The organism is Rhizobium sp. BK312, assembly GCF_014193605.1.
Taxonomy (GTDB): domain Bacteria; phylum Pseudomonadota; class Alphaproteobacteria; order Rhizobiales; family Rhizobiaceae; genus Rhizobium.
In genome coordinates this window covers 56,806-99,986 of record NZ_JACHZP010000014.1, presented here as the reverse complement: position 1 = coordinate 99,986, position 43,181 = coordinate 56,806, and the positions used below count along the sequence as shown (strand labels likewise).

At 60.7% G+C, this 43,181-nt stretch carries 45 protein-coding genes and 1 other RNA gene (1 of these 46 running past the window's edge); 28 read left to right on the top strand and 18 right to left on the bottom strand.

Annotated features, from left to right (window positions below; all coding sequences use genetic code 11):
• The first annotated feature begins 359 nt into the window (after positions 1-359).
• Positions 360-566, top strand: a complete 207-nt coding sequence (locus tag FHT85_RS28635; protein WP_112338926.1) for a hypothetical protein — start codon at positions 360-362, stop codon at positions 564-566.
• A gap of 64 nt (positions 567-630) precedes the next feature.
• On the opposite strand, the gene FHT85_RS28630 is transcribed toward FHT85_RS28635, so the two are convergent.
• Complete coding sequence (locus FHT85_RS28630; protein WP_112338925.1) at positions 631-1,980, bottom strand: ATP-binding protein; 1,350 nt, start codon at positions 1,978-1,980, stop codon at positions 631-633.
• Positions 1,981-1,983: 3 nt separating this feature from the next.
• The gene (locus tag FHT85_RS28625) at positions 1,984-2,703 is read right to left on the bottom strand and encodes a response regulator (RefSeq protein WP_015338318.1); all 720 of its coding nucleotides are present in this window, start codon (positions 2,701-2,703) and stop codon (positions 1,984-1,986) included.
• 356 nt (positions 2,704-3,059) lie between these two features.
• Here FHT85_RS28625 and FHT85_RS28620 point away from each other — a divergent pair, with 356 nt between their 5' ends.
• The 5 genes from FHT85_RS28620 to FHT85_RS28600 all read left to right on the top strand — a co-directional run bounded on the left by FHT85_RS28620 (position 3,060) and on the right by FHT85_RS28600 (position 9,006).
• On the top strand, positions 3,060-3,860 hold the full coding sequence (locus tag FHT85_RS28620) for a pseudouridine synthase (RefSeq protein ID WP_112400346.1): 801 nt from the start codon (positions 3,060-3,062) through the stop codon (positions 3,858-3,860).
• Positions 3,861-3,871: 11 nt separating this feature from the next.
• Positions 3,872-4,552: a phosphoribosyltransferase gene (locus FHT85_RS28615; protein ID WP_112412282.1), complete on the top strand. Its 681-nt coding sequence runs from the start codon at positions 3,872-3,874 to the stop codon at positions 4,550-4,552.
• Between the two features lie 144 nt (positions 4,553-4,696).
• A complete protein-coding gene (locus FHT85_RS28610) occupies positions 4,697-5,641 on the top strand; it encodes a phosphoribosylaminoimidazolesuccinocarboxamide synthase (protein WP_112412286.1) in 945 nt (314 codons plus the stop codon).
• Positions 5,642-5,989: 348 nt separating this feature from the next.
• Positions 5,990-7,459, top strand: coding sequence for an efflux transporter outer membrane subunit (locus FHT85_RS28605; RefSeq protein WP_112412281.1), 1,470 nt, complete (start codon positions 5,990-5,992; stop codon positions 7,457-7,459).
• Positions 7,460-8,121: 662 nt separating this feature from the next.
• Complete coding sequence (locus tag FHT85_RS28600; RefSeq protein ID WP_112412280.1) at positions 8,122-9,006, top strand: SH3 domain-containing protein; 885 nt, start codon at positions 8,122-8,124, stop codon at positions 9,004-9,006.
• A gap of 223 nt (positions 9,007-9,229) precedes the next feature.
• Here the strand turns inward: FHT85_RS28600 and FHT85_RS28595 are convergent, their stop codons facing one another.
• The 3 genes from FHT85_RS28595 to FHT85_RS28590 form a co-directional block, all read right to left on the bottom strand.
• Positions 9,230-9,472: a DUF982 domain-containing protein gene (locus tag FHT85_RS28595; RefSeq protein ID WP_112338919.1), complete on the bottom strand. Its 243-nt coding sequence runs from the start codon at positions 9,470-9,472 to the stop codon at positions 9,230-9,232.
• 207 nt (positions 9,473-9,679) lie between these two features.
• Complete coding sequence (locus tag FHT85_RS30895) at positions 9,680-9,802, bottom strand: hypothetical protein (protein ID WP_257714005.1); 123 nt, start codon at positions 9,800-9,802, stop codon at positions 9,680-9,682.
• A gap of 76 nt (positions 9,803-9,878) precedes the next feature.
• Positions 9,879-10,067 carry a hypothetical protein gene (locus tag FHT85_RS28590; protein WP_112338918.1) on the bottom strand — a complete coding sequence of 63 codons (189 nt, stop codon included), beginning with the start codon at positions 10,065-10,067 and terminating at the stop codon, positions 9,879-9,881.
• A 293-nt stretch (positions 10,068-10,360) separates the two neighbouring features.
• Here FHT85_RS28590 and FHT85_RS28585 point away from each other — a divergent pair, with 293 nt between their 5' ends.
• From FHT85_RS28585 to dnaJ, 3 genes are all read left to right on the top strand, one after another.
• Complete coding sequence (locus FHT85_RS28585) at positions 10,361-12,772, top strand: transglycosylase domain-containing protein (protein WP_112412279.1); 2,412 nt, start codon at positions 10,361-10,363, stop codon at positions 12,770-12,772.
• Between the two features lie 395 nt (positions 12,773-13,167).
• Positions 13,168-15,087: a molecular chaperone DnaK gene (dnaK, locus tag FHT85_RS28580; RefSeq protein ID WP_112338916.1), complete on the top strand. Its 1,920-nt coding sequence runs from the start codon at positions 13,168-13,170 to the stop codon at positions 15,085-15,087.
• Between the two features lie 82 nt (positions 15,088-15,169).
• The gene (gene dnaJ, locus FHT85_RS28575) at positions 15,170-16,315 is read left to right on the top strand and encodes a molecular chaperone DnaJ (RefSeq protein WP_112338915.1); all 1,146 of its coding nucleotides are present in this window, start codon (positions 15,170-15,172) and stop codon (positions 16,313-16,315) included.
• Between the two features lie 89 nt (positions 16,316-16,404).
• Here the strand turns inward: dnaJ and FHT85_RS28570 are convergent, their stop codons facing one another.
• On the bottom strand, positions 16,405-17,208 hold the full coding sequence (locus FHT85_RS28570; protein ID WP_112412278.1) for an APH(3'') family aminoglycoside O-phosphotransferase: 804 nt from the start codon (positions 17,206-17,208) through the stop codon (positions 16,405-16,407).
• A 183-nt stretch (positions 17,209-17,391) separates the two neighbouring features.
• Here FHT85_RS28570 and recF point away from each other — a divergent pair, with 183 nt between their 5' ends.
• Genes recF through FHT85_RS28555 form a run of 3 tightly spaced genes read left to right on the top strand, consistent with a single transcriptional unit; the run spans position 17,392 to position 19,802 of the window.
• On the top strand, positions 17,392-18,519 hold the full coding sequence (recF, locus tag FHT85_RS28565) for a DNA replication/repair protein RecF (protein ID WP_112412277.1): 1,128 nt from the start codon (positions 17,392-17,394) through the stop codon (positions 18,517-18,519).
• Positions 18,520-18,555: 36 nt separating this feature from the next.
• Entirely contained in the window at positions 18,556-19,326 is a 771-nt protein-coding gene (locus tag FHT85_RS28560) for a molybdopterin-synthase adenylyltransferase MoeB (protein WP_112412276.1), read from the top strand.
• Positions 19,327-19,331: 5 nt separating this feature from the next.
• The gene (locus FHT85_RS28555; RefSeq protein ID WP_409527359.1) at positions 19,332-19,802 is read left to right on the top strand and encodes a GNAT family N-acetyltransferase; all 471 of its coding nucleotides are present in this window, start codon (positions 19,332-19,334) and stop codon (positions 19,800-19,802) included.
• A gap of 27 nt (positions 19,803-19,829) precedes the next feature.
• Here the strand turns inward: FHT85_RS28555 and murA are convergent, their stop codons facing one another.
• The gene (murA, locus tag FHT85_RS28550; RefSeq protein ID WP_112412274.1) at positions 19,830-21,143 is read right to left on the bottom strand and encodes a UDP-N-acetylglucosamine 1-carboxyvinyltransferase; all 1,314 of its coding nucleotides are present in this window, start codon (positions 21,141-21,143) and stop codon (positions 19,830-19,832) included.
• A gap of 142 nt (positions 21,144-21,285) precedes the next feature.
• Positions 21,286-22,287, bottom strand: a complete 1,002-nt coding sequence (locus FHT85_RS28545; protein WP_112412273.1) for a 2-hydroxyacid dehydrogenase — start codon at positions 22,285-22,287, stop codon at positions 21,286-21,288.
• Positions 22,288-22,477: 190 nt separating this feature from the next.
• Here FHT85_RS28545 and FHT85_RS28540 point away from each other — a divergent pair, with 190 nt between their 5' ends.
• Positions 22,478-23,017 (top strand): SH3 domain-containing protein, encoded by a 540-nt coding sequence (locus tag FHT85_RS28540; protein ID WP_112400335.1) that lies wholly within the window; start codon positions 22,478-22,480, stop codon positions 23,015-23,017.
• A gap of 96 nt (positions 23,018-23,113) precedes the next feature.
• A complete protein-coding gene (locus tag FHT85_RS28535; protein ID WP_312861372.1) occupies positions 23,114-23,713 on the top strand; it encodes a cadmium resistance transporter in 600 nt (199 codons plus the stop codon).
• A gap of 87 nt (positions 23,714-23,800) precedes the next feature.
• On the opposite strand, the gene FHT85_RS28530 is transcribed toward FHT85_RS28535, so the two are convergent.
• Positions 23,801-24,793, bottom strand: a complete 993-nt coding sequence (locus tag FHT85_RS28530) for an adenosine kinase (protein ID WP_112412271.1) — start codon at positions 24,791-24,793, stop codon at positions 23,801-23,803.
• 394 nt (positions 24,794-25,187) lie between these two features.
• Here FHT85_RS28530 and FHT85_RS28525 point away from each other — a divergent pair, with 394 nt between their 5' ends.
• Positions 25,188-26,132, top strand: coding sequence for an AEC family transporter (locus tag FHT85_RS28525; RefSeq protein WP_112412270.1), 945 nt, complete (start codon positions 25,188-25,190; stop codon positions 26,130-26,132).
• A 121-nt stretch (positions 26,133-26,253) separates the two neighbouring features.
• Positions 26,254-27,411: a patatin-like phospholipase family protein gene (locus FHT85_RS28520; protein WP_112338904.1), complete on the top strand. Its 1,158-nt coding sequence runs from the start codon at positions 26,254-26,256 to the stop codon at positions 27,409-27,411.
• 59 nt (positions 27,412-27,470) lie between these two features.
• Here the strand turns inward: FHT85_RS28520 and FHT85_RS28515 are convergent, their stop codons facing one another.
• Positions 27,471-28,049: a c-type cytochrome gene (locus FHT85_RS28515; RefSeq protein WP_112400332.1), complete on the bottom strand. Its 579-nt coding sequence runs from the start codon at positions 28,047-28,049 to the stop codon at positions 27,471-27,473.
• Between the two features lie 151 nt (positions 28,050-28,200).
• Here FHT85_RS28515 and FHT85_RS28510 point away from each other — a divergent pair, with 151 nt between their 5' ends.
• Entirely contained in the window at positions 28,201-28,956 is a 756-nt protein-coding gene (locus FHT85_RS28510; protein WP_112400331.1) for a 3-deoxy-manno-octulosonate cytidylyltransferase, read from the top strand.
• A 24-nt stretch (positions 28,957-28,980) separates the two neighbouring features.
• On the top strand, positions 28,981-29,835 hold the full coding sequence (locus FHT85_RS28505) for a prephenate dehydratase (RefSeq protein WP_112412269.1): 855 nt from the start codon (positions 28,981-28,983) through the stop codon (positions 29,833-29,835).
• Between the two features lie 7 nt (positions 29,836-29,842).
• On the opposite strand, the gene FHT85_RS28500 is transcribed toward FHT85_RS28505, so the two are convergent.
• The 6 genes from FHT85_RS28500 to FHT85_RS28475 form a co-directional block, all read right to left on the bottom strand.
• A complete protein-coding gene (locus tag FHT85_RS28500) occupies positions 29,843-30,241 on the bottom strand; it encodes a VOC family protein (RefSeq protein WP_112412268.1) in 399 nt (132 codons plus the stop codon).
• Positions 30,242-30,448: 207 nt separating this feature from the next.
• Entirely contained in the window at positions 30,449-30,817 is a 369-nt protein-coding gene (locus FHT85_RS28495) for a VOC family protein (RefSeq protein WP_112338900.1), read from the bottom strand.
• A 221-nt stretch (positions 30,818-31,038) separates the two neighbouring features.
• The gene (locus tag FHT85_RS28490) at positions 31,039-31,266 is read right to left on the bottom strand and encodes a hypothetical protein (protein WP_210293927.1); all 228 of its coding nucleotides are present in this window, start codon (positions 31,264-31,266) and stop codon (positions 31,039-31,041) included.
• 83 nt (positions 31,267-31,349) lie between these two features.
• Positions 31,350-32,036, bottom strand: coding sequence for a helix-turn-helix transcriptional regulator (locus FHT85_RS28485; protein WP_112338899.1), 687 nt, complete (start codon positions 32,034-32,036; stop codon positions 31,350-31,352).
• A 12-nt stretch (positions 32,037-32,048) separates the two neighbouring features.
• A complete protein-coding gene (gene nudC / locus FHT85_RS28480; RefSeq protein ID WP_112338898.1) occupies positions 32,049-33,008 on the bottom strand; it encodes an NAD(+) diphosphatase in 960 nt (319 codons plus the stop codon).
• Positions 33,005-33,415 carry an HIT family protein gene (locus tag FHT85_RS28475; protein WP_081598397.1) on the bottom strand — a complete coding sequence of 137 codons (411 nt, stop codon included), beginning with the start codon at positions 33,413-33,415 and terminating at the stop codon, positions 33,005-33,007. The genes nudC and FHT85_RS28475 overlap by 4 nt, the downstream gene beginning before the upstream one ends.
• 91 nt (positions 33,416-33,506) lie before the next feature.
• Here FHT85_RS28475 and ffs point away from each other — a divergent pair.
• The 3 genes from ffs to FHT85_RS28460 all read left to right on the top strand — a co-directional run bounded on the left by ffs (position 33,507) and on the right by FHT85_RS28460 (position 35,954).
• Positions 33,507-33,604: signal recognition particle sRNA small type (ffs, locus tag FHT85_RS28470), an RNA gene on the top strand.
• A gap of 45 nt (positions 33,605-33,649) precedes the next feature.
• Positions 33,650-35,524, top strand: coding sequence for a DNA polymerase III subunit gamma/tau (locus FHT85_RS28465; RefSeq protein ID WP_112412267.1), 1,875 nt, complete (start codon positions 33,650-33,652; stop codon positions 35,522-35,524).
• Between the two features lie 106 nt (positions 35,525-35,630).
• Positions 35,631-35,954, top strand: coding sequence for a YbaB/EbfC family nucleoid-associated protein (locus tag FHT85_RS28460; protein ID WP_037155519.1), 324 nt, complete (start codon positions 35,631-35,633; stop codon positions 35,952-35,954).
• 16 nt (positions 35,955-35,970) lie between these two features.
• On the opposite strand, the gene FHT85_RS28455 is transcribed toward FHT85_RS28460, so the two are convergent.
• The gene (locus FHT85_RS28455; RefSeq protein ID WP_112338896.1) at positions 35,971-36,447 is read right to left on the bottom strand and encodes an Lrp/AsnC family transcriptional regulator; all 477 of its coding nucleotides are present in this window, start codon (positions 36,445-36,447) and stop codon (positions 35,971-35,973) included.
• A gap of 113 nt (positions 36,448-36,560) precedes the next feature.
• Between FHT85_RS28455 and FHT85_RS28450 the strand changes: the two genes are divergently transcribed.
• Together FHT85_RS28450 and FHT85_RS28445 are read left to right on the top strand one after the other, a co-directional pair.
• Positions 36,561-37,097 carry an RBBP9/YdeN family alpha/beta hydrolase gene (locus FHT85_RS28450; RefSeq protein WP_112400328.1) on the top strand — a complete coding sequence of 179 codons (537 nt, stop codon included), beginning with the start codon at positions 36,561-36,563 and terminating at the stop codon, positions 37,095-37,097.
• A 95-nt stretch (positions 37,098-37,192) separates the two neighbouring features.
• Positions 37,193-37,804: a LysE family translocator gene (locus FHT85_RS28445; RefSeq protein ID WP_112412266.1), complete on the top strand. Its 612-nt coding sequence runs from the start codon at positions 37,193-37,195 to the stop codon at positions 37,802-37,804.
• 2 nt (positions 37,805-37,806) lie between these two features.
• On the opposite strand, the gene FHT85_RS28440 is transcribed toward FHT85_RS28445, so the two are convergent.
• The gene (locus FHT85_RS28440) at positions 37,807-38,430 is read right to left on the bottom strand and encodes an MOSC domain-containing protein (protein WP_112412265.1); all 624 of its coding nucleotides are present in this window, start codon (positions 38,428-38,430) and stop codon (positions 37,807-37,809) included.
• 57 nt (positions 38,431-38,487) lie between these two features.
• On the opposite strand from FHT85_RS28440, the gene recR reads away from it, so the two are divergent.
• The 5 genes from recR to FHT85_RS28415 all read left to right on the top strand — a co-directional run.
• Positions 38,488-39,093: a recombination mediator RecR gene (recR, locus tag FHT85_RS28435; RefSeq protein ID WP_112412264.1), complete on the top strand. Its 606-nt coding sequence runs from the start codon at positions 38,488-38,490 to the stop codon at positions 39,091-39,093.
• A 235-nt stretch (positions 39,094-39,328) separates the two neighbouring features.
• On the top strand, positions 39,329-40,570 hold the full coding sequence (locus FHT85_RS28430) for a lytic murein transglycosylase (protein WP_112412285.1): 1,242 nt from the start codon (positions 39,329-39,331) through the stop codon (positions 40,568-40,570).
• Positions 40,571-40,728: 158 nt separating this feature from the next.
• Positions 40,729-41,337 carry a ribosome maturation factor RimP gene (gene rimP / locus FHT85_RS28425; RefSeq protein WP_112400325.1) on the top strand — a complete coding sequence of 203 codons (609 nt, stop codon included), beginning with the start codon at positions 40,729-40,731 and terminating at the stop codon, positions 41,335-41,337.
• Positions 41,338-41,400: 63 nt separating this feature from the next.
• The gene (nusA, locus tag FHT85_RS28420; RefSeq protein ID WP_015338278.1) at positions 41,401-43,005 is read left to right on the top strand and encodes a transcription termination factor NusA; all 1,605 of its coding nucleotides are present in this window, start codon (positions 41,401-41,403) and stop codon (positions 43,003-43,005) included.
• Positions 43,002-43,181, top strand: the 5' portion of a protein-coding gene (locus FHT85_RS28415) for an RNA-binding protein (RefSeq protein ID WP_112338889.1). It continues 513 nt past the right edge of the window; 180 of the gene's 693 nt are visible here — the first part of the coding sequence; the start codon lies at positions 43,002-43,004; the stop codon falls past the right edge of the window. Before nusA ends, FHT85_RS28415 begins: the two co-directional genes overlap by 4 nt.

Sequence of the window (43,181 nt, the reverse complement as noted above, 5' to 3'; positions counted from 1 at the left end):
TCGGGCTTATAGACCCTACCTCCGAACCAAGTCAACACTCATACTGTAAAAATTCTGACATTTTTGTAAGGGATTGATTTTAAACGGGGTTTTGTCTTAGTGGACGGAAGGGAGGGGAAAGTTTTCCTCAGCAGCCTTAAAAATCTTGTCCAGATGGTCAAATTTTGCTCGGAGCAGCTAAATACGAGCGCCTTCCCTCTATATGCATCCTCCCGTCCAGCAAAACCCGTCTCGTCGAGCAACCGGACGGTGCCTCGGGCTTCCGTGTAACCTATTGGCCCCAAGCCTTAGAAAGGCCGAGATTTTCCATGAGGTTTCTGCTATGGTTTGAGGCAGATAAAAAGGGAAGGGAGGAAACAATGCATACAACAAGACCGGAAAGCATCATCGAAGTCAGCTTCGACAGCGCCAGTGGCCGCCGCGCGCTCGGTATTATGAGCATGCGCCAGGCATTGGATCTGCCCGACCTGCCGAGCTTTACCTATACGCATCCCGATCCGCAGAAAGCAGCCGCCGGCATCGTCTTAAACCGGCAAGAGCTGCAGAGATTCCTGACCTGTCATTGAGCAGGCCGCTCCGCGCAAGGAGACGATCGCGTACCAGTGCGATCGGCTGACAGGCGTGCCTATTTCACGCTGCCTTTCTTTCCATCATCATCGGCGGCAACAGGACGACGGCATTCAATCCGCCTCCTTCGCGATCTTCCAGACAGAGCGTGCCGCCATGCGCATCGAGGATCTGGCGGACGATCGCCAAACCAAGCCCGCTGCCTCCGAGATCACGGTTGCGCGATTCCTCCAGCCGCACGAAGGGTTCGAGAACCTCCTTGCGCCGCTCTGCGGGAATACCCGGTCCGCGATCGCCAACGATGATGGCATCCTGATCACCGCGGCGCCCGACGACAATATCGGCCCGGCCGCCATAGCGCAGCGCATTGTCCATGAGATTATCAAGCACTCGAACGAGAGCAGTCTCCGTCATCGCGACGGCAATCGGCTGCCCGATCGGCATGAAACCCACCAGGCCCTGGCCGTCCTGCCGCTCGGCGAGGTGACCCTGGATGGCAGCGTCGAGATCGACAATGGTCTTGCCGTCCGAGATGACGGTGCTGCGGGCAAAGCCGAGCGCATCCTCCACCAGCCGCTGCATGGCCTCGACATCGGCGATCGCCCGCTCGCGATGCGGCGTTTCCGGCATCATCTCCATGCGCAGACGGAAGCGAGTGAGGTAGGTCCTCAGATCGTGCGAGATCGCTCCGAGAATAAGGGTGCGGTTGCTGACGAGCGCGGCGATGCGCAACTGCATGGCGTTGATCGCCTTGATCAGCAGGCGCAGCTCGCAGGCGCCTCTTTCGGGAATATGAACCGGCTGCAGACCATTGCCGATCGAGTTGACGGTTCGCGACAGGCGCGTCAGGGGCCGGGTTTCCCGCGCTACGGCGGCAATGGCGATGACGGCGACCAGCATGCCGAGGATGCCGGCGATGAGGCCGATGGGAATGCCGTTCAATCGCACCGTCGGCGTTTCGGGCAGGTTGAAGACTGCGATCTTGCCGCCGGCAACGCCGATCGACACCTCAACGATCCTGTCCGGCGCACCGACGGAGAACCAGCCCTGCGGCTTTTCCGAAAGCGAGCGCATGTTGAAATAGCGATTGCCGAGCGCGATCGCGGCAAATTCGCGGGCGAGCTTGTCGGTAAGCGTCAGATTGGAGGCCTCCTCCCGACCCGGAGCCGGCGGATCGGCCAGGTGGATCGCCAGGCCATTGGCATTCAGTGCCCGCACGGCTGCCTGTTGCGCCTCCGGCGGAATGGCATCTAGAAGACGGATCGCGGTCTTCACTTGCTTGGCGGGCGACCGCTCCGGATTGAACGGCGTATCCGGCTTCAGCTGTGCGGCCGCGAAGGCCGCAAGCTGAATGATGAACAGCGCCACGGCCACAATCATGATGATGCGGGCGACCAGACCGAGTTTCAGCATGGTTCAGACATCCTTCACGTCCCTTGTAAGGAGATAGCCGGCATTGCGCACCGTGGTGATGATCTGAGCGCCATCAGGCAGGCAATGGCCGAGCTTGGTGCGCAGGCGGGAGACCGTAACATCGATCGTCCGGTCGAAAGGATCGGCGCCACGGCCGCGCGTCCAGTCGAGCAATTGCTCGCGCGACAGCACGCGGCGCGGTCTTTCGAGGAAGCAGACGAGCAGATCGAACTCGGCGGTCGTCAGATGAACGACGCGCTCGCCATCCATCTCGATCACCCGGCCGTCGAGATCGACGATCAATCCGGCGAAGCTTTTGCGCCGTGATGGAATGCCGGCATCTTCCGGCCGCTCCGGGCCGGAGCGGCGGAGAATGGCGCGGATGCGTGCCAGGAGCTCGCGCGGGTTGAAAGGCTTGCCGAGATAGTCATCGGCGCCCATTTCGAGGCCGAGAATGCGATCGATATCTTCAGTCTTCGCCGTCAGCATCAGGATAGGCACCTTGCTGCGGGTGCGGATGCGCCGGCATGCGGAGAGACCATCTTCACCCGGCAGCATCAGATCGAGGATGATCAGATCGGGGAACCCCTTGGATAGAATGCGATCCATAGCTGCGGCGCTGTCGGCGGCCTGCACGGCAAAACCTTCACGGCTCAGGAACTCCTCCAGGAGCGCCCTAATCTCGCGGTCGTCTTCGACCAGAAGCAGCGATGCGGAAACCATGGCTCTTCCATGCGGGGCGAGAGGCGGTTTTGGCAACAGGGAAACGACCGACGTTACAAACTGTAACAAATTTCCCTTCTTTTGAAAAATCCCAGCAAAAGAAGCGATGCAGTTTCTCCGCAGCCGGATCCCTCCGGAGCGAATGTCGGCAGCTTCGTTGCCGCCTACCCGACCCCATCGCCCGCTCCGGCCCGCGACAGGGCTCGCATCCACGAAATGCGAGCCCTGTCTGCTTTTCCAAACCGCCGATCCTTTTCGACAATGCGGGTTTGCGTCCTGCTCGCCGCCGTGCGAAAGGATTGACCTTCACCGACGGCAATGTCGGGCCAGGGAAACATGCTCATGAGGCAGGACGGTTGAGCCAAAGGCAATCACCGCAGAGATCCGGCAAAGCGACAAGGCGCACCCCAGAGCCGGAGGGCAAGCGCGTGACCTTGCCGCGGGCGCTTTCGAAGCTTGGCTATTGCTCGCGCACGCAGGCGGAAGCGTTGATCGTGGCCGGCCGCGTGACCGTGGACGGCCGCCTGATCTCCGATCCTGCCATCTGGGTCGATCTGGAGCATTCGAAGTTCGCGGTCGACGGCATGGAGATATCAGCCGAAAAGAAGCTCTATTTCATGCTGAACAAGCCGCGAGGGCTGGTGACGACGCGCGACGATCCCGAAGGACGGCCGACCGTTTATGATTGCCTGAGGGAGATCGATGCCCGCCATCTCGCACCCGTCGGCCGCCTTGACAAGGCGAGCGAGGGATTGCTGCTCTTCACCAACGACACGGTATTGGCGCAGGCGCTGCTCGACCCCGTCAGCCATGTTGGCAAGGCCTATCATGTGCAGGTCGACCGCATCATGGACCTGGAACAGCTGGCACGCATGGAGCGTGGCATCGTCGACGATGGTGAACTCCTGACCGCGAGCTCGGCCCGGCTGCTGCGCAGCGGCGACCGCAACAGCTGGATCGAGGTGGAGCTGAAGGAAGGGCGTAATCGCCAGATCCGTCGCATGCTGGAAGCGCTTGGCATCGAATGCCTGCGGCTGGTGCGCGTTGCCTTTGGCGATATCGCGCTTGGCGATCTGCCGAAGGGCGGCGTGCGCGCCTTGACCGAGGCCGAAATCCTGAGCTTGCACCGGCGCGCCGGAATGAAAGTCAATCGGTAAGGCTGAGCGCGATGCAACCTCATGACTTCTGGCAGGAGCTGGATGCGCCGGGCACCTTCGATCCAATGGCGAAGCGTGCGGATTTCTACGTAGCCGAGCTGCCGGATGGGCGGCAATTGCGGCTGCCGATCCGCGTGCTCGCCGACGGCGAACATGCGCTGGCGTCGCTGATCGTCAATCAGGCAAGCTTCACCGTGTTGGACGCTCTTGCGGAGACGCTTGCGAAGCGAATGGCAGCATATGATATCGATGTCGTCGCCGGATTGCCGACGCTCGGACTGACGCTGGCGGCGGCAGTGGCCCGCGCACTCGGCCATACGCGCTACGTGCCGCTCGGAACATCGCGTAAATTCTGGTACCGCGAGGAGCTTTCGGTCCCGCTCTCCTCCATCACCACGCCAAACCAGGAGAAGCGCCTCTATATAGACCCGCGCATGCTACCACTGCTGGAAGGCAAGCGCGTCGCGTTGATCGACGATGTGATCTCCAGCGGCGCCTCGATCGTTGCAGGTCTTTCTCTTTTGACGTCTTGCGGTATCGAGCCCGTGGTGATCGGCGCGGCGATGCTGCAATCCGAACGCTGGCGGGATCGTGTCGATCCAGGCGGCAAGCGTTGGAGCGAGAAAATCATCGGCGTGTTTTCGACGCCTATCCTCGAGTGGAGTGGAAGCGGCTGGCGTCGGCCGAGCTGACCGCATCTTGCTGTTGCGGCCATGCGATGGAAGGCAAATTGCATATTATATATGTGAAAACCGTTCCGCTTCCGGCCGCAATACGCTAAGGGTCCGCTCAAGAAGCATCCGTCGGGCGGATGCACGAGCCTGTTGGTGGACGCGTTGCGAACTCTCTCCGAAGCCTATTTTCCGGAATTGCCCAACTACTATCGCGGCAAGGTGCGCGAAAATTACGATCTGCCCGACGGCAGCCGCATCATCATCAGCACCGACCGATTGAGCGCGTTCGACCGCATCCTCACCTGCATTCCCTATAAGGGCCAGGTGCTGACGCAGACCGCCCGCTACTGGTTCGAGCAAACACGCGACATCTGCCCCAACCACGTGATCGACTATCCCGACCCGAACGTGGTGGTCGGCAAGCGGCTGAATATCCTGCCTGTCGAGGTCGTCGTTCGCGGCTATCTCGCCGGCACCACCGGGACCTCGATCCTGACGCTCTACAAGAAGGGTCAGCGCGAGATGTACGGCATCACCCTGCCGGATGGCATGCGCGACAACCAGATCCTGCCGCAGCCGATCATTACCCCGACCAGCAAGGAATTCGACGGCGGTCATGACGAGCCTCTGACGCCGAAGCAGATCGTCGAGGGCGGGCTTCTGACACAGCAGCAGTGGCAGACGCTGACGAATTATGCTTTTGCCCTGTTCGCGCGCGGACAGGAAATCGCCCGCAAGCGGGGGCTGATCCTCGTCGATACCAAATATGAGTTCGGGACCGATGAAAACGGCACCATCATCCTTGCCGACGAAATCCACACCCCCGACAGCAGCCGCTATTGGCTCGCCGACAGTTACGAGGACCGCTTCAAAAACGGTGTGCGCCCCGAAAGCTTCGACAAGGATTTCGTGCGGGCCTGGGTCACGGAGCGCTGCGATCCCTATAAGGACGAGATCCCGGAAATTCCACGGGAGTTGGTCGAGGAGACGTCCAAGGTCTATATACGCGCCTATGAAGCGATCACAGGCATGACTTTCGTGCCCGATGATCGCGGCGCGACGCCGCTTGACCGGGTTCGCGCAAGCCTCGTCCGCTATTTCCCTTAGGAGACCGTTTGAACGGTCGTTTCGCTGAATGGGTATGCCGAAGCTTCCCGGAAGTTGCGGCAGCGGCGAAGTTTTGCGCCATTCGCACCCCTTGATTGTGGATGCGAGGGTATGTTTTTTGCAACACTTTAGATTTTTTTTACCGACAAGCTGATATTTCGCCCGATCCCACATATGTTCGCTGCCGAGAATTCGTAAAAGCCACTGTGCTATTGCAAAACTCGTTGCTAGATTGACGCCGACCGCTTCGGGTCGTTGTTTGTGTTGCGTAAGACTGGAGCGCCGGCATATGGGGTCAAGCCGATCCCGAAAAACACTGATCAGTAAATTGAATTGTGGGACAAAGTGATGGTTTCCATTCGTACTGCCGCCCCCGCCCTGCTGCTTGTTTTGGCAGGTTGCGTCAGCGGCCCAGACCATAAGCCACCGGAAATGCCTCTCCCGGCCAAATTCTCGGAGGGCGGTACGAAGGCGAACGGCGATATCGCCGGCTCGCAATGGTGGACCGCTTTCGGCGACGCCAAGCTGAATGCCTTCGCCACACAGGGACTTGCCCAGAACTTAACCATCCAGCAGTCGCTGGAACGCATCAACCAGGCGGAAGCTGCCGTCGTCACAGCAGGTGCAGGCGGTCTCCCAAGCCTCACCGTGTTAGGTGACAATACGACAAGCGGCCAGAAGGGTGGCTCGAGGGTATCCAGTTCCGGTGGCCGACGGAATACGACGACGGGAACCGCTTCGGCTTCCTGGCTGCTCGACCTCTGGGGTCAGTATCGCCGCGCTACGGAAAGCGCCAATGCTTCGGTCGACGCCGCCTATTCCAGCGTCGACGTTGCACGCCTGACATATCTGCAGGATCTCGCCAACAGCTATGTCAATGCCCGCTATTACCAGAGGCTCATCTCGATCGCGCAGGAAAACCTGAAGTCGCGGCGCGATACGCTTTCGCTGACCAAGTTCCAGCTCGAAGCCGGTGCAGCTTCCCGCCTCGACGTGGTTCAGGCGGAAGGCCTTGTCAACCAGACGCTGGCGCTGGTACCCGGTTATGAAATCAGCTATCGCCAGCAGGTGCACCACATCGCGACGCTGCTGAACGTTCCTTCGTCGACCATCATCGCGCAGATGCAGGGCGGCGGCAGGCAGCCGGTGTTCCGCGGCAGCGTCCGCACCGGTGTTCCGGCCGACCTCATCCGCAACCGTCCTGATATTCGCGTTGCAGAGCGTCAGCTTGCTGCCTCGACGGCCCAGATCGGTGTGGCGGAAGCCAAGCTCTTCCCGTCGATCACCCTCAGCGGTTCGATTTCGCCGACCTATATCCATACATCGGCAGCGAGCGGCGGCCTGACCACCTGGTCCTTCGGCCCATCGCTGAATCTGCCGATCTTCGACGGCGGCGCCCTGCGCGCCGGCGTCAAGAGCGCCGAATCGACAAGCCGCGAGAACTATCTCGCCTGGCAGCAGACGGTTCGCTCCGCGATCGAAGACGTGGAAAACGCTCTGTCGGCAGTTGCCCGTGATGCTCAGACGGTCGCGGCGTTGCAGGCTCAGGTCAAGTCCTATCAGGAAGCCCTGCAGCTCTCGACAGCAAGCTACAAGGACGGTGCATCCTCTCTGCTCGACGTTCTCGACGCACAGCGCAACGTGACCGCTGCCCAGCAAAGCCTGGCACAGGCCATTCAAGCGAGCGCTCTCGACTACATCTCGCTGAACGTCAACATCGGCGCAGGCTATGTGCCCGCCGATAGGGCGATCGCGGCCGCAGGACCGACCAGAGCCAAGGCCGAGGCCATCAAGGTCGCGGCCAAGAAGGCGATGTAAGCCTATAGCCTGGGCTGTAGCACGGCCTTACCGCTTGAACTCGAAAACCGCCGCAGGGATCTGTGGCGGTTTTTCTTTTGGGCGCACGGAGATGGCTAAAATGAAAATGGCGCGCTCCGCTTCCGCAAGAACACGCCATCGCCAAAAACAAAAAGGCCGGAATGACCCGGCCTTTCGCCATCCGCCTTCACATCAGTGCCAGTACATCCGTGGTCAAAGGTAAGGGCGGAACTGCAGCCAGATTGATCATGAAAGGTCAACGAAGAGTTAACGCCACTTTCATGATAACGGACGAAACGGCTCGCTTTCCAGCGCGCCAGCGCCCATCGGCTGCATGACTGAAGCGTATATGAGAGGGCAAGGTGGCAATTTCAAGGCCGCATTGTTGTTTCTGCCAGAAACCTTCTAAAGCAGCCCGGCAGCCTTTATCGAAAACCTTAACGCCTTTTCGGTTCGAACTGGCGCGTTCAAGCTGTATTCATGCAAATGCTTCTACAATACATGCACAGATTGAGGAGGCACTTAGGATTCCTATCAGATCCCGTGCATGGAGAAGCCTTTATCTTGTCGAAGTTGGCTAGTGTTACCAAAGAGCGCCGGGGTAGGCGCATGATTGTGAACAAGCGCCGGGGCGGCGAAGTGCGCGAAAGGGAGAGTGATTTATGAAATTCAAGGTTCTCGCGGCGAGTCTACTGACAGCGCTCATGGCGCTGCCAGCCATTGCGGAAGCGGCGGAAGGCTTTGCCACGGCAAACGTCAACATGCGGTCAGGCCCAAGCACTGCCTATCCGGCTGTCACGATGATTCCGGTCGGTGTGCCCCTTCAGATCAATGGCTGCCTCAATGATACGCCGTGGTGCGATGTCTCCTTCTACGGTGGCCGCGGCTGGGTTGCAGGCCGCTATATCCAGGCGACCTATCAGTCGCGCCGCATCTATGTCGACCGGCAATATTACCGGCCGCTCGGTATTCCGACAGTGGTGTTCAATTTCGACGACTATTGGGGTCGCTATTACCGCGGCCGCGACTTCTACCGCGATCGCGATCGCTGGCGCCGCGGCCCTGGCTGGGGCGATCGGCGGCCCGACAGCGGCTGGGACCGCCGCAATTCTCCGGGCTGGGACCGCGGCTCCGGCTGGAATGATGATCAGGATGGCAACTGGGACCGCCGTCCTGATCGCAATCGCGACTGGAATGACGGACAGGATCGCAACTGGGATCGCCGGCCCGATCGTGATCGTAACCGCGATTGGGACAGACAACGCGACGGCAATCGCGACTGGGGCGGACAGCGCCCGGACGACAACCGGGACTGGAGTAACCGGCCAGACCGCCAGCGCGACAACAACCGTCCGGACAATAATCGCCCGGACAACCGCCCGCGCCCGGAACCGCAGCAGGCTCAACCGCAACCACAGCCGCAGCAGCCACAGAACAATCCGCGGCCGAATGCAAGCGACCCGGGACCTTATAGCCCTAACCACAGAGATCCATGCCCCGCGTCGGAGCCCAATTGCCGGATGTCGGTTAGAGGCTCGAACCGCTGACGGCGGGCCCTGCGACCACCTGAAAAGCTAAAAGGCCGGCGACTTTGAAAGTCGCCGGCCTTTTTGGTGAAGTGCATTGCCTCCCAGAAGAATGCGCTCCCATGCGGGAGCTTCACTCAGAAGATGATTTCACGGAAGAGCACGCGCCCAAAACTCTCGACTTCTGCCGTGCTTTCGCCGGTTCGCAAGGTTCGGACAGTTAATCCGATGGTAGCGGTATGCTTCAATGCATCTTTAGACGCGCTTCCCGAGTCGCCGAAATGAACATCTCGCGCGCTTCTTCGGCAGACTTGCGGCCGTCAATGGCAGCCCGGCAAAGGCTTCGAGCCGCCACATAGAGGGGACCGCGGCGGTCGGGCCATAGATTGGCCATGCAATTAAGGGCCTCGGAAGGGCCTGTCACGACCTGGAACCTATCCTGAGCAAAACCGATCTCGATCGGATTGCTCCATTTGATGTGTCGCATGAACACTCCTCCTCACGCGCTACCAATTGCTTGGAACCGTCGATCAAGACGGCCACATGACAATACTATAACCTTGTTCAAAGCATTCGAAAATATGGAAGATTGCTTGTTGTGCGCGAAGTATCGACGCAGCCTCATCCGATACGAGTGCGACTCATCCGATACGAGTGCGATAGTATCCCCAAATTGCAGGGGAACACCGGCGGCCTACTTTTCACGCGCGATCCGCCTCGCCTCATCCGGAGAGAAGCCGGCACGGCGCGCAAGCCGCTCGAGGCCGAATATCCGGTCGATCTGGTCCACCAGCCACAGTTCGAAACGTTTCCACATTGGCTCAGCCTCCTCCGCTGCGATCCGTCGATCGCAGCGGCTCACGATGAACATCGCACTGGCCAACCACTTTATTTCAACGGAATTGGGGCGGCCGCTGCGCGTTGGAGAGCAATTCCTGCTTCGTTGCGAAGTCGCCGAACAGCTTTTTCAGCCGGGCTTCCTCCTCCTTGCAAATCCGGTGGCGTCGGACGAAATCCTCGACGCTCCAGACCTCGCGCAGCTTGCTCTCTTCGATTTGCTCTATCTTCAGTAATGAAGTCATGGGCTCGCCCTCTTTGTTTTTATGACACGATAATGCTCAGAGTGGCGAAAAGTTCCTTGCGCCCCCGCGGTTGCAGGGCGAGATCGCCGCCATTGCGGGGCGGAATGTTCTTAATCCCTCCTTAAATCGCCGCATTTACAATTCAGGCGGGATTTGATGTCTTCAGAAGAGGCGCGAACCAAGGCGGGTTGCTTTACCTCGATCGTCCATTGGCTGAAAGATCGCTACCGCCAATGCGATCAGCCTGATAGAAGGCATGGAATACAAGGGCACCGAGGTACGACCGGCCGGCAATGGCAGATAAGAAAAAATCACGCCAGAGGATAGAACCATCCTTTTCCAGCGGCCGGGAACGCATCGAGGACGGATTCAATGCCGGCGAGCGCATCATCGGCAACAGGCGCTCGGCCAAGAAATATTCATCTTCTTCCAAAACATACTACGAAGAGCCGGAACCCGACGACGATGACGACGAGGATGAGCCCGTGGTCGAAAAGCCTCGCCGCACTCGTGCCCGTAGCCGCCGCAAACCGGCACGCCGTGCGCGGCCGCGGCGCGGCTTTTTCGGCTTTATCCGTTCGACGATCTACTGGGGTCTCGTACTCTGCCTCTGGGCCGGTATCGGCCTCGCCGGGCTCGTCGCCTACTATGGCTCGCGCATGCCGAGCGCCAGCACCTGGTCGATCCCGGAGCGGCCGCCGAACGTCAAGATCAACGGTCTCGACGGAACCCTGATCGCCAATCGCGGCACCACGGGCGGCGAGGCCGTATCGCTGAGCGAGATGTCGCCCTATATTCCCGAGGCTATCGTCGCGATCGAGGATCGGCGCTTCTACTCGCATTTTGGCTTCGATCCGATCGGCCTTGGCCGCGCGGTAGTGACGAATATCGTGACGGGACATGCCGTTCAGGGCGGCTCGACGCTGACGCAGCAGCTTGCCAAGAACCTCTTCCTGTCGCCGGACCGCACGCTGGAACGCAAAGTGCAGGAAGTACTGCTGGCGCTGTGGCTGGAGCACAAGTACACAAAGGATCAGATCCTGACGATGTACCTGAACCGCGTCTATTTCGGCTCCAACGCCTATGGCGTCGAGGCCGCCTCGCGGCGCTACTTCAACAAATCGGCCAAGGACGTCAATCTCGGCGAGGCCGCCATGCTCGCCGGCCTGGTCAAGGCGCCCTCGCGGCTGTCGCCCGCCCGCGATCCTGCCGCCGCCGAGGCGCGCGCGCAACTCGTGCTGCAGGCGATGCAGGATCAAGGCTTCATCACCGAAGCCGATACCAAGACGGCGATGTCCCAGCCGCCGACACGATCGAAGAGCTACTGGAGCGGCGCCGAGAATTACGTCGCCGACATGGTCATGGACCAGCTACCGAAGCTGATCGGCGGCGATGTCAAGGAAGACCTGATCGTGGACACCACGCTCGACATGTCGCTGGAGGAGAAGGCAGAGAAGGCACTCAGCGATATGCTCGAAAAGGAAAGCAAGAAGCTGAACGCATCGCAGGCCTCACTGGTTTCCGTCGACGCGACAGGCGCCATCCGTGCTCTCGTCGGCGGCCGCGACTATGCACAGAGCCAGTTCAATCGCGCGGTCACCGCCAAGCGCCAGCCGGGCTCCGCTTTCAAGCCGTTCGTCTATACCGCAGCGCTTGAGATGGGCCTGACACCCAATTCCATCCGCAACGACATGCCGGTCAAGATCGGCAACTGGGCGCCTGAAAATTATGAACAGCGCTATAGCGGCCCCGTCACGCTTGCCACCGCGATCGCGCATTCGCTGAACACCGTTGCCGCGCAGCTCGTCGCCGAAGTCGGGCCGGATCAGGTCATCAAGGTCGCCCGCAGGCTCGGCATCGAATCGGATTTGCAGGCCAATGCCTCGATCGCGCTTGGCACGTCCGAAGTGTCGCTGCTGGAGCTGACCTCCGCCTATGCCACCTTCATGAACGGCGGTTTCAAAGTAGCCCCGCATGTCGTCACCAAGGTAACGACCGCCTCCGGCAAGGTGCTATACCAGGCCAATACAGACAATCCGGAGCGCGTACTCAACCCGGATATCGTTACGAACATGAACGCCATGATGGCCGGTGTCATCACTAACGGCACCGGCAAGACAGCACGCATTCCAGGCTGGCAAGCGGCCGGCAAGTCGGGCACGACGCAATCCTTCCGCGACGCGCTGTTCGTCGGCTTCACCAGCCACCTGACCACAGGCGTCTGGTTCGGCAATGACGACGGCAAGTCGATGCGCAAGGTGACGGGCGGCGGTCTGCCGGCAAAGGCGTGGAAGGAATTCATGGTCGCCGCCCACAAGGGCATTGCGCCGACGCCGATCTTCGGCGGCGGCCAGATCATCGACAACGGCCTGCCGATGGCGCAGGCAGGACCGAACGGCGACCAGCCGACCACCATCGGCAACATCATCTCCGGCGTCGCCAATGGCGGACAGCCGATGCAGCAGCCGACCTTGCAGCAAAGGCCGTCGCAACAGCCGATCCAGCCGCAGGTTGTCAACCAGGCCTCCGCGAACGACGACCCGCAGGACCTGCCGCCGGCAAATCTGGCCGACGACACCAACCCTTACAGCTCCAATCGATATGACAGCGATATACCGCCCGCCGATGTCGGCGATGGCGGCGCTCCGATCGCCACGGCGCGGCCGCACCGCTCGTCGCTGCTCGATGTCATCCTGGGGCGATAAAATCGCAATTTCGCCCTCACAGCACTGCGCGTCATATAGGCGCGCTAAGGTCACTGCGGCACTTTGGACCTGCTGCAGAATTTTATTCTTAAATCGATCCCGATTTAGAGAATTATGCAGTAGACGCTTGCATGGCCGCAGCAAGGCTGCTCTGATACGCGGTCGCGTCAAATCCTGAGGTCCCCGGCGCATATGGGGCATGTGGAATTTGAGCGACAAACCATTTGTTTTGCTGGATTTCGGGCCATTTCCTGCCTTGCAGTCAGTAAAACCGCTACTTATATACGCGGCATCACCGCAGTCATGGCTGCGCAATCCTCAAGACCATCCCGTAAGGGGCTGTCAATGGAATGCCTGACAGGGGTTCCGATAGCTTGCTTCAAGGAGAGAATGACATGGCAAAAGTAATTGGTATCGACCTTGGAACGACAAATTCCTGCGTCGCCGTCATGGACGGTAAGGACGCAAAAGTGATCGAAAATGCCGAAGGCGCCCGGACGACCCCCTCCATGGTTGCCTTCACCGACGATGGTGAACGTCTCGTCGGCCAGCCGGCCAAGCGCCAGGCTGTCACCAACCCCACAAACACCCTCTTCGCTGTCAAGCGCCTCATCGGCCGCCGCTACGAAGATCCGACCGTCGAGAAGGACAAGCACCTTGTTCCCTTCAACATCGTTCGGGGCGACAATGGCGACGCATGGGTAGAAGCCAACGGCAAGGGCTATTCGCCCGCCCAGATTTCCGCAATGATCCTTCAGAAGATGAAGGAAACCGCCGAATCCTATCTCGGCGAAAAGGTCGACAAGGCCGTCATCACAGTTCCCGCATACTTCAACGACGCTCAGCGCCAGGCAACCAAGGATGCCGGCAAGATCGCCGGTCTCGAAGTTCTGCGCATCATCAACGAGCCGACGGCTGCAGCCCTTGCTTACGGCCTCGACAAGAAGGACGGCAAGACCATCGCCGTTTACGACCTTGGCGGCGGCACCTTCGATATCTCCATCCTGGAAATCGGCGACGGCGTCTTCGAAGTGAAGTCGACCAACGGCGATACCTTCCTCGGCGGTGAAGACTTCGACATGCGTCTCGTCGAATATCTCGTTGCCGAGTTCAAGAAGGACAATGGCATCGATCTCAAGGGTGACAAGCTTGCCCTGCAGCGCCTGAAGGAAGCTGCCGAGAAGGCCAAGATCGAACTGTCGTCCGCACAGCAGACCGAAATCAACCTGCCCTTCATCACGGCAGACGCCACCGGCCCGAAGCACCTGACGCTGAAACTGACCCGCGCCAAGCTGGAAAGCCTGGTCGACGATCTGGTTCAGCGCACCATCGCTCCGTGCAAGGCAGCCCTCAAGGATGCCGGCGTTACCGCCGCCGAAATCGACGAAGTCGTTCTCGTCGGCGGCATGAGCCGCATGCCGAAGGTACAGGAAGTCGTCAAGCAGCTGTTCGGCAAGGAGCCGCACAAGGGCGTCAACCCGGATGAAGTCGTCGCGCTCGGCGCCGCTATCCAGGCCGGCGTTCTGCAGGGCGACGTCAAGGACGTTCTGCTCCTCGACGTGACCCCGCTGTCTCTCGGCATCGAAACGCTGGGCGGCGTCTTCACCCGTCTGATCGAACGCAACACGACGATCCCGACGAAGAAGTCGCAGACCTTCTCGACCGCTGACGACAACCAGTCGGCCGTAACCATCCGCGTCTCGCAGGGCGAGCGCGAAATGGCTGCAGACAACAAGCTGCTCGGCCAGTTCGACCTCGTCGGCCTGCCGCCGGCACCGCGTGGCGTTCCGCAGATCGAAGTCACCTTCGATATCGACGCCAACGGCATCGTCCAGGTTTCGGCCAAGGACAAGGGTACCGGCAAGGAACAGCAGATCCGCATCCAGGCTTCCGGCGGTCTTTCCGACGCCGACATCGAGAAGATGGTCAAGGATGCCGAAGCCCATGCTGCCGAAGACAAGAAGCGCCGCGAAGGTGTCGAAGCCAAGAACCAGGCCGAAAGCCTGATCCACTCCAGCGAGAAGTCGCTGAAGGATTACGGCGACAAGGTCACCGAAGCCGATCGCACCGCGATTTCCGACGCGATTGCAGCGCTGAAGGCGGCAACCGAAGCTTCCGAACCGGATGCCGAAGACATCAAGGCCAAGACCCAGACGCTTATGGAAGTTTCCATGAAGCTCGGCCAGGCGATCTATGAGTCGCAGCAGGCGGAAGCCGGTTCCGGCGATGCCTCGGCAGCAGGCGGCAAGGACGATGTCGTCGATGCCGACTACGAGGAAATCAAGGACGAAGGCGACCATAAGCGGTCTGCATAAGCGCGAACCGAAAGGTTCTAGGAGACTTAAATCCGGCTGCCTTCGGGGCAGCCGGAAATCCATTTCCGGGGTCTAGTCCTTAATGGCAAAAGCGGATTTTTACGAGACATTGGGCGTCTCAAAAACAGCGGACGAGAAAGAGCTGAAGAGCGCCTTTCGCAAGCTGGCGATGCAATTTCATCCGGACAAGAACCCGGACGACAGCAATGCCGAGCGGAAGTTCAAGGAAATCAACGAAGCCTACGAAACGCTCAAGGACCCGCAAAAGCGCGCAGCCTATGACCGCTACGGCCATGCAGCCTTCGAGCATGGCGGCATGGGCGGCGGTGGCGGCTTCGGAGCCGGTTTCGGCGGCGGCGGTTTCTCCGATATTTTCGAGGATATTTTCGGCGAGATGATGGGTGGCGGACGCGCGCGCGGACGCTCGTCCGGCGGACGCGAGCGCGGCGCCGATCTTCGCTACAATATGGAAATCTCGCTCGAGGAAGCCTTCAGCGGCAAGACGGCGCAGATCCGCGTTCCGACCTCGATCACCTGCGACGTCTGTTCCGGCTCGGGCGCCAAGCCCGGCACGCAGCCGAAGACCTGCGGCACCTGTCAGGGTTCCGGTCGGGTGCGCGCTGCGCAGGGCTTCTTCTCCGTCGAGCGCACCTGCCCGACCTGTCACGGTCGCGGCCAGATCATTCCCGACCCCTGCACCAAGTGTCATGGCCAGGGCCGCGTGACCGAGGAGCGTTCGCTCTCCGTTAACATTCCCTCGGGCATTGAGGACGGCACGCGCATCCGCCTGCAGGGCGAAGGCGAAGCGGGTCTCCGCGGTGGGCCCTCGGGCGACCTCTATATCTTCCTCTCCGTCAAGCCGCATGAGTTCTTCCAGCGGGACGGCGCCGATCTCTATTGTGCCGTGCCGATCTCGATGACGACGGCGGCGCTTGGCGGCACCTTCGATGTAGCGACGCTCGATGGCACGAAATCGCGCGTCAGCGTTCCCGAGGGAACCCAAGTCGGCAAGCAGTTCCGCCTGAAGGGCAAGGGAATGCCGGTGCTGCGCTCCAGCCAGGTCGGCGATCTCTACATCCAGATCCAGATCGAGACGCCGCAGAAGCTGACCAAGCGCCAGCGCGAACTGCTGCAGGAGTTCGAGCAGATCTCCTCGAAGGACAACAATCCCGAATCGACGGGCTTCTTTGCCCGCATGAAGGATTTCTTCGATACGTTCAGCGACTGATTCGCCAAGCAAAGCTGTTTCACATGAATCCGGCCGATGATTCGGCCGGATTTTTTGTTTCTAAGAACGAATCACTCATATCTTTCGAATCACCCCCAGGTCAGGGGATCGAGCCGGAGATAAAAAGCGAGACGCTCGCGGTCCGGCTCGGCGATCTCAAGGGTTTCGAACAGGATCGAAAAGGCTCGTTCGCCTTGTTCAGGCATCGCCCAGCTCTCCTCGGCATTGGCCATCATCAGCGAGAGATCGACATAGCGATCCGCCTTCCCTGCGCGGCCAAGATCGATAAGGCCAATGCATTGCAGACTATACGGATCGATCATGAAATTGGGCATGCAGGCATCGCCATGGCAGAGAACCCTATCGATGACCTCCTGATCGAACCGAAGCAGCAGGTCGCGCTCGACGCGATGAAGCAGTTCGCGGGCTGGCCTATCCTGATCCTCCGGCGGCAGGAAATCCGGGTTTACGGCATCTCGCGAAACTATATCCTCTGCCTTTGCGAACATCAGCGACAGGCTGCGATCGAAGGGGCATCGATTGATCGGCTGCTCGTGAAGAGATTTCAGCTGCCACACCATCGATGGCCAGGCCTTCAGCAGCGCATCTCCATCCAGCTCGGCTGCCGGTACGCCGGGAATTGCTGTCATGATCAGGCACGCGCCCTCCTCTACCTGGTGCCAATCAATGACTTCAGGCACGGGGATGCCCTTGCCCTGTAGCCAAAGCAGCCGATCACGCTCCCCAGCGAGTTCTGCCGACCGGGCTGACGTTGCGATTTTCGCGTAGGCGAGACTATCCTCGCGTCGATAGACGAGATCCCCCGATTCGCCCGCCTTTATGCGTGTCCAACCGACATGCGTATGCGCGAGCAACGCCTTTGCAAATTCCAATTGGTACCCCCATCACTTAAAAACTTATCCGAGCATGGCGATATGGAGAGCGCGGTCTGTGAGTGCCAGAGCCTAACTGTCGCCATTGCACTTTCGTCGAGAACGGAGAAAAGCTGCAAAAACCTTGCACTCCTGCAGGGTTCGGCATACGCCTCGGCCGTCGATTGCGAATCTTAAGGACCCATGCCGAACAAGGTTTCCATCTCGCGCCTGAAGCTGACCGACTTCCGCAATTATGCGGCGGCGGCGTTGACGCTTGACAAGCGGCATGTGGTGCTGACCGGCGACAACGGCGCCGGCAAAACCAATCTCATGGAGGCGGTCTCGCTTCTTTCGCCTGGCCGCGGCCTGCGCCGCGCGGCCTATGCCGATGTCACCCGGATCAATGCGGCAGGCGGATTTTCGATCTTTGCCGAGCTCGAAGGCATGGAGGGTGCCGTCGAGATCGGCACCGGCATTGATACGACCGACGAATCAGCCGCCCGCCGGCTGCGAATCAACGGCACGCCGGCCAAGACCGTCGACGAGCTGACCGATCACCTGCGCGTTCTCTGGCTGACGCCGGCGATGGATGGCCTGTTTACCGGCGGCTCCTCGGAGCGGCGCCGCTTCCTCGACCGGCTGGTACTATCTCTTGATCCCGCGCATGGCCGCCGCGCCAGCGATTTCGAGCGCGCCATGCGCAGCCGCAACAAGCTGCTATCCGAAAACCGGTTCGATCCCTCCTGGCTCGGCGGCATCGAGGAGCAGATGGCGAGCCTCGGCATCGCCATGGCGATCGCGCGGCAGGAAATGCTCGGTCTCCTCTCGCGGCTGATCGCCGAAACGCGCGAGACGACACCGTTCCCCTCGGCGGCGCTCGCGCTTTCCGGCTTTCTCGAGGGCCAGTTCGACCGGCCGGCCGTCGATCTCGAAGATGCCTATGCCGATATGCTGCGCGAGGGGCGTTACCGCGACGCCGCTGCCGGCCGCACGCTGGACGGACCGCACCGGGCCGACCTTTTGGTGCGGCATCGCGAAAAGGACATGGAGGCGGAACGCTGCTCCACCGGCGAGCAGAAGGCACTTCTCGTCGGCCTTATCCTTGCTCATGCGCGGCTCGTCGGTAACCTGACGGGCTATGCACCAATCCTGCTGCTCGATGAAATCGCCGCCCATCTCGACGAGGGACGGCGTGCGGCGCTCTTCGATCTCATCGACGGGCTCGGCGGCCAGGCCTTCATGACCGGCACCGATAGGTCGATGTTCTCGGCCCTTGGCGAGCGTGCGCAATTCTTTACCGTGGCGCATGGCGGCATTACGAAATCCTAGCGCCTCCTTCACCGCGATTGTGCTAAACTCGAGCACATGGATCCTTTGACCTCAGACGAAATCGCCCGCTATCACCGGCATATTCTCCTGCCGGAGGTCGGCGGCGCCGGCCAGCAAAAATTGAAGGCGGCCCGCGTGCTTGTCATCGGCGCCGGCGGCCTCGGTGCGCCGGTGCTGCAATATCTCGCCGCCGCTGGCGTCGGTACGCTCGGCATTGCCGATGACGACCGCGTTTCGCTGTCAAACCTGCAGCGACAGGTGATTCACGACACGGGCACGATCGGCGCGATGAAGACGCAGAGTGCGGCAGATGCCATCGCGCGGCTGAACCCGCATGTTCGCACCATCCGCTTCGAGGAGCGGTTCAGCCTCGATACGGCTGCGCGGCACCTTGCCGGCTTCGACTTGGTCATCGATGGCTCCGACAATTTCGACACACGCTATGCCGCGGCCGATGCGACCGAGGCGGCGCATCTGCCACTGGTGACCGGCGCTGTCGGAAGATTCGACGGGTCCGTGACGACACTGAAGCCTTACGAAAACGACGCGGACGGCAATCCCAATCCGCGCTATCGCGATCTCTTTCCGGCACCACCGCCGGAGGGCCTGATTCCGAGCTGCGCGGAAGCGGGCATCATCGGAGCCCTGACAGGCGTCATCGGCACGCTGATGGCAATGGAGGCGATCAAGCTTATCACCGGCATCGGTGAGCCGCTGATCGGCCGCCTGCTGCTCTATGACGGGCTTTCCTCGCGCTTCGAAACCGTGCGCTATCGTCGCAAACGCGCTCGGGTCGCGGCGGAATGAGCGAAATCGCGTTTCGTCGCCTCGATGACGGCTTCGGCCACTGGGATGCGTTGCTGGATCTTATCTTGGCATCCTTCGCTTACATGAACGGCCGCATCGATCCGCCATCCTCCGCGCTCGCGCTGACATCCGAAACGCTGAAAGCGAAGGCGTTTAGCGACATCGCTTATGCGGCACTCGATGGCGAGCAGTTGGTCGGCTGCATTTTCTGTCGGCCGGAGCTGGAAAGCCTGTATGTCGGCAAGCTCGCCGTGCTGCCGACAGCGCAGGGCAAGGGCATAGGCAGACGCCTGGTTGCCCTGGCCGAGACTAAAGCGCGCGAGCTCGGTCTAAAAACCTTGCGGCTGGAAACGCGGATCGAGCTCACCGACAATCACGCCACCTTCGCCGCCTGGGGCTTCCGGAAGACGGCCGAAAATCGCCACGCCGGTTTCGATCGCACGACATCAATCGAAATGCGCAAGGCGATTACCTAGCGCATCTTCAACCGTTTAGCCGCGTCGTTAGGCTTCGCGCGACGGAATGCGTGTAATGCGCGCACCCATGGCATTCAGCCGCTCCTCGATGCGCTCATAGCCGCGCTCGATCTGCTGGGCATTGTTGATGACGCTGGTGCCCTCGGCACACATCGCCGCGATCAGCATCGCCATGCCGGCGCGGATATCTGGGCTTTCGAGCTGGGCGGCGCGCAGCTTGGAGGGGCCGGCGACGATGGCGCGATGCGGATCGCACAGCACGATGCGGGCGCCCATGGCGATCAGCTTGTCGACGAAGAACATGCGGCTTTCGAACATTTTCTCGAACATCAGCACGACACCATCGCATTGCGTGGCGGTGACGATGGCGATCGACATGGTGTCGGCCGGAAAGGCCGGCCAGGGCTGATCTTCGATCTTCGGAATATGGCCACCGAAATCGGGCTGGATCTTCATCTCCTGGCCGGAGCGGATGATGAGATCATCGCCGTCGATCTGGCAGCGGATGCCGAGACGCTCGAAGGTCATGAGGGTGGAGCGCAGATGCTCGACGCCGGCACGGCGGATGGTGATTTCCGAGCCGGTAACGGCGGCAAGGCCGATCAGGGAGCCCACCTCATTGTGGTCGGGGCCGATGCGATGCGATGCACCGCCGAGCCGCAGGCCGCCGTGGATGGTCATCATATTGGTGCCGACGCCTTCGATGCGCGCGCCCATGGCCATCAGGAAGCGGGCAAGATCCTGCACGTGCGGCTCGGAAGCGCAATTGCGCAGGATCGTCGTCCCCTCGGCGAACACGGCAGCGCAAAGCGCATTTTCCGTCGCTGTCACCGACGGCTCATCGAGGAAGACATCGGCGCCACGCAGCCCTTCGGTGCGGAAGCTGTAGACGCTATTGACCTCGATCCTCGCGCCGAGCTGTTCCAGCGCCAGAAAATGCGTGTCGACGCGCCGACGGCCAATGACGTCTCCACCGGGCGGCGGCAGGGTGATCTCGCCGCAGCGTGCCAGCATCGGACCGGCAAGCAGGATGGAGGCGCGAATGCGGGCGCAGAGATCGGGATCGAGATTGGCGGGGCGAAGCTCGTGCGCTTCGATTTCAAGCTCGTTGCGACCGAGCCAACGCACTTTCGCGCCGACCGACTGGATCAGCTCCACTAGCGCCTCGACGTCGCGGATGCGCGGCACGTTGCTGAGCTCGACACGCTGATCGGTCAGAAGCGATGCGGCGATAATCGGCAATGCGGCATTCTTGTTGCCGCTCGGTTCGATCTCTCCCGACAGCTTAAAACCGCCCTCGACCACATATTGAATCCGCTCATGCGGCAGCGCCCGCGCCATGATTTCCGCCCTTCCTGATTTGTGTTTGTGGTCACCTCTGGGCCGGCTTTGTGACATGCACATGACCGGCGAGAGGGAAGTGAGATCAAATTTGCAGCCGGGTATTCAGCCCCGTTTCAGCGGGCGAATCAGCATGCTTCCGTCATCGAAAGGGCAGCACACGATTGGGCGGGCGATGGCCGTCGATGAAGGTGCGGATGTTGATGATGACTTTGTCGCCCATGTCGATTCGGCCCTCGAGCGTGGCCGAGCTCATATGCGGCAGGATCACCACCTTGCCCTCATTGGCGAGCTTCACCAACTTCGGATTGACGGCCGGTTCGTTCTCGAACACGTCGAGGCCGGCGCCGGCGATCTTGCCCTCGCGCAGGATCTTGATCAGCGCCGCTTCGTCGATAACATCGCCGCGCGCCGTGTTGACGATGTAGCTCGTCGGCTGCAGCAGCACCAGGCGGCGGGCCGAAATCAGATGGTAAGTCGCAGGTGTCGACGGGCAATTGACCGAGACGATATCGACGCGGGCAAGCATCTGGTCGAGGCTGTCCCAATAGGTTGCCTCCAGCTCGTCCTCGGTCGCGGGATTGACGCGCTTGCGATTGTGATAGTGGATTGATAGGCCGAACGCCTTGGCGCGGCGGGCGACGGCGGTGCCGATCCGCCCCATGCCGACGATGCCGATGCGCTTGCCGTGGATGCGGCGGCCGAGCATCCAGGTGGGCGACCATCCGGCCCATTCGCCGGGGTTGTCGGTCAGCACACGCGCACCTTCCGCCAGTCGCCGCGGCACAGCGAGGATGAGCGCCATGGTCATGTCGGCGGTGTCTTCGGTCAGCACATTCGGCGTATTGGTGACGGTGATGCCGCGGCGGGCGGCGGCCTCGACATCGATGTGATCCGTGCCGTTTGAGAAGCTGGCAATCAACTTCATCTGCGGGCCGGCTTCATCGATGATCTCAGCATCGATGCGGTCGGTGACAGTCGGCACCAGCACATCGACCGAGCGGACGGCCTCTATCAATTCGTCCTTGGTGCGTGGTCGATCATCTATGTTGAGTTCGGCATCGAAGAGTTCGCGCATGCGCGTCTCCACCGCGTCAGGCAGTTTGCGCGTGACGTAGACCTTCGGTTTTTTCTTCGTCGTCATGGCGAGCGGCGATGCCTTGTTCAGATGTTCTTAACCAAGAAGCAGGATAATTTTCCCGTTCCGGGCATTTCTACCAGACCCGCAGGCGAAGACAAACAAAACTCGCTGACGCGATCCGAGGATTTGCCGCTCACCGGAGCGAAAGGTCGCCGGAATGGCGCCTTTGTCATGACGAACGAACGGAACTCCCATGCATGGCAATGTCTTGAAGTCCTGCGCCATTTTCGCAATCGGCTTGATGATGGCCGCTGTGTCGGTCGATCTTGCCGTCGCCCAGGCCGCCAAGGGGCCGAGCGGCTTGCCGCTGCCGCGCTTCGTCACGCTGAAGTCGAAGCGAGTCAACCTGCGCATCGGGCCGAGCGCGGATTATGCCGTGTCATGGCTTTATCTCAAGCAGGGCCTGCCGGTCGAAATCATTCAGGAATACGATAATTGGCGGCGCGTACGCGATGCCGACGGCACGGAGGGCTGGGTCAACCAGTCGCTACTGTCGGGCCAGCGCTCCGCCATTGCTGCTCCCTGGATGAAGGGCAAGGGCAAGGCCGTCTTTGTCAACATGCGCCGTGAATCCCAGCCATCCGCCGCCGTCATCGCCAAGCTTCAGCCCGGCGTGATGATGAGCGTCAAGGAATGCACGGGCGACTGGTGTCTCGTTACCGCCGACGGCACCGAAGGCTGGGTGGCGCAATCGGAAATCTGGGGTGCCTACCCCGGCGAGGCCTTCAAGTAGCGTACTCCTTGGCTTTTCACACATAAGCGATGGTACGACTTTCCGGCACAATGATGTATCCGGTATGAGAAACGGAGACCGGTTACCTTGGCGTATGTGCTCGGCGTTCTTGGCGTTGCAATCGTTACGTTCACATCGACGAACATAGACGATATTTTCGTGCTTCTCGGCTTCTTTGCCGATCCGAAGTTCCGATTGAGGCAGATCATCATAGGCCAATATCTCGGTATTGGCGTTCTTTACGGCGTCAGCGCCATTGCCTCATTGCTCGCTCTCGTCATTCCCGCAGCCTATATCGGCCTGCTCGGCCTTGCGCCGATCTATTTCGGCCTCAGCAGGCTATGGGAGCTCTGGAACGGCGGGGAGGCCGGCGACAATCCGGAAGATCACGCCAAGGCCTCGGCAGGACATGGAAACATCGTAGCGATCGCCTTGGTAACGATCGCCAATGGCGGCGACAATATCAGCGTCTATACGCCTCTCTTTGCGACGCGCTCGGCCTATGAGGTTTTGGCCATCGGCTGCATCTTCGCGGTGCTGACGGCAGTCTGGCTGGGTGCAGCACATTCTCTCGTCAATCATCCGAAGCTCGGCGCACCGATCAGGCGACATGGACACAGGGTCGTGCCCTTCGTGCTGATCGCGCTCGGCATCCTCATCCTCTATGAGGCGGGAACCGTAACGCTCTTTCGGTGATGAGCTTGCTTCGGCACTTTATAGCAAAGCCGCCCCTGCGATCTGCCGAAGGCGGCTTCGATGATCTGCTGATAGAGACAAACTTCGTCAGAGAAGCCCGAATTCCTTGGCGGCTTCCGACAGCGACCGCATCGGCCGCGGGCCGATCTGCTCGATGACGATGGCAGCCGCGAGATTGCCGAGCTTGGCGCAGTCTTCCAGACCGCGGCCTTGCGTGTAGCCGAAGAGGAAGCCCGCAGCGAAAAGATCGCCTGCACCGGTCGTGTCGACACGCTCCTCGATCGGATGGGCATCGACGACATAGCGCTCATCGCCGCGCACGACGACGGCGCCATCCTTGCCCGTCGTTACGGCGGCGATCTTGCAATCGGCCGCGATCAGAGTCAGCGCCTTTTCAAAGTCGTCGGTCTCGTAGAGCGAGAGGGCTTCGTCACGATTGGCGAAGACGATATCGACGGTGCCGGAGCGCATGAGGTCGAGGAACTCGTGGCGGTAGCGGCCGACGCAGAAGCTGTCGGAGAGCGTCATCGACATTTCCCGGCCATTGGCATGAGCAATGCGCGCGCACTCGCGGATCGCTTCCTTGGCGCGTGGCGGATCCCAGAGATAGCCCTCGAAATAGGTTACCTTTGCATCGGCGACGACATCTTCCTCGACATCTTCGGGACCCAGCTCGACGCAGGCACCGAGATAGGTATTCATGGAGCGCTCGCCATCCTCGGTGACGAAGATCATCGAACGGGCGGTCGGCGGGAAGGTGCCTTTCGCCTTGGTTTCGTAATGAACGCCCTGGGCGCGGATATCATGGGCGAAGATCTGGCCGAGCTGGTCTTCGGCAACCTTACCGAAATAGGCAGCCTTGCCGCCGAAATTCGCGACCCCGGCCGCCGTATTGCCGGCGCTTCCGCCGGAGGCTTCCAAAGCCGGGCCCATGCGCGAATAGAGAAGCTCGGCGCGCTCGGCGTCTATGAGGTTCATCGCGGCTTTGGTGATGTTGTTTTCGATCAGAAACTGATCGTCGCAACGGGCGATAATGTCGACGATAGCATTGCCGACGGTCAGTACATCGAAGCGAGTCATCTATAGGAGGGTCCCGGATCCTGGTGATAGCCGGTATCCGGTATTATCGGTTTTTCTGAAGTTTTAAAGAAAAATCCGCGCCAACGCGGCCAACTTGCTTGCAATCAGTCATTTGCCTGTCACTTTCTATCTTTAAATGCTTATCACGCGACTGGGATGGGAAGCTCGAAAGACTTCCGAGCCAGTTTGGGAAGGAATGATGCCTTCCGCCTCACCGGTACGCGGGCCGACCACGGATGAACTGGCGGCATGTGCACCGGGGGGACTTCCCCACCGGGGCGAGATCCACAAGAGCGGGCCAAGCCCGCTTTTTTTGTTTTGCGGGTTTCCAGCCCCGGGCAAGCTGCTACAAGTTTCGGATCCAATTCCTCGAAATCACGAGCTTCATACCCGCGTGTCCGAAATCCTCACAGACGTTCTTCCCGTCTTCCTGCTCATTCTCGTCGGCTGGGTCATCGTGCGCACGGGCTTGCTGAAAACCGATGTCGGTGAGGCCATGAGCGAGTTCGTCTTTAAGGTCGCGGTGCCGCTCCTGCTGTTCCGGACCATCGCCGAAGCGGATTTTCGTGGTGCTTCGCCGTTTCGATTGTGGATCGCCTATTTCTCCGGCGTCGCCATCACCTGGACTGCCGGCCATATCGTCGCGACGCGGCTCTTCGGGCGCGATGCGCGCATCGGTGTGCTCGCCGGTGTTTCCTCGGCTTTTGCCAATACGATCTTCATCGGCCTGCCGCTGGTCGGGCGCACGGTGGGGCCTGACGGCGTCATGGCGATGTCGATCCTGATTGCCGTGCATCTTCCAACGATGATGATTGCAGGCACGCTGCTGATGGAGCAGGCCGAACGCAAGGAGAATGCCGGCGCCGGCCGCAGCATCAGCGAGTTGCTGCGTCAGGTCGGCAGCAACCTCATGCGCAATCCGCTCGTCATCGGGCTTTTCTGCGGTCTCATCGTCCACCTGACCGGCCTTCCCATCCCCGCAACGCTTGGCACGGTCGTCGACAACATTGCCAACATCGCCGGCCCGGCTGCGCTGATCTCGCTCGGAATGGCGCTGCGTCAATATGGGCTGTCGGGCAATCTCGGCGTCACCAGCGTCATTGCCGCCTTCAAGCTTTTTCTGCTGCCGGCCTGCGTGCTGGCTGCCGGACTTCTTCTCGGCCTGAGCCCGGAATGGCGAGCCGCACTCGTCCTCACGGCCGCTGTTCCTACAGGTGTGAACGCCTGGCTGATTGCCAATCGCTTCGGCGTGGGCCACAGTCTCGCGGCCTCGACGATTACCTTGACGACAGCGCTCGGCGCATTCTCGGTATCGCTCTGGGCCTATCTGCTCGGATAACCGAGGCCGAAACCCGCCGATCGTAACGGCATCTCTCCGCTTTCGGAGAAGCAGGCAGGAAAATGGTCATATATTTTGCGCATCCCGGCCTTCCCACCCGGAGCGCAGCAAAGGATGGCACATGAATATTGCAGCTCCGCTCACCAATCCCGCGTCAGCCTATGCGCAGAAGGTCTTCGTGCTCCAAGGCGGCGGCGCGCTCGGCTCCTATCAGGCGGGCGCCTTCCAGGCGCTGAGAGAACAGAATATCGAGCCGGACTGGATCGCCGGCATCTCGATCGGCGCGATCAATGCCTCGATCATGGCCGGCAACGTGCCCGGCGAACGGCTCAAGGCGCTGAGCTCCTTTTGGAACAAGGTGACCGTGCATCTCCCCGTCGATCTACTGATGGAAGATCGGCGCGAGACCAACCCTTTCTATCGCTCGGTCAGCAGCTGGTGGGTATCGACCTTCGGCGTGCCCGGCTTCTTTTCCCCGTGGCAGCTTCCAACCTGGTTCCAGACGCGCGGCTCGGCGGGCGCGACCAGCATCTACGATACGGAGCAATTGCGCCAGACGCTGCTCGATCACGTCGATTTCGACCGAATCAACCACGGCCCGGTGCGTTTGAGCCTCGGCGCCGTCAATGTGCGCACCGGCAATTTTGCCTTTTTCGACAACAAGGAGATCAAGATCGGACCCGAGCATGTGATGGCGAGCGGCGCTTTGCCGCCGGGTTTTCCAGCGGTCAAGATCGGCAACGAGCATTACTGGGACGGTGGCCTGGTCTCGAACACGCCCCTGACCTACGTGCTGCGCAACGGCGCCGATATCGATACGGTCGTCTTTCAGGTCGATCTCTTCAGCGCCGTCGGGCCGCTGCCGCAGGATCTGGAAGAGGTCGAGGAGCGGCGCAAGGACATCACCTATTCAAGCCGCACCCGGCTCAACACAGATCTCTTTCTGGAACGCCATCGTCTGCGGCGCGCAATATCAGAGCTCTATGCCCGCCTTCCCGAAGAGGCCAAAGCCGATCCGGAGATCAAGAAGCTGGAGCAGCATTGCTCCGATTACGGCGTCACCATCATCCACCTGATCTACCGCAACAAGCAATTCCGGTCGCATTCGAAGGATTACGAGTTTTCGGCACTGTCCATGCACGAGCATTGGGAGGCCGGCTTGCGCGACGCCCGCAAGGCGCTGGTCGCCGAGGATTGGCGCATGCCGCCGAGCGCCGAGGACGGGTTGAAGGTGTTCGACCTCGATCAGCGGACGCGATCCCGCCGGCATTCAATCTGAGCGAGCAACACAAAAACGCGGCCTGACGGCCGCGTTTTTCAATCGATCCGGTAATTGCCTCAGTTCGTGGCGGCCGGTGCGTTCGGATCCGGCAGCGGCACCTGGGTATCGGCAAGCGTGCGCAGATAGGCGATCACGTTGGCGCGATCCTCTTCCTTCGGCAGGCCGGCAAAGCCCATTGCCGTTCCGGCAACGAATTTCTTCGGCGCGGCCAGGAAGTGATAGAGGTGGTCATAGGTCCACTTTTCCGTACCGCCCTTGGAAAAATCCTTCATGCCGGACGAATAGGCAAAGCCCTCGTGCTCGGCGACCGGGCGGTCGACAATACCCCAGAGATCAGGACCAACCTTGTTCGGACCACCCTTTTCTCCGGAATGACAGGCCTGACACTTCTTGAAGATCGTTTCGCCGACCTTGGCATCAGCCTTCTGCAGGAGCTGAGCGATCGGCGTATCCGGCTTGGCAGCCGCGCCCTTGTCACCGCCCGCAGCCGGTTCCTCGGTCGCGACGATGGCAAAACCGGGCTTTTCCGGCGCCTCTGAATGGAAAATAAATCCTGACGCGAGCGACACGGACTTCAACACGAACAGCGTGGCCAAAAGCGCCCCGACACCCATGTTCACGTAGGATGAATTCATCTGCTATGCTCCCCTCGCCGCCAGCATCCTCCGCTGGCCCATCTTGAATTCGCGCGAAACCTATGTCTTTTGGCTGTTTCTTGCAACTCTGTAAACGGTCTCCACCATGAGACGTTTTGACACTTTTCCCTCGGGAATAGAAGGCCCAACAATGACTGATTCAAATTTAGACAAGACGCTGGTCCTCATTCCCGCCCGCATGGCCTCCACGCGCTTGCCGGGCAAGCCGCTCGCGGATATTTGCGGTCTGCCGATGATCGTACAGGTTGCCAGGCGCGCGCGCGAGGCGGCGATCGGTCGCATCGTCGTCGCCGTCGACCATGAGGATACCTATGCCGCAGTCGCCAATGCCGGCTTTGATGTCGTGATGACCGGCAAGGATCATCAATCGGGCTCGGACCGCATCTACGAGGCGCTGCAGGCCGTCGATCCGCAGGGCCGGGCCGAAATCATCGTCAACGTGCAGGGCGACCTGCCGACGATCGATCCCGAGACCATCCGCGCCTCGCTGCGCCCGCTGGAAAATCCGGCCGTCGACATCGCCACACTGACTGTCGAGATCAAGGACGAGGAGGAAAAGACCCTGCCGAGCGTCGTCAAGGTCATCGGCTCGCCGATTTCCGAAAATCGCCTGCGCGCGCTCTACTTCACGCGTGCAACAGCACCCTACGGCAAGGGGCCGCTCTATCACCATATCGGTCTCTATGCTTACCGCCGCGCTGCACTCGCGAAATTCGTGAGCCTCGGCCCATCGCCGCTCGAACTGCGCGAATCACTAGAACAGCTGCGGGCGCTGGAAGCCGGCATGCGCATCGATGTCGAGATCGTTGACACGATCCCGCTCGGTGTCGATACTCCCGCCGACCTCGAAAAGGCCAGACGCATCCTCTCCGCCGCTTCTCATTGACGGCATTCCCCCAAGGGCAGTCCCATGATTACCAAGACCAACAAGATCTCCTTCCAGGGCGAGTACGGCGCCAATTCCGATATGGCCAGCCGTGACATGTTCCCGACCATGGAGCCGCTGCCCTGCCAGACCTTCGAGGATGCCCTCACTGCCATCGAGAACGGCGACGCCGATCTCGGCATGATCCCGATCGAAAACACGATCGCCGGCCGCGTCGCCGACATCCATCATCTGCTGCCGGAATCGCGCCTGCATATCGTCGGCGAATATTTCATGCCGATCCGCTTCCAACTGATGGTGCTGCCCGGTGTAAAGAAGGAAGAGATCCGCACGGTCCACAGCCATATCCATGCGCTCGGGCAATGCCGCAACATCGTGCGCGCCAATGGCTGGAAACCGGTCATTGCCGGCGATACGGCGGGTGCAGCCAAGCTGGTGCAGGAAACCGGCGACCGCAGCATGGCGGCACTGGCGCCGCGGCTTGCGGCCGATCTCTACGGGCTGGAGATCATCGCCGAGAATGTCGAAGACACCGAAAACAATATGACGCGTTTCGTCATCCTGTCGCGCGACGAAGACTGGGCGGCACGCGGTTCGGCGGACGAAAAGATCGTCACCACTTTCGTCTTCAACGTCCGCAACATTCCCGCCGCCCTCTACAAGGCGCTCGGCGGCTTTGCCACCAACGGCATCAACATGACGAAGCTTGAGAGCTATCAGCTCGGCGGCCGTTTTGTCGCAACGCAATTCTATGCCGATATCGAGGGCCATCCCGCCGATGCGCATGTGCGCCGCGCGCTGGAAGAATTGCGCTTCTTTTCCGAAAAGGTCCGCATCCTCGGCGTCTACAAGGGGCACCCGACGCGGGGCGAACTTTAAGCAGCGGTTATGGCGACGCCTTGGTTACGACCTCGATTCGATGCCCATCCGGATCGATGACGAAGGCCGCGAAATAATCCGGGCCGTAATGTGGCCGGAGACCTGGCGGCCCGTTGTCCGTGCCGCCGTGAGCGAGTGCAGCCTCGTAAAATGAGAGGACGGCTTCCTGGTTTGGCGCGGCAAAGGCCAAATGAAAACCGGAGCCGGGTGCCCGCGCTTCCTTGCCACGCAATTTGATGGCGAACTTGTCGCCACCGCCCGCCGGGCCATATCCGATCGCCTGGTCTGGATCGCCGGCGGTCAAGTCTTCCCAAACCCTGACATAGGCGAGCGGTGCGAATGCTGCATCGTAGAAGGCGGCGGCTTTCTCGATATCGGAGACACCGAACGAAATATGATGGAGCAATTGATCCTCGCGTGACTCTGTATCTATCGATCAGTGTCTTTTGCGTCGGCCATGAGAGTCAACCCTGACGATTGGCGTGACTCCCTGGCAAGCCACTTTGATGAAACAACCTGCGGAGGTCGCCTCTAGCCCCTCATCCGGCCTTTCAGTCACCTTCTCCCCGCCTGCGGGGAGAAGGCCAGAGTGAGAGGCAAGCTGGTTAAGGATTTACTTATCCGGCTCACAGACTCGAAGGCGATGGCCATCGGGATCGAGCACGACGAAGGTCGGGCCGAAATCCATGGTCGTCAGCTCCTGTGCGATAGGCAGGCCGCGTGCCTTCCAATCCCTGTAATGCTGCTCGACGGCCCCGGTGCCTTCGACCATGAAGCCCAGTTCACCGCGATTGCCGATGGCGGAGGGCTGTGGCTCGACGCTGCTGCGACGCCAGAGACCGAGACTTAGGCCATTGTCGAGCGCGAAGGCCACGAAGTTCGGCGACGCGAATGCCGGCTCACGGCCGAAGAGATCGCGGTAGAACGGCGTACTTTCGCTGGGATCCTTGACATAGAAAATGATGAGGTTCGGGCTGGTCATGTGGATGGTCCTCTCGTTTGGGTGAATTTATGGGCATGCGGATAGGAACCGGCGAACGGAGCAAAGTTCGCCGGGAGTGACTGTGTCATTGCGTGGTTGAAGGCGTGCGGAGATGCGGTTCCAAAACGCGCTGCGCTATTCGGATCAGCGTCTTGCGCCCGGATCTTTGATTATGCGCAGGTCGTTACCGCGAAGGTCGCGACGAGTTCGCGTCGATTGCCTCAGCGCATCCGATCTTCCTCTCGATACGGCTCACAGCCGTCGAGAAAGCCAAGATCCCGTTTCACGGAATCGGGCACTTCCTCAATATCGAGGCGATTCCAGCGGCGGCTGAAATAGCCGAGGGCAACCTCAGAGAGACGAGCGGGCCATGACTGATGCTTGCCTTTAGGCGCCTCAATGCCGCCGCGATGCACATGTTGCGAAATGACGGAAACGTTGCCTGCCATGATCGGTCCTCCTTCCTGCTTGGATGGTGCCGATTATAGCCAAGCCTACTGACAGTTTCTGGCAGTAGCGTTACGCTCTGAGATTAATTATGGGCCAGGCCCTCGCGCGCCTGCCATTCTCTTGCGAGGGCGACGCGGCGGCGTGGGTAGCGCGCCTCGAGCACCGCGAAATCGACGATGCGGTCGGCGCGGAAATGGCGGAAATCCTGGCGCAACTCGCACCAGGCCATGATGATGCGGGAATTGTCAAAATAGCCGAGCGCGAAGGGCCAGATGCGCCGGGTCGAGATGGCGCCGTTCACGTCGCCGTAAGTCAACTGCACCATGCGCTCGGTCTGGATCGCCTTGCGCATCAGGGAAAGATCGGCCTTGTCTTCCGTGATGCGGCGCGTGCCGACGACTACGGCCGCCTGATCGACCGCCTCACGGAGGTCCGCGGGCAGCACGGCGGCAATCTTTGCGAGCGCATCGGTTCCGGCCGCTGCCAGGCGGGCGTCGGTTGCACGCGCCACCCATCTCGACCCTAGCACCAGCGCTTCGATCTCATCCTGCGAGAACATCATCGGCGGCAGCATGAAGCCGGGCTTCAGGACATAGCCGATCCCCGGCTCGCCCTCGATCATGGCGCCCTGCGACTGCAGGCTGGCGATATCGCGATAGAGCGTACGCAGGCTGACGCCGGTTTCCTCCGCCAGAACGGCGCCGCTCACCGGACGACGATAGCGCCGCAGCGTCTGCAACAGCGTCAACAAGCGTTCGGAGCGGGCCATGGCAGAATAGTCCTAGCGCTTCCACTCCACCCAGTCGCGCATCAGGCGATGGGCGATGGCGCCCTTGGGCGGAGAGGTATTGCCGGATGCAGAGACGCGATCGAGCATGGCAAGCGTCTCTTCCGGAGTGAACCAGCGGCAATCCTCGAGCTCGGCCTCATCCATATGGATTTCCATCGACTTGGCTTCGGCATAGCAGCCGATCATAAGGGAATGCGGCATCGGCCAGGGCTGCGAGGCGTGATAGCGTACGCGGCCGATATGAATACCGGATTCCTCGAGCGTTTCGCGTCGCACCGCATTCTCGATGGTTTCGCCCGGTTCGACGAAACCGGCGAGACAGGAATACATGCCCGGCGCAAAATGATGGCTGCGGCCGAGCAGGCAGCGATTCCTTTCCTCGTCGATGCCAAGCATGATGACCACGGGATCCGTGCGCGGGAAAATCACGTGTTCGCAGGCGGTGCAGACCCGCTTGTAGCCGCCGATCCTGCTTTCCATGACCGAGCCACACCGGCCGCAGAAGCGGTTGTCTCCATTCCAGCGGATAAGGCTCATGCCCTGCGCGGCTTCACCTAGGATTTCGCCTTCCAGCAGAAGATCGCGCCAGAGCGAGCGCATGTCAGCCGGCTTGTATTGGCTGGCAAGCTCGTCGGCATTGACGCGCACGGGCACAGCAAGGCGGGGCTCGCCACTCTTGCGATAACCGAGGAGAACGGCATCGTCCCAATTCGGATCGAGATCCTTCAATTCGTAGCGGGCAAACAGAGGGTCGAGCACCTGGCCATCATGCTTCAGCACCAGCCGGTCCTGGGCGAAGGCCAGGATGTGCGTGCCTTCCTTGGCGAGCGCCTGCTTAATCGATTCCTCGTCGCGATGCTCGGCATCCCGGTTGAGCTGGTTTTCCGCGAAAGCGGTGAGACTGCTGGCTTCCGGATGCGGCGCATCCGAGGAAAAGATGGAATGGCTCATTGTGAAAGCGTTTCCCGCAACTTGGCTATGAGGCTGTTCATGTCTTCGTCCGAATAGGGTTCCGCCTTGCCATAGCCCCAGACGGGACCCGGCCAATTGGCATCACCTTCGAACCGCGCGATGACATGAACATGCAGCTGGCGGACGATATTTCCAAGTGCCCCGACATTGATTTTTGTTGCCCCCGTCACCGTCTTCAGGACGCTCGCGACCTTATCCGTTTCGAAGGTCAGCAAGATCCGGTCGAGGGGCGTTAGCTCGAAAACTTCCGATTTGTCGGGCCGGCGCGGGATCAACACGAGCCACGGCCAGCGGCGATCCTTCATCAGCCTGACGTCGCAAAGGCCAGTTATGGTGACGGAAACGCTGTCATTCGCAAGACGATCGTCGAGCGTAAACTCCTTCAAAGGGGCATCCTCCATTGTTTTATCAAATGTTTAGCAGTTTTTTTTGACCTTGGCTTGCTTTTGATGACGATATTGCCGATATGTGCATCCGGGAGGTTGGTGGTGGACGAGCCACTCGCCAACCGGGTCAGGTCCGGAAGGAAGCAGCCCTAACGAGCCCGGCACGGGTCATTCGTGCCAGCCTCCCACCCTTTCCGAAAGCAAGACCCGGCTTTCCGGGCAACAAGCAGGGCGATGAGCGACACCGAGCGACAAGCAAAAGATGCCGCTTCGACCGGCACCGGTTACCGGGTGCTGGCCCGCAAATACAGACCCAAGGACTTCACGGACCTGATGGTCGGTCAGGAGCCGATGGTTCGAACGCTGACCAACGCGTTCGAGACCGGCCGTATCGCTCAGGCCTATATGCTGACCGGCGTGCGCGGCGTCGGCAAGACCACGACCGCCCGCATCCTTGCCCGCGCCCTCAACTACAAGACCGCCGCGGTCGATCGGCCTACGATCGATCTGCGCGAACCCGGCGACCATTGCCAGGCGATCATGGAAGGCCGGCATGTCGATGTCATCGAGATGGACGCCGCCTCCCATACCGGTATCGACGATATCCGGGAAATCATCGAGCAGGTGCGCTACCGGCCCGTTTCGGCCCGCTACAAGGTCTACATCATCGACGAAGTGCACATGCTGTCGACGGCGGCCTTCAACGGGCTCCTGAAGACGCTCGAAGAGCCGCCCGAGCATGTGAAGTTCATCTTCGCCACGACGGAAATCCGTAAGGTTCCGATCACGGTACTGTCGCGCTGCCAGCGCTTCGACCTGCGCCGCATCAGCGCTTCCGACCTCGTCGGGCTGTTCACCACCATTGCCGGCAAGGAAGGCATCGAGGCGGAACCGGAAGCACTCGCCATGATCGCCCGCGCCGCCGAAGGCTCGGCACGCGACGGCCTGTCGCTGCTCGATCAGGCGATCGCCCATGGCAGCGGCTTCGTTGCCGCCGATGCCGTGCGCGCCATGCTCGGTCTTGCCGACCGCGCCCGCATCGTCGATCTCTTCGGCCATGTCGTCAAAGGCGATGTTTCGGCAGCCCTTGCCGAATTCAACAGCCAGTACGAGGCGGGCGCCAATCCTGTCGTCGTGCTCACCGACCTTGCCGATTTCACCCATCTCGTGACCCGCCTCAAATATGTGCCCGATGCCGCCGACGATCCGTCGCTCAGTGAAGTCGAGCGCACGAAAGCGGCGGAATTCGCGCAAGGAGTTGCGGTAACCGCACTTTCCCGCATCTGGCAGATGCTTCTCAAGGGCATTGCCGAGACGGAGAATGCCTCGCGCACCGCCGGTGCTGCGGAAATGGTGCTGATCCGGCTCGCGCACGCGGCCCATCTGCCGGCGCCGGAGGATGCGGCGCGCAGGCTGGCCGAATTTTCTGACGGTAATGGCGGCTCCCGCCCCTCGCCGTCTCCGAGCGGCGGCAATGGTGGCGGCGCTGTGTCCTATCAGGGCAGCGCCGTGGCCCGCGCGGTCGAAACACCGGCGCCAAGACCTACGCCTTCCGCACCGGTCGCCATGTTGCGCTCCGTGCCGAATACGCAGCCGGATTCGCAACCTGTCGGCCGTATCGAGTCGAAGCCCGCCGAAGCGCCGAAGCCGCTCGTGCCGATCAATTCCATGGCCGACATCGCCGAACTTGCGAGCCAGAAGCGCGATCCGAAGCTGAAGGCGCTGGTGCGCACATTCGTGCGCCCGGTCAAGCTGGAGCCGGGAAGGCTTGATGTTAGCTTAACGCCGGGCGCGCCGGGCACGCTGCTGAACGAGCTTGCCGTCAAGCTGAAGGAATGGACCGGCATCCACTGGATCGTCAGCCTCAGCCGCGAGGAAGGCCAGCCGACGCTTGTCGAGGCCGAGGCGAACGCCCAGAAGCAACGGGTCGCCGATGCACGGCAGGACCCCGATGTTGCGGCGATCCTGGCGCAATTTCCGGGCGCAAAGATCATCGATGTGCGGGTGCGAGCACCCGAGATGGACGAAGAGGATGAAGCCGCTGCTTCTCCGGCAATCGCCGAATCCATTGATGGCGACATCCTCCCTGGCGACGATATCGAATTCTAAGGTTAGGATGGGTGCAGGCGGAACCGCTTCGACTTGAAGCGGTTGACGACCATGACGGCATATCCTGCCGCTCAAACAGAGACTTGCAGAAGAAGGACCAAAGGCGATGCGCGACATCATGGGCATGATGGGCAAAGTGAAGGAAATGCAGGCGAAGATGGAGAAGATGCAGTCGGAGATCGCCGACATTCGCGTCGAAGGCAAGGCCGGCGGCGGCCTCGTCACCGTCACCGTCAACGGCAAGGGCCTGATGGTCGGCCTCAAGATTGATCCCTCGCTCTTCAAGGAAGACGATGTCGAGATTCTCGAAGACCTGATCGTCGCCGCCAACAAAGATGCTCAGGAAAAGGCTGAGGCGATCGCCGCTGAAAAGACGCGCGAACTGACCGCCGGCCTGCCGATCCCGCCCGGTTTCAAGCTGCCGTTCTGAGCCTAGGCTATTTCTTTCAGCGGCCGGCCGCCTTGCGAATGAGATCGCGGCCGATCGCCTTTATGGGTTCGTTTCGCAGCACCAGCGATGTCGTCACCGCGCCATGGCGGGCAATGGAATCGACGATGGTTTCAAGGTCTGACGGTGTCGGCACGAGAACCTTGAGCAGGAAGCAATCCTCGCCCGTCAGTCTGAGTACCTCGATAATTTCGGGCATTTCCGAAAACTGCTTCAGATACGGCCGGATATGCTCGTGTGTCGTGCGCAGGCGGATGACTGCCATCATGCCGAGCCCGACGGCGGCGGGATCGACCACAGCACGGTAGCCGGCAATCACGCCACGCTCCTCCAGCCGCTTCAGCCGCTCCGATGCCGCCGGCTGCGACAGGCCGACACGACGGCCGAGCTCCGATACCGAGATTCGCCCATCCTGCTGGAGTATTTCGATGATCGACAGATCCGTCGGATCCAGGCCTCTTTCGATAGTCTCCATTGCTCACCTTCAATTCATCGGTTTGGATAAGTTTTATCCGATGGATTGCAATGTCAATCGGTATCCCAGCATGCGAGCTTTTCTCCATGAGAGACCATGGAGAAAGGATAGAGATGAGCGATATCATCACGCTACCGGGGCTTGGCGGCTCGGGCGAAGGTCACTGGCAGACATTGTGGGAACGGGACGATCCAGCTATGCGACGCTTCCAGCCATCAAGCTGGGACAGACCGATACTTTCGGATTGGATTGCTGCGCTCGAACGGGAAATCTCCCGTTCTAGAACGCCGCCGATCCTGATCGCGCACAGCCTTGCCTGCCAGCTGATCGCCCATTGGGCGCCTGTGAAGAAGATGGCGATCCTTGGCGCGTTCCTGGTGGCTGTGCCCGACCCTACTGGCGAAATCTACCTTGCCGAGGCTGGCAGCTTTGCCAATCCGCCACGGCAGCAACTACCCTTTCCGTCTCTGTTGGTAGCCAGCACCGACGATCCGTTCGGCTCCTTCGACCACGCACGCCATAGCGCCGAAAGCTGGGGCAGCACCTTCGTCGATGTCGGGCCACGCGGCCATATCAATGCGGCTTCCGGACTGGGCGACTGGCCGGAAGGCAAGGCAATCTTCGGGCGTTTTCGCGCCGAGCTTGGCTGAACGCAAATCCGGCATTTGGAAAAGCCGCGCCGGAATGCTATCTCTGGCGCTCTTCTTCCAGATATCGTCCAGCCTGCCCTATTGGAGGGAATACGATGAGCCTGTCGACGCTGCTTGTTTTTGCCGGTGCCTTGTTCATTGCAGCGGGATCGCCGGGACCGAACATCGCGGCACTGGTGGCGCGCGTGCTGACGAAGGGCGCGCGCAACGTGCTGCCTTTCCTCTCCGGCATGTGGCTCGGAGAAGCGATCTGGCTGACCTGCGCCGTTGCCGGACTTGCGACCATTGCCGAAACCTTCCATCTCGCCTTCGTGGTCATCAAATGGCTTGGCGTTGCCTATCTCCTCTATCTTGCCTGGAAGATGTGGTTTGCCTCCTCCAACACGGCAGGAGAAGAATTGCCGGACGAGCAATCGGCCACACGGCTCTTCCTCGCCGGCTTCACGGTCACCATGGGCAATCCGAAGATCATGGTCTTTTATGTGGCGCTGCTGCCTTCGATCATCGATCTGCACGGCGTGACGGTTTCCGGCTGGGCCGAGCTGGTCGCGACGATGTTTGCGGTGCTCGTCGTCATCGACCTCTCCTGGGCGATGCTGGCGGCCAAAGCCAGAACCTTCCTCAAGAGCCGCCGAGCTGTGCGCGTCGCCAATCGCGCCAGCGCCGGCACCATGGCAGGCGCGGCCGTCGCGATTGCCATGCGGTGATTTCAGGCCGCTGCGTCGCTTTCGATGAACGCACGCAGCTTATAGTGGATGGGCGCCGCCAGATAGCGCGCCCGATCCTCCGATGACAATCGCCTGCCGAAGGTCGCCATCATTTCCGGCATCGTCACCCTCGCGCCTGCATAAGGCAGATAGGTGACCGGCATGTCAGCACTCACCGTGCCGCCCGCAAGAACGCGGCAGTAGATGCCGGGGCGACCGGCCCGGATATAGCGCTTGACGAATTGCGGATCACCCATCTTCGCTGCGAAGGTGGAACAAGGAATACGCGCCGATGTCACTTCCAGAACAAGATCGCCGGCTATGAATTGATCGCCGACGGCGATCTCGCGATTGTCCAGGCCTTCGATGATGAGATTTTCACCGAAGGTGCCCGGCTCCAGCGATCCTCCAAGCTCGCTTGCCCACCAGTCCAGCGTCAGCGAACCCTCGACATACACGGCCTGATCGCGGCCGCCATGATGCTTGCGATTGCAGATGGCATCACCGAGCAGCCCCAGTTCGTCGATCATGACGGCACCGCCGACCGCGTGCTTGTTGATGCCGGTCTTCGCTTTCTTGCCCGGCAGCATTTCAGGGGCGCCAAGGCAAACGGCCAGAATTTTCATCGGTCAACCGTTCCTTCCGAGATTCCGTTCTTGAAGCTTATGAGCTAAAAGCCTCCCATGGCAAAGCGAGTCACCGGCCCCGAAATCGAAAAACTCATCCAGCTCCTGGCGAAAGTGCCGGGCCTTGGACCGCGCTCCGCGCGCCGCGCCGCGCTGCATCTCATCAAGAAAAAGGACCAGCTTCTCGGGCCGTTATCTCATGCCATGGGCGATGCCTACGATAAAGTGAAGATCTGCTCGCGCTGCGGCAATGTCGATACCGTCGATCCCTGCACCGTCTGCACCGACGACCGCCGCGACCAGTCCGTTATCATCGTCGTCGAGGATGTCTCCGACCTCTGGGCTCTGGAACGATCAGGCGCGATGAACGCCGCCTATCACGTTCTCGGCGGTGTCCTGTCGCCCCTCGACGGTGTCGGGCCTGACGATCTCAACATTCGCGGATTGATCGCCCGCATCAGCGAAGGCGGTGTCCGCGAAGTCATCATCGCCGTCAATGCGACGGTCGAAGGGCAAACCACAGCACACTATATAACTGACCAGCTGGATGGCCTCGAGGTCAAGATCACCCGTCTTGCCCATGGCGTGCCCGTCGGCGGCGAGCTCGATTATCTTGACGAGGGCACGCTTGCGGCAGCGCTAAGGGCGCGGACGGCGATTTGAGGCGATTACTTTCGCGAAGACATAAGGATTGAGCATGAGGAGAGTGCATACCCCCCTCTGTCAGCTTTCGCTGACATCTCCCCCACAAGGGGGGAGATTGGTCGCCTGTAGCACCGACCTGTCTCAAGCCAATATCGTATCCGCAGAAACTTCAGACCATCGATATGGCGTGAAGCGCGCGGCCAACAATCTCCCCCCTTGTGGGGGAGATGTCCCAAACGGGACGGAGGAGGGTATCTTTCGGCATATTCGATACCTGCTCGTCCTCCTCCTCGCCCTCCTCCCCCTCCCCGCTCTCGCCGCCTCGAAAGCCGATGTCGAAGCGCAGTTTCAGGTCTGGATCCAGAAGGATCTCTGGCCGGAAGCGCGAAAGGCCGGCATTTCGGAAAAAACCTTCCAGGCCGCTTTTGCCGGCGTGACGCTGAACTGGGATCTGCCGGATCTCGAGCCGCCGGGCTTCCCGAAACCGAAGCAACAAGCGCAGACACAGGCCGAATTTTCCTCTCCCGCCCCCTATTTCAATGAGGGGCGGCTGCAGAAACTGGCCGTAACCGGGCGGGGCCTCGCCTCGCAATATGGGCCGGTGCTGCGGCGGATTGAGAAGTCCTACGGCGTACCGGGACCGATCCTGCTGGCGATCTGGGGCCGAGAGACCGGCTTCGGCATCGCCAAGCTGCCGAATTCCGCCGTTCAGGTGCTGGCAACCAAAGCCTTCATGTCGACGCGCAAGGACATGTTCCGCAACGAGCTGATCGCCGGACTGCGCATCCTCGAACATGGCGACGTTACGCCCGATCAGTTCAAGGGCTCCTGGGCCGGCGCGCTCGGCCAGCCGCAGTTCATGCCGACCAACTATCTGAAATATGCCGTCGATTTCGATGGCGATGGCCACCGCAACATCTGGACTTCGGTGCCGGACACGCTGGCATCCATCGCCAACTATATGGTTCAGAAGGGCTGGCAGCGTGGCCGCGGCTGGGGCTATGAAGTTACCATTCCGCAGAACGTCTCCTGCGCCCAGGAAGGGCCAGACCTAGCCAAGCCGATTTCGCAATGGGCTTCGCTCGGTATTCAGCGGGTTTCCGGCAAGTCATTTCCATCCGACGAAATGCGGGCGATCGGCATGATGCTGGTGCCGGCCGGCCGCGACGGGCCGGAATTCATCGTCACCCCGAACTTCTACGTCATCAAGGAATACAACAATTCCGACCTCTACGGCCTCTATATCGGCAACCTCGCCGATCGCATCGCCAATGGCAGCGGCGCCTTCCAGGAAAGATGGGGCGATGTCGGCAAGATGCTGCGCTCCGACGTCGCAAACATGCAGAAGGCTCTAGAGCGCAAGGGCTACGATGTCGGCGGTACCGACGGCCTGCCGGGCTATAAGACGCGGCGCTCGATCGGCCAGTGGCAGGAAAAGAGCAGCGTGAAGCCGACCTGCTATCCCGATAGCTCCATGCTCGGCGTGCTGAAATAGCTGCGGAAAAGGCTTTCGGCGCGAATGCCTTGCAATTTGCCGGAAAGAGGCTTATATCCGCATCAAATTCTTGATCGTGTGATGAAGAGTGGGCCGCAAGGACCCGCTCTTTTTTATTAGCGCGATCTCCCAATGCATGAACAATGCGGAGTGAATGCTTGTCGGACGTGACAAACGCAGACAATACCAATGAACCCAGGCTGATCGTCGAAACCGGCCTTGATCAACGCGTCGCCGCCATCATCGAGCCCGTCCTTGTGGGCATGGGCTTCCGTCTGGTGCGCGTGCGTCTCCTCAATCTGAACGGCCTGACGCTGCAGGTCATGACCGAGCGCAACGACGGCACCATGACCGTCCAGGACTGCGAAGAGGTCTCCACGGCCATTTCTCCGGTCCTGGATGTGGAAGATCCCATCGATAAGGCGTATCATCTCGAAGTGTCTTCGCCGGGCATCGACCGCCCGATGGTGCGAAAGTCGGATTTCCAGCGCTGGATCGGCCACATCGTCAAGTGCGAAACGTCGATCCTCGTCGATAACCGCAAGCGTTTCCGCGGCAAGATCGTCGCCGTCGATGCCGATGGCTTCACGATCGAACGCGATGAAGCGACCCGCGGCGAGGAACAGAAGGTAACCATTCCGTTCAGCACCCTGGCCGAGGCCAAGCTGATCCTGACGGACGATCTCATCCGCGACGCGCTGCGCGCCGACAAGCTGGCGAAAGCCGAGGCAGCGAACCAGAACGAAGCGGACGACGAAGAAGAATAACCGATCAACGAACCGCCTGACGGAACGGGAAACCTGAAGGCAGGAAGACGGAGACTAAGAACAATGGCAGTCAGTGCGAACCGGCTAGAACTTCTGCAGATCGCAGATGCAGTGGCGCGCGAAAAGGTCATCGACCGCGAGATCGTGCTTGCCGCAATGGCGGATGCGATCCAGAAGGCCGCGCGCTCGCGTTACGGCACGGAGTCGAATATCCGCGCCGACATCAATCCGAAGACGGGTGAAATCCGTCTGCAGCGTCTGCTCGAAGTGGTCGAGAAGGCCGAGGACTATTCCACGCAGATCCCGCTGGAACTGGCCCGCGACCGCAATCCGGACGCAGCCCTCGGCGATTTCATCGCCGATCCGCTGCCGCCGATGGATTTCGGCCGCATTGCTGCCCAGTCCGCCAAGCAGGTCATCGTGCAGAAGGTGCGCGAAGCCGAGCGTGACCGCCAGTTCGACGAATTCAAGGATCGTGTCGGCGAAATCGTCAACGGCACCGTCAAGCGCGTCGAATACGGCAACGTCATCGTCGATCTCGGCCGTGGCGAGGGCATCATCCGCCGCGACGAAATGATCCCGCGCGAAAACTTCCGCTACGGCGATCGCGTCCGCGCCTATGTCTACGACGTCCGCCGCGAGCAGCGCGGCCCGCAGATCTTTCTGTCGCGCACGCATCCGCAGTTCATGGTCAAGCTCTTCACCATGGAAGTGCCCGAAATCTACGACGGCATCATCCAGGTGAAGTCGGTTGCCCGCGATCCGGGTTCGCGCGCCAAGATCGCCGTCATCTCGAACGACTCGTCGATCGATCCGGTCGGCGCCTGCGTCGGTATGCGCGGTTCGCGCGTTCAGGCCGTCGTCGGTGAGCTGCAGGGTGAAAAGATCGACATCATTCCCTGGTCCAGCGAGCCGGCGAACTTCGTCGTCAACGCGCTGCAGCCGGCCGAAGTCGCCAAGGTCGTTCTCGACGAAGATGCAGAGCGCATCGAAGTCGTGGTGCCGGACGAGCAGCTTTCGCTTGCCATCGGCCGCCGCGGCCAGAACGTCCGCCTCGCATCGCAGCTGACCGGCTGGGATATCGACATCATGACGGAAGCCGAGGAATCGGAACGCCGCCAGAAGGAATTCAACGAGCGTACGAACCTGTTCATGGATGCGCTCGACGTCGACGAAATGGTCGGCCAGGTTCTGGCCTCGGAAGGCTTTGCCGCCGTTGAGGAACTGGCTTACGTAGATCTCGATGAAATCTCCTCGATCGACGGTTTCGACGAAGATACCGCGCAGGAAATCCAGACCCGTGCCCGCGAATATCTCGAGAAGCTCGAAGCCGAGATGGACGAGAAGCGCAAGGCGCTGGGCGTCTCCGACGAACTGCGAGAGATCAACGGCATGACCGCACAGATGATGGTCGCCCTGGGCGAGGACGGCATCAAGACGATCGAGGACTTCGCCGGCTGCGCCGCTGACGACCTCGTCGGCTGGAGCGAACGCAAGAACGGCGAAACGAAGAAGTTCGAAGGCCTGTTCTCCAAGCTTGAAGTCTCGCGCGTCGAAGCTGAACAGATGGTCGTGCAGGCTCGCCTGCTGGCCGGCTGGATCACCGAAGCCGATCTCGCCGCTGAGACCGAAGAGGTCGCGGAGGACGAAACCGAGCAACAAGCATGACGATCACCGAGGGGCCTGGCGCACCGACTGAGGACAATGATCTCGGCGGTAACGACGCAAATGGCCGCATGTGCATCGTAACACGCGAAAGCGGATCACCCGACGAATTGATCCGCTTCGTAGCCGCTCCGGACGGAACTGTCGTTCCCGATCTGAAGCGGCAACTGCCGGGACGC

What these genes read in the sequence shown, in the direction of transcription:
- FHT85_RS28455 (WP_112338896.1), bottom strand. Translation starts at nt 36,447, where the DNA reads ATGGAGACTATCGAAAGAGGCCTGGATCCGACGGATCTGTCGATCATC.
- recR (WP_112412264.1), top strand. Translation starts at nt 38,488, where the DNA reads ATGGCAAAGCGAGTCACCGGCCCCGAAATCGAAAAACTCATCCAGCTC.
- FHT85_RS28520 (WP_112338904.1), top strand. Translation starts at nt 26,254, where the DNA reads ATGAATATTGCAGCTCCGCTCACCAATCCCGCGTCAGCCTATGCGCAG.
- FHT85_RS28485 (WP_112338899.1), bottom strand. Translation starts at nt 32,036, where the DNA reads ATGGCCCGCTCCGAACGCTTGTTGACGCTGTTGCAGACGCTGCGGCGC.
- FHT85_RS28635 (WP_112338926.1), top strand. Translation starts at nt 360, where the DNA reads ATGCATACAACAAGACCGGAAAGCATCATCGAAGTCAGCTTCGACAGC.
- FHT85_RS28630 (WP_112338925.1), bottom strand. Translation starts at nt 1,980, where the DNA reads ATGCTGAAACTCGGTCTGGTCGCCCGCATCATCATGATTGTGGCCGTG.
- FHT85_RS28495 (WP_112338900.1), bottom strand. Translation starts at nt 30,817, where the DNA reads ATGACCAGCCCGAACCTCATCATTTTCTATGTCAAGGATCCCAGCGAA.
- FHT85_RS28445 (WP_112412266.1), top strand. Translation starts at nt 37,193, where the DNA reads ATGAGCCTGTCGACGCTGCTTGTTTTTGCCGGTGCCTTGTTCATTGCA.
- FHT85_RS28490 (WP_210293927.1), bottom strand. Translation starts at nt 31,266, where the DNA reads ATGGCAGGCAACGTTTCCGTCATTTCGCAACATGTGCATCGCGGCGGC.
- FHT85_RS28465 (WP_112412267.1), top strand. Translation starts at nt 33,650, where the DNA reads ATGAGCGACACCGAGCGACAAGCAAAAGATGCCGCTTCGACCGGCACC.
- FHT85_RS28545 (WP_112412273.1), bottom strand. Translation starts at nt 22,287, where the DNA reads ATGACGACGAAGAAAAAACCGAAGGTCTACGTCACGCGCAAACTGCCT.
- FHT85_RS28625 (WP_015338318.1), bottom strand. Translation starts at nt 2,703, where the DNA reads ATGGTTTCCGCATCGCTGCTTCTGGTCGAAGACGACCGCGAGATTAGG.
- FHT85_RS28460 (WP_037155519.1), top strand. Translation starts at nt 35,631, where the DNA reads ATGCGCGACATCATGGGCATGATGGGCAAAGTGAAGGAAATGCAGGCG.
- dnaJ (WP_112338915.1), top strand. Translation starts at nt 15,170, where the DNA reads ATGGCAAAAGCGGATTTTTACGAGACATTGGGCGTCTCAAAAACAGCG.
- FHT85_RS28440 (WP_112412265.1), bottom strand. Translation starts at nt 38,430, where the DNA reads ATGAAAATTCTGGCCGTTTGCCTTGGCGCCCCTGAAATGCTGCCGGGC.
- FHT85_RS28595 (WP_112338919.1), bottom strand. Translation starts at nt 9,472, where the DNA reads ATGCGACACATCAAATGGAGCAATCCGATCGAGATCGGTTTTGCTCAG.
- dnaK (WP_112338916.1), top strand. Translation starts at nt 13,168, where the DNA reads ATGGCAAAAGTAATTGGTATCGACCTTGGAACGACAAATTCCTGCGTC.
- FHT85_RS28605 (WP_112412281.1), top strand. Translation starts at nt 5,990, where the DNA reads ATGGTTTCCATTCGTACTGCCGCCCCCGCCCTGCTGCTTGTTTTGGCA.
- FHT85_RS28505 (WP_112412269.1), top strand. Translation starts at nt 28,981, where the DNA reads ATGATTACCAAGACCAACAAGATCTCCTTCCAGGGCGAGTACGGCGCC.
- FHT85_RS28530 (WP_112412271.1), bottom strand. Translation starts at nt 24,793, where the DNA reads ATGACTCGCTTCGATGTACTGACCGTCGGCAATGCTATCGTCGACATT.
- FHT85_RS28585 (WP_112412279.1), top strand. Translation starts at nt 10,361, where the DNA reads ATGGCAGATAAGAAAAAATCACGCCAGAGGATAGAACCATCCTTTTCC.
- FHT85_RS30895 (WP_257714005.1), bottom strand. Translation starts at nt 9,802, where the DNA reads ATGTGGAAACGTTTCGAACTGTGGCTGGTGGACCAGATCGACCGGATA.
- recF (WP_112412277.1), top strand. Translation starts at nt 17,392, where the DNA reads ATGCCGAACAAGGTTTCCATCTCGCGCCTGAAGCTGACCGACTTCCGC.
- nudC (WP_112338898.1), bottom strand. Translation starts at nt 33,008, where the DNA reads ATGAGCCATTCCATCTTTTCCTCGGATGCGCCGCATCCGGAAGCCAGC.
- FHT85_RS28590 (WP_112338918.1), bottom strand. Translation starts at nt 10,067, where the DNA reads ATGACTTCATTACTGAAGATAGAGCAAATCGAAGAGAGCAAGCTGCGC.
- FHT85_RS28600 (WP_112412280.1), top strand. Translation starts at nt 8,122, where the DNA reads ATGAAATTCAAGGTTCTCGCGGCGAGTCTACTGACAGCGCTCATGGCG.
- FHT85_RS28615 (WP_112412282.1), top strand. Translation starts at nt 3,872, where the DNA reads ATGCAACCTCATGACTTCTGGCAGGAGCTGGATGCGCCGGGCACCTTC.
- murA (WP_112412274.1), bottom strand. Translation starts at nt 21,143, where the DNA reads ATGGCGCGGGCGCTGCCGCATGAGCGGATTCAATATGTGGTCGAGGGC.
- FHT85_RS28560 (WP_112412276.1), top strand. Translation starts at nt 18,556, where the DNA reads ATGGATCCTTTGACCTCAGACGAAATCGCCCGCTATCACCGGCATATT.
- nusA (WP_015338278.1), top strand. Translation starts at nt 41,401, where the DNA reads ATGGCAGTCAGTGCGAACCGGCTAGAACTTCTGCAGATCGCAGATGCA.
- FHT85_RS28515 (WP_112400332.1), bottom strand. Translation starts at nt 28,049, where the DNA reads ATGAATTCATCCTACGTGAACATGGGTGTCGGGGCGCTTTTGGCCACG.
- FHT85_RS28510 (WP_112400331.1), top strand. Translation starts at nt 28,201, where the DNA reads ATGACTGATTCAAATTTAGACAAGACGCTGGTCCTCATTCCCGCCCGC.
- FHT85_RS28540 (WP_112400335.1), top strand. Translation starts at nt 22,478, where the DNA reads ATGCATGGCAATGTCTTGAAGTCCTGCGCCATTTTCGCAATCGGCTTG.
- FHT85_RS28450 (WP_112400328.1), top strand. Translation starts at nt 36,561, where the DNA reads ATGAGCGATATCATCACGCTACCGGGGCTTGGCGGCTCGGGCGAAGGT.